Here is a 57,671-nt window from a genome sequence, read left to right on the forward strand (position 1 = left end):
TTGCACACGTGTTCCGCACCCGTACGCCGCTCTCAATTGCCCGAAAGCAATCTACCGCTCGGCTTGCATGTGTTAGGCCTCCCGCTAGCGTTCATCCTGAGCCAGGATCAAACTCTCCATTGTATGTTTGTCTGACTCACTCAAAGTTTTTAACGCTTTAGTTTTTCCTTACTTGGTTGTTATATTGTATGTCAATGATCTTTATATCTTCCGCTTTTTAACGAAGCAATCTTTCTGTCTATATCCGCTCCGTATTTGCGAGTGCAAAAGTAAAACTTTATTTTGTAATGACCAAATGTTCCTAAAGAAAATTTTAAAGTTTTTTAAGTAACCTTAATTCTTCTCAAAACCTCAATCACCCCTACTCCTGCGCTCCGATTTATTCGGACTGCAAAGGTACAAACTCTTTTTAAAACCACAACTCTTTTTGCAAAAAGTTTTTAAGTTTTTTTCGTCCGTCTCTTTTTGAAGTATTATAATGTTCTTGCTTACCTAAAAGCTCTTCTGCGCTTGACTGACTCTCTCGTTTTCAGTGGGGCAAAGATAACAACTTTATACAACGCAAAACAAGTCTAGTTAACATAAAATTCATTTTCCATTCCTATTTTAAGCTAAAAGGCTGGCAATTAGCGATAAAAATTATAAACAAATGTTTAAAGGGGCAATTGGAAAATTAAAGTTGGAGTAATTTTTTTTAATCAATGACGGCTGGATGGTAAATTAATCATTGTTTTTAAGTTTTGAGAATATTATAAATACACCTATTCAATAGGCCCGGGCTTTAGCCCGGGATCAATAAAAACCATAAGATTCCATCGGCTTTAGCCAAAACATATTGATATCGTAATGAAAAAAGACATTGCTATTTTATTTCACCACAGATTACACGGATTGACACAGAGGAATGTGGAGAGTTGGCTCGGGAAAGGTCAAGGAATATGGGATATGCTTTAATGTTTATGTTTAGAGGAAGATATGATAAACACACCTATTCAATAGGCCCGGGCTCAATAAAAACCATAAAATTCCATCGGCTTTAGCCAAAACATATATAATACATCATTTAAAATAACCCGTACATTACTCATTTTTATCTACGCGCCGTGTTTGATACAAGCCTTCAACTACAATAATAGATGTAATAGTTATAAAAAGAGGAAAACATTTTTGTCGATTCCTTACATTTGTAATTGCATTCTGAATTGTAAAGAATGAAATGAGTTTATATATGATTGACAAGAAATATAAAGAAACAGTTCACACTGATATCAACCACTACCAATATACTACGATTACCCACGACGAAAATAACGTCAGAATCTATACTCTGAAAAACGGACTGAAAGTATTCCTGGCTCAAAATTTTGATGCCCCAAGAATTCAAACCTTCATTCCGGTAAGAACCGGAAGCAATAATGATCCGGCAGATAATACAGGACTGGCCCATTATCTTGAACATATGATGTTCAAGGGAACTTCTAAAATAGGTACCCAAGACTGGGAAAAAGAAAAGCAGCTCCTTGACCAGATTTCCATATTATATGAAGAGCACAAAGCTGAACAGGATCCTGAAAAGAAAAAAGAAATCTATAAAAAAATAGATGAAATTTCCCAGGAAGCCAGTCAATATGCAATTGCCAATGAATATGATAAGGCAATTTCTTCTCTGGGAGCTACCGGAACCAATGCCCATACATGGTTTGATGAAACTGTTTATAAAAACAATATTCCGAATAATGAATTGGAAAAGTGGCTGAAAATCGAAAAGGAAAGGTTTTCGGAAATTGTACTGCGTCTTTTCCATACGGAGTTGGAATCCGTATATGAAGAGTTCAACAGGGCGCAGGATAATGATTCAAGGTTAGTGAATTATGAACTGATGGATGCTCTTTTTCCTACTCATCCCAACGGGCAACAGACTACCCTGGGTAAACCCGAACATCTTAAGAACCCTTCTATGAAGGCTATTCATCAATATTTTGACCAATATTATGTTCCTAATAATTATGCAATGGTACTGGTTGGTGATCTTGATTTTGATAAAACAATACAATTAATTGATCAGTATTTTGGCACTCTTCCTTATAAAGAACTTCCCCAAAAGACTCCTGTTATTGAAAAGCCCATTACAAAGGTTATAAAAAGAACAGTAAAAAAGTCCTACTACACCAAGGATTCAGCTTGCCTGGAGAACAGACAGCTATGGAACAAGAGAGGCTATGCTTGCAGATATTGTTGCCAATATCCTTAGTAATCGTGGTGAAGCAGGATTATTGGACCTTCACATCAACCAGACCCAAAAAAATGCTCTGGGCACAAGCATTTTCTGTAGGATTAAAACAATATGGCTATTTTTCAATTGTTGCCGTTCCTAAGGAGACCCAGACCTTAGACGAGGCAAAAGAGCTGGTTCTCGAGGAGATTGAACTTATAAAAAAAGGCGATTTTCCGGACTGGATGCTACCCGCTATCATAAATGATTTTAAACTCCAGAGAATGAAAGGTCTTGAGACCGCTGAGGGGCTGGCTACAACTCTTTATGATTCTTATATCAAAGGAAGGACCTGGGAACAGGAACTCAATGAAATGGAAGAATATGCCCGATTTACCAGGGAAGACGTTATCAGTTTTGCCCAAAATTTTTTCAAAGATAATTATGTGATAATTAATAAAGAAAAAGGAGTAAATGATAAATTGGTCAGGGTTGAAAATCCAGGCATTACCCCTGTTAAAATCAACCGGGATACTCAATCTGATTTTCTGAAAGAGATTTTAGCTGACAAAACTGAGGATATACAGCCGGAATTCATTGATTATCAAAAGGAAATAACCACAGATACTCTTAAAGGTAAAAAAATAAGCTTCGTCAGAAATAAGTATAATGATATTGCACAACTGCATTTCATATTTCCATTTGGAAGTGATCATGACAGAGATCTAGGGATCTCTACCCAGCTACTTCAATATTTGGGAACTCATAAGCTTTCTCCTGAAGATTTGAAAAAGGAGTTTTTCAAAATCGGGATCAGCAATAATTTTAAAACAACCAATGATCAGCTGCTGATCTCTTTAAGTGGTCTGGAAGAGAATATTGAAAAAGGTATTTCACTTCTCCAGCATTGGATATATGATGTAAAACCTGACCAGGAAATTTATAATCAGTTTGTAGATACCGTTCTGGAAAACCGGCGGGCTGTTAAAAATGATAAAAACCGGATCATGACTGCCTTAACGAATTATACAAAGCTGGGTAAGTTCTCCCGCTTTACTGATATCATTTCTCAGGAGGAGCTTGAACATAGCCAGGCTGAAGTGTTTACCGACCGGATGAAAAAACTCTTCAAATATCCATATCAGGTATTTTTCTATGGCAAAAATTTTGAAAACTTTAAAGGATATATTGAACAGTATATTGAACCTGAAAGTCTTCAGATTCCGGAACCTAAAAAGTATCCGGAACCTGAAACCGGCGGCCATGTATATTTCATCAATTATGATATGGTACAGATGGAAATGAGCAAAATAGGAAAAGGCTATTCTGTAAATCCATCCAACTTTGGTAAAATCAATGTGTTTAATGAATATTTTGGCAGAGGTCTTTCTTCTATTGTATTTCAGGAAATCCGTGAAAGTAAAAGCCTTGCCTATTCCGCATATGTTTCTTATGCAGCCAATTCGGAATTAAAACATCCTGATTATATCACCACTTATATAGGAACACAGCCTGATAAACTGATGATTGCCGTTGATACCATGAATGAACTGATGAATGAGCTTCCAGAAGTGCCTATTCAATTTGAGAATGCCAGGAACGCTGCCCTGAAACAGATTGCTTCCACCAGAATTACCCGAAATAATATTTTCTTTAATACTTTAAGACTGAAAAAGCTGAATATTGAGCATGATTTCAGAAAGGATATCTATGAGCAGATTCAAGGTTTGAGATTTGAAGATATCAAAGAGTTTTACAAGACGAATATTCAATCGGTACATTTTAATACAGCTATTATCGGGAAAAAAGAGAACCTCGATATGGAGGCTGTGGGTAAAATGGGGACTTTTAAAGAGGTAAGCCTGAAAGATATTTTTGGCCATTAAAAAATAAAAAACCGCTCAGCAGCTTGTACTGAGCGGTTTTATTTTAGATCAGGTAATTTACTTGATCACTTTCATTTCATCAATCAGCCATTTGGAATCGGCAAATTTATCGATGATAAATAAGATATATTTTGTATCTACCATGATATTTCTGCTGAAACGGGGGTCAAAATTAATATCACTCATAGTCCCTTCCCATTGTCTGTCAAAATTCAGTCCCACCAGGTTTCCATTGGCATCAAGAGCCGGACTTCCTGAATTTCCACCGGTTGTGTGGTTTGTTGCAGTGAATCCTACAGGAACATCACCGGTTTTATCTTTATAGATTCCGAAATCTTTTTTTGTTATAAAGGTCAATCAGTTTTTTAGGCACATCAAATTCATAATCTCCCGGAATATATTTTTCCATTACACCGGCTAAGTGCGTCTGGTATCCATAAGAAACGGCATCCCTTGGTGTAGATCCTTTTACTTTTCCGTACGTCACGCGAAGTGTTGAGTTCGCATCCGGGAAGAATTTCCTGTCTTTATCGGTAGCCATCTGCTGAGCCATAAACTTCTTCTGCAATGCATCAATTTTTGCCTGAAGGGAAGTATATTGCGGATCAGCCGTTTTTATATACGTTTCTTTCATCGAAACATACAACTGATAAATAGGATCTTTCTTTAATGTTTTGATTAATTTGTCCTGATTAGAAAAAGCTTTATCAATATCTGTCGTTAATGCGGCACCGTTTACTGCTGTTCTTCCGGTGACAATTGAGTTTTTAGACATCTCTTCCACTACCGGGATATTGGCATTTTCATCTTTGTATTTGCTGAATCCTGCCGGTAAAAATTGTGGTGCCGTTTTATTGGCATACAGTGCCAATAGTTTAGCCGTTACTTTAGCATCAAGCTCTGCGCTGTAATCTTTGTAGAAAGAAGTTAATTTTGTTTTTAATTTCGAAAGTTCCTTTTCGTCCATTCTACCAGCTTCCACAGCAGCTACAAAGTCGTAGTAATCTCCTGCCAGTTTTAATGTTTCAGCATTTCTTACCACCTCTGTATAATAAGCATTGTTTAACGCATAAGGAGCCTGATCATTGTAGAGTTTGTTCAGCTGGTCTAAAGTAGTCTTGATCTCTGGATTTTTAGCTATCAAAGAACCCTCATACATTACTTTTTTCTCAACAGCGTTGGATTTTTTCAATCCTTCCACTTCTCCAATCCATTTTTTCCAGTAATTTGCTACAGATGCATATTTTGAAGCATATTTAATACGTGTTTCATTATCTACACGCATTTTTTTCGTCTAATGTTTTTTAAGGCAACATCACGTACTGCAATTCTGGCAGGATCAATATCTTTCATGATCTTTTCTACGGCTACTGAAGGAAGATATTCCGTAGTTCTTCCCGGAAATCCGAATACGAAAGTAAAATCGTTTTCATTTTTATCTTTTATAGAAACCGGGAGATAATGTTTCGGCACGTAAGGTACGTTGTCTTTTGAATACTCTGCCGGCTTGTTATCTTTTCCTGCATAGATTCTAAACATAGAAAAATCTCCGGTATGCCTCGGCCAAACCCAGTTGTCTGTATCGCTACCGAATTTCCCGATGCTTTGTGGTGGTGCACCAACCAGTCGGATGTCTTTATAGGTTTCAATCGTGTAAGCATAATACTTATTTCCATAGTACATAGGCTTTACCAGGATTGATTGATAAGATTCTATTTTCTGAGAGTTCTTATAAACCTCAATATTGTTATTGATTTTTTTGGTAAGTTCAGGTTCTGTAAGATTATCTGTTCCTTCCAGAATCTGGTTGGTCACTTCTTTTATATCTACAATAAAATCCACTTTTACCCCCGGATTCGGAAGCTCACCACTTGTATTTTTGGCCCAAAAACCATTGGAAAGAAGGTCATTCTGAACCGTAGAATGCGCCTGGATCTGTCCATAGCCACAGTGGTGGTTGGTTAACAGTAATCCCTTAGGTGAAATGATTTCTGCGGTGCATCCGCCATTAAACTGTACTACTGCATCTTTTATGCTCGGCTTCTGAGTATTGAAAATGTCTTTGGCAGAGATTTTCATTCCCAAATCCTTCATTTCCTTTTCATTCAGTTCCGTAGGAATCCACATTCCTCCGTATTGTTGTGCAAATGCCATTGCAGCCGGCAAAAGAAATACAGATAAAAGTATCTTTTTTGTCATAATCAAAAATTTTGCCCCAATTTACGAAGAAAAATAGGAATAGACTTCATAAAACACAGGTAAAAGTATGAATAAGCTTTTTTATATTCCTATACAGAGTAAAATATATTTACAATATTCGGGTATCGGCAGCATATATACGGAAGAATTGGAATAAAAAACTGTACCCCATTCATTGGTAATGCAAACTAAGATTTGCCTAATCGTTTACCCTGATCTTTTCCCCGTTTTTGGCTTGATTTTTGTTTGCTGGTTGTTACTTGTATTAATAAAAACATTTAATTATTATGATGAAAAACAAAGTGTTTATCCTTGGAATAGGAGCTGCCTTATTTCTTGCTTCCTGTACTAAAAAAGAAACAACAACTGAAACTACCGGATCTGCAACAGATTCTACTGCTGTTCAGCCCGCAGCGGCAGACAGTGCCACTCATTCTACCACAAGCGCCTTAGGTGATACTTCTGAAAATGCTTTAGACTGGAATGGAACATACGAAGGAACTATTCCATGTGCAGACTGTCCGGGAATCAAAATTTCGTTAACATTAAATACGGATAAAACGTTCACGATTACTGAAGAATATATCGACAGGAAATCCAAAAATGAAGATAAAGGATCTTTTACCTGGGACAAAACAGGCAGCATCATTACTTTAAAAGGTAAAAATGCCGCTACTCAATATAAAGTTGGTGAGAATATTCTTATTCAGCTGGATACTGAAGGAAAGGAAATTGATGGTCCAAACAAAGATTTATATATTTTAAAGAAAAAATAAAAAATAAAGGCTCCGGCCTTTATTTTTTTGCTCTATTCTAAAACTGGCAGGCAATAATCCTGGGGTCATCCATCAGGTATTCCATCAATTCCTCATGGTGGATACTTTTTCCTGTAAGCCTCCAGGTAACGGATAAACTATCTTGTGTATATTGTTGTTTGATGATCAAATGTTTTAAATGGTAATTCTTAAAAACATCTTCACAGTGTCTGACATCTGCTGATGTTTCTACTGCAATTCGATAATCCCTTATTTTATGGTAATTGTCTATAAATTGTTGAAGGTAAGTAAGCGCACTCAAAACCAAAAGAACCAAAGCTGTTCCCAAAAGTGAAAAATACACATATCCGGATCCTACAGCCATACCTATTGAAGCAGTTGCCCAGATTGTAGTAGCGGTTGTAATTCCTTCAATTTTATTGTCTCCTTTAAAAATGACTCCTGCCCCCAAAAATCCTATTCCGGTAATAACGTTTGCTGCGAGGCGATCAGGATTATCCACTCCTATTTTAATGGAAAGAATCGTAAACAGACAAGATCCGAAACATACCAGAATAAATGTACGCAAACCCGCTGATTTATTCCGGTATTCGCGTTCTGCACCAATAAACAGCCCTAAAATAACGGAAATGAAAATCAATAGCAGTTCGTCCTTAACAACGTAATGATCCTGAAGAAAATCCATCTTTTAAATTTTAACTTAGAATAAAATTACAACAAAAAAAATTTGTGGACCCGTTTTTGAAGCCCAGTTTATCTATTTAAAAAGTGGTTTACCGGAAAAACTTTTGTAATATTACATTTTCTATGACAGACACGCTCTCATAATGGTAGCCTATATTGTCGAAAATCAAAAAAATATTTTAATAATTCATTATGGACAAGGAAATTTCACACTTCTGGCTGGGGTATTTTAAAAATGAAGAAGACTTTTATGCCTTCGTAGAAGAGGATGAAAACTATTATCTGGAAGAGGAAACCGAAGATCAGTATGTTTCAAAATTTGCAGAGTCGCAAAATATAAAATGGTTTGATGATGATTTTATAGAGTACGGCTTTGAAGACGAACGTTTGGGAATTTATGAAAAATTTTCAGAGTATTCCTATGCAGATCAATGGCTTCCTTTACTTGAACAAAAACTTAATGAACTGGGACTGGATACTCCTGTTAATGCTATCATTTTTGCCAGCAGATTTGTTATTCCCAATCCGGTTTCTGTAGATGGAGAGGAGAATAAACTGTATTATATCGGTGAGATCGAATTCGAGGTGTAACCTATGATAAGAGTACCTTGTTATGGTGAATTGCGTATAACAAGGTATTTTACCTGATAATTTAAAATTATTTTGAAAAATACAGACCCTTCTAAAACCAGAAAACTCTTTTTGTTTTTAAAAAGGTTTTCCATGAATATAGCTATTATTTTCTTCATAACATTGCTACAGATGTATTGGTCTATGGGCGGACTCTCTGATCATATATCGAGCGGATGCCTCACGTGTAGCTTTTTTAAAGAGGTTGTATTGATGTCGTTCTTTACATCAGTATTTTTATCCTTTGTCTTTACGTTATTTTACGCGGCTAAAAAGACTTTTATAAAAACTATTGCTGAGCTTCTATTATTGATTTTATTCTGGTTTTTCATGAACTATTCTATTTTTGTGGATAGGGAATCTGCATGGAGCACTTATGATTTTGAATCAGAAATCCATTATGTAATATCACAGTCCCTTTTTCCGGTTCTTCTTCTTGGATGTACATGTCTTTTGCTGCTGCATTATAAAGAAATAAAAACCAGATTTATACCTTATAAAAGATAATACCATTGAAAAATTTTATTACTGTTCTTCTATCCTCTCTTTTTATTGTCTATTCCTGTAATAAGGATAAACAAACCACGGATTCCAAAAAAAGTAATACTTCTAAAGCGATACAAAAAGAGTCTGCCCGTTCAAAAACTCAACAGAAGGCATCAGAAACAAGAAAAGAACCTTCAGATTTTGTTTCCAATGAATACGAAATTCAGTATGACGCTGAGGGCGATCTCAACCAGGATGGCCTTGCCGATATGGCTTTGGTTCTCAGAAAAAAAACAGACACCCTGGCGCAGAGGAAAATGCTGGTTCTTTTAAAGAATCCTGATAAAACCTATCGGCTGGATAAGATCTCCGAAACTGTTCTTCCCGATGAATATAATGAATATGGTTATAAAATGCACGATCCGGAAGATATCAGTATTGAAAAAGGAGTATTGAATATCAAATTATATGATATTGGTCCTTACGGGAACCAGTTCAGTACTTTCAGGTATATGAAAGGTAATCTGATTCTTACCTATATTGAAACCTATAATATGGGCGCCGGGTCTCATTCTGCATTATATTATGAGCCATTGAAGGGGAAAGTTGTAGAGGAAACCATCAATACCATGAAAGAAGATATGCCTGCCTCCACTGAAACTTTTAAGGTAAAAAAAGAAATTTTCCTGTTTGAAAAGGCTTCTCCGGATGACATTATCAGAAAGGTTTATGATTCTATAACCCATGAGTAAAATTTACTAATAATAAATAAAAACTTCCGCCTGTAACAGCGGAAGTCTTATATAGTAAATGCTATGGTAATTCTATTAATGAGCTTCTAACCAGTTATTCCCCACCCCGATTTCAACCAGCAACGGAACCTGTGTTTGTAAAGCGTTTTCCATTTCGGTTTTAATCAGTTCTGAAGCGGCCTCAATTTCATCAACCGGAGATTCAAATACCAATTCGTCATGTACCTGAAGTAACATTTTGGTTCTTAGCTGCTGTTCTTCCAATTCCCTGTGTATTTTGATCATTGCTATTTTCACGATATCTGCCGCACTTCCCTGAACCGGGGCGTTTTACTGCATTTCTTTCTGCATGGCCTCTTACGACAAAGTTATTGGAGTTGATATCCTTCAGATGCCTTTTTCTTCCCAGAATAGTTTCAACATATCCCATCTGGCGTGCCTTATTCACTTGTTCTGCCATATATTCCTTCAGCTTCGGATAGGTTTCAAAGTAAGCTTCAATCATTTGTTTAGCCTCTGTACGGGATAATCCTGTCTGCTCTGCCAAAGCAAAAGCTCCCTGTCCATAAATAATTCCAAAATTAACCGTCTTTGCCTGGCTTCTCTGGGTTTTGGAAACTTCTTCCAAAGGAATTTTGAATAATTTTGCAGCCGTAGAAGCGTGAATATCTTCTCCGTCCTGGAAAGCTTTGATCATATTCTCTTCTCCTGAAATTTCAGCAATAAGACGAAGTTCAATCTGTGAATAATCGGCTGAAATAATCTTGCTTCCTTCCCCGGAAACAAAAGCTCCACGGATCTGCTGCCCTCTCAGTGTCCTGATCGGAATGTTTTGTAAATTAGGGTTCACACTTGCCAGACGTCCTGTAGCAGCTGTTGTCTGTGAAAAGTTGGTATGCACCCTGTTATCGGATTGATCAATCTGTGAAGGCAGGGCATCCACATAAGTAGATTTTAATTTCTGATAGGTTCTGTATTCCAGAATATGTTTTATGATCTCATGTTTTGAGGCCAGTTTCTGAAGAACATCCTCTGAGGTAGCATATTGCCCTGTTTTAGTCTTTTTCGCTTTTGGATCCAGCTGCATTTTCTCAAACAGGATTTCACCTAATTGTTTTGGGGAGTTCATATTAAACTCTTCTCCTGAAAGTTCAAAAATTTTGACTTCCAATTGTCTCAGATCATTTTCAAGGTCTATGCTTTCCTGGGCCAGCCATTTTTCATCTAAGGAAATTCCGGTCAGCTCCATTTTTGCCAGGACCTCCATCAGAGGCATTTCTATGTTGTAGAAAAGTTCTTCCAGATTTTCTTTTTTTCAGCTGTGGTGCAAATAATTCATACAGCTGGAAAGTTATATCCGCATCCTCCGCGGCATAATCTGTCTGGGTTCTCAGGTCTGCATCTCTGAAGTTTCCTTGTTTCTTTCCTTTTTTCCCGATAATGGTTTCAATGGAAACAGGTTTATAGTTCAGGTATACTTCTGAAAGATAGTCCATTCCGTGTCTTCCGTCAGGGTTCAGCAGATAATGGGCAATCATTGTATCAAACATGGCTCCTTTAACAGTGATGTCGTATTGTTTTAAAATTTTATAATCAAATTTTAAATTGTGAGCCACTTTCAGCAGGTCTTCTTTCTCAAAAAACGGTCTGAAAATCTCTAATGTTTCCAACACCTCATCTCTGTTTTCTGATAAGGGAATATAATAAGCAAGGCCTTTTTTATAAGAAAAACTCATTCCTACCAGCTCTGCTTCCAGCTCATTCAGAGAGGTTGTTTCTGTATCAAAACAAACAACTCTTTGTTTCAGCAGGTTATCTACTAATTTTTTCTGAGCCTTTGGATTGTTGATAAACTGGTAAAGATGGTCATTATGTTCAATAGTAGATTTTGTAGAGGTAGCCTGATCCAGTTCTTCAAAGTTGGCAAAAAGATCAAGCTGCATGACCTGCCCTTTTATTTCTGTACCGGACGGGGTTTCTTTTACTTCTACTTCACTTACTACAATGGTTTCTGTAGGGGCAGGGGCAAAAGCCCTGTAAAGATTTTCGTACAATCTTCTGAATTCAATTTCCTCAAAAACTTCTTTTACTTTTTCAAAGTCCGGAGTTTCGAGATCGTATTGTTCCTGGTGAAATTCTACAGGGGCATCACAAATAATGGTGGCCAGTTTTTTTGATAAGATTCCACGTTCTGCCGAAGCTTCCACTTTCTCTTTAAGCTTTCCTTTCAATTTATCGGTATTGGCCAGCAGGTTTTCAATACTTCCGAATTCTTTAAGGAACTTCATCGCCGTTTTCTCTCCCACTCCTTCCAGGCCGGGAATATTATCTACGGCATCTCCCATCATCGCAAGGAAATCAATGACCTGTTTAGGGTCTTCGATTTCGTATTTTGCCTTTACCTCTTCTACTCCTAAAATCTCAATATCGCCGCCCTTCAAGCCAGGCTTGTAAATTTTAATTTTGTCGGTAACCAGCTGAGCGAAATCCTTATCCGGCGTTACCATGTAGGTGGTATATCCTTCTTTTTCCGCTTTACATGCAATGGTACCGATTACATCATCTGCTTCATACCCTTCAACTCCCAGAATCGGAATATGCATTGCTTCCAAAATCCTGTGAATATATGGAACAGCAATTTTAATAGCCTCAGGAGTTTCGCTTCTGTTAGCTTTATAGTCCGAAAAATCTTCAGTCCTTACGCTTGCCTGTCCCACATCAAAAACTACGGCCAGGTGAGTAGGCTTTTCTCTTCTGATTAATTCGATTAAAGAATTGGTAAATCCAAAGATGGCAGAGGTATCTAATCCTTTGCTGGTTAACCTCGGATTTCTGATCAATGCATAATATCCTCTGAAAATCATCGCATAAGCATCGATGAGAAACAGCCTTTTATCTTGTGTTGCGTCCATATTTTGTATAATGAACAAAGATAATAAAATAGGAATAAATCTTGGTAGTTTGGGCCAGGAGAGTTCTGGGCTCAGTCCCAAAAGTTGGGGTCTTATAACATTTAGATCTATATTAATTCTAAAATTCACGCAAGGGTTTCTTTTTGGATTACTCTTTATTTTAAGTAAGCTAAGAAATGAATAGATTTTTAATCGATCTGATGAAGCGAAGACTTTGCATGCGCCTAGCTATGCTGCCTTCTTTGCCTACTTGAAATAGAACATTATTTTTTTAAACTTTACGTGAAAAACGATCTCAATAATTTGATGCTAATCAATAATGAACAGAATTTTTTTATATTCAGACCTAATTTATTATGTCCCCAACTTTTGCTCATGATCCGAGTTCTGGACTTTGGGGAAAGGAACGTTTACATTTCAGCTTCGTAACAAAATAAAATGTATCCTTCAGAATAAAACAAAAAAACAGTATACCCACTGAGTATACTGTTTTATTTTTTCGGTTATACCGGTCTTATTTTCCTGATGTAGGCCATAGTCCAGCGTACTGAGAAGTACCGTAGTCAATTGTTTCAGCACTTACCACGAAACTGATCAGCATACTGTTGCTGTCAATAGCGTCAAAGTCTACTTCGTGCTGGATTACATATCCGTTTTCCCATTTCAGAGTGATCAGTGTTCCTTCTTCGTGAGATTTGTTGAAAGTGATTTCTCCTACTGTAGGCTTATATTTTCCGTTTAGTAAGCTTTCAAGGATATCAGATTTTTCAGTAGCTTCTACCGTTACCTTGATCAATGCATTGGAAGGGTCTGATGCTACACGTCCGGATACATCTGTAGATCTCGATACGCTGTAGTTCATTTTTTAATAATTTTTGTCCTTCCCCGTTGTTGAATTTTTAAGATTCCTCTTGAATTTCTTTCTGCCATGATTGTAAATTTTAATCGTTAGTAATAAATTGTGTTATTCAAAAAATTATATAGCAAAGATAGCCGCACTGTTTTTTGAAAAAAAAAGCTTTTGAACATAAATCTGAAAAAATTGTAGTAATTCTACGATTTCATGTCGTAATTCTACGACTACAACCACAACTCCTTATTAATAAATATTTTAGCCAAAATTTAAAAACAACAAAAAACAGCTTGTTAATGCACTTTTACGTGAAATATTTTAAATAAAAGCATTCAATTAAGTTAAAATTAAGTTCAGATTTTAATTCATGCCAGGATGGTCTTTAATGTGCTTTTGAATTTTTCCCGGAGTCTATTTCTGTTAATTTTGTGCTGCATTGATTGAAAAACCGCCTCCGGACTGATTGGCAAATGAATCAGCCAATACTTTAAATGTCCATTCACTAAGAGGAGTTACCAATAAAGGAAGTATAAGCCCTACTCCACTCATTCCTCCAAAGCCTTTAGAAGCTTCACCTCTCATTGCTTTATTGGTTTCTGCCCTATGCTCGTTAATCACTCTATTACCTTTATTGCTTGTTTTTACTCTTGGAAGAATTTTCCCGCTATTTTTGCGTTTCATTGCCTCCACCGCCTGAGCTCCTGATTTAGTTTTCTTCATTTCAGCAACTATTTCAGCAATTCTGGCCTCCCGTTCTGCCCGGGTACCTTTAAGGTTCATAATTTCTTTAATGTACTTTTCATTCTGATTTTGTCTGTATTTATCATAGGAATGGTACAACAGCTGCTCGCTGGCTTTCGTCTGATCTGTTCCTATATACGGATCGTCAGGTGTATCCACAGTAAAAGGACTTGACATTTCCTGGCGGGAAGCCAGCATCTTATCATAAGGAGTATTTTTGTCATCACTACTATATATTCCCTGCATAATTTCTCCTTCTGCATAAGCAAGGGGTTGATACACGAGATATGCGCCTACTATTCCCACTGCAACTTCAGTTCCTCCTGCCAATAATCCACTTCCAACACCTCCTGTTGACCCGGCTGCAAAACCTACTCCGAAACCGAAAAGTCCTGAAATAACAGCTGTCAGCCCCAATTCTCCCATATTTCGGAAGGCAACATTTTTTGCGGCCGACTTTGCCTCTTCTTCATCTATAAATGGCGTCAAAATTCCCGGACCTACTGAACAGGTCATAAATGAAGATAAATTAACAGCTTTTTTCCCTTCAAATGCTACGGAAGGATGCGGATTTTTCCAGTCTACCAGATTAGGGTTACATTTCGTAGCATTTGATTTCAGGGCAAATGTAAGCCCGGTACCGATAACAGCTGTAGCCACTACACCGATAATGACAGCTCCTACTCCAAAAGTCATAACAGAAAATGCTACTGCAGCGCCAATGGCAAGCCCCGTAATCAAACCTCCCCAAAAGAATCCCCAGCCAACAGCCTGCCCCCAGTTGGATTTACATTCAAAGTCGTCTTTAAGGACCAGATCGGCTTCCGTTAAAAGTGGTTTCTTTTCGGATTTATAGACTACAGACAGCTTCCATACATTAGGGTTTGCTAAAATATTGCCAGGTGAAGGGTTTACCTGATGAGAACAAACAATAAATGTTTCCTGAGGAAGATATTTACTCATGGGTGTATTTTTTTTTCATTAATGTACTGCTTGATGAGCCTACTGTAGTTGTGGCTTTCTCAATATCAATATCAAAATATTTTACATATGAATCTATGAAGTCCTGAAAGGCCTGATGGTCTTCATCCTTATTGAAAATCATATACCGTGTTCCTTTCTTTTGTTCTACGATAAGCCATTTCGGCAAATGGGTAAGTCTGTTGATAAAGAAAACAGATGTTTTAACCTCATTTTTTTTAAACACATATTTTTTTTTTGCCTGCAGAAGCTGTTACCTGGCTTTCTGACCAATCTATCTTTATCCGGTTTTTCCTGAATACAGTCCATTGATACAGATAATACATTACCAAAAAAGAAAGCAGCCATAAAAAGGCAGCGATATCATAATCATCAATAAAGGACTCCTGGCTCTGAAAAGTATCTGCAATGCATCCATATGAGGCAACAGCATTTTATAGAGACCAATTGCATAGGCTATATATATCACGAACCCTGCCACCAGGGATGTATATACAACAGCCATAGGAAGTATGGAACCTGAAAAAGAATTTCCCAACGCCTGTTGAGGCCCTGTTTCATTTATATATTGCTGAAAAGATTTTACCGATATTCCTTTGGGATGCTTTCTGAGGGTTGAATTCAAAATATTCTTAATCCTGAAAGTTTTCTCACCGGTAAACTGGAAATCCTCCTTTTTAATCAATATCTCATCTTGATCGCCGGTATGGATTGTAAACTGACCATTATTGGTTGTGCTTATATAGAAAGTTTTAGAAAATCTATTGAATAATGCCATATACACAATAAAGGAAAGGGATAAATAGAACAACAACAGAATACTTACCGGAACATTTTTCCCGAAATGTTTTTCAAGCAAATCCAGATGAGTATTCAGATAATCCCATCCCGGAACGATATAGGAAAGAAGCACACATAATGCTATGGCGACTATTAAAATTACTGTTCTTTTCAAAAAATCAGGGTATGCACGAAATATGAATTTATTAACCGCCATTATTCAATCTTTTTAGGTTAAATATACATTCAGATTTTATATTATTCTCTATATTTTCAATTATTGACAGTTCTGCTTTTTCTAAGGTTCTTGTTTTCAGATTATAAGTGAACAGATTTCTCATATCCAGTTTGTATTCTGAAAATTTATATTTTATGAGAGGCTGGTGATACTTCTCATAGCCTTTGGTCACTTTCTCCAGCAGTTCTTCAGACTGCACTGTTTCCCAGACTTTTCTTATGGTAACAAGATCTTCTTCTTTTTTCAATACATCAAACCTCACTGTCATAGGCACGAGAACATCCGGAAAAAGCTGGGACTGATAGGTATATTCTTCTCTTTCCATGTTTTCATCCGCATTATAAAGGTATCTGTCTAATAATGTAAGATAAAACAGGTCCCTGTTATAATCTTTTTCATCATTATACTGGTCAGAAAACTGGAAATCCCCTTCCTGAATAAGCTTTACATATTCCTGGGGCTTTGTCTGCTTTATAACTTTGACAAATTCAATTTCGTTAAGCTTATTCTTTTTAAACTGCTCCCAATTTTTCTTTAATTTATTTTTATCTGCAATTTTAGAGAACCTTCCAAGTTTATCGATTTCCACCAGACAGTCATTTCTGATATAATCAATTTCAGATACAAAATCAAAAACCCGTGACAATCCTGGTGGATTAAATTCATAAAAAAAGTCACAAAGCTTAACCTGTACCCAATGTTGTGATAAATTTACTTTTACTTCATATTCTTTTTTAAGCTGAGAATAGGTTTTTACATCGTCTTCAATCCTGGTTATATTCAGCTGTTCAGTTCTGTATCTGTTTTTTTTGTTCAAATGCGGTATGATCAATATTTCTTTTCTCTTCTTTATTTTTTTGGGGAGGTATAATAACTGTATTGATATGAATGGGCAGGTAATCTCCAAAAAAACTGCTGAGTCACCGGTGAATGTGAATTATGAAAAGCCAGCAGTTCTTTCCCGGTCATCTGATATTTTTCTGCAATGGATTCTAATGTATCTCCTCTTTTTACCTGGTACTTACTGTATTCCATACAATGGATTCTATTATTTTATTTATGGTTAAAAATATTTTCCAGTCTATGAACCTGGATCGTTATTGAAAGCGATTAATTGATGTCTACCTGGCCTCCTTTAATGGTAACATTGCCATCTACAACCATTCCCGGATTTCCTTTTGCTTTTCCAACATTGGTAATACTAACGCCTTCAATATTTACGGTGTCTGCTTTTACTGTTATTGTATCTTTTGTAATTTCAATGCTGCTGCTGCCTACTTTTATGCTTATTTTTTGTGCTCCGGTCAGATCAATAACTCCGGCATTGTCCATTTTAAATACACTTTTCCCTTTTCCTACCTCAACTTTATGCGTATTACCTACATCTGCGATATGATCACATCCTACTTCGAGCTTCTTGTTGTTTCCAATTTTATCCGTTTTATCATTACCTACGGTTTTGCTGCTGTTATTATTGGCATTGTGTACTACATTTCCGGCACCGTCAAAGAACATATGGGCTCCACCCTGATCTTTAAGATTCATAGATCCGGCTCCATTGTCGTATCTCAGTTCGGCACCACTTCTCCCGCTAAAGCTCATTATATTATTTCCTACGCCGCCTCCGCCACCGATACTTCCATGGAACATCCCTCCCATCACAAACGGGCGGTCCGGATGCTGATGTACAAAGTTGACAATAACCTGATCCCCTACTTCAGGAACAGACATAAAGCCCCTATTTTTATTGACTTTATCACTGCTTCCCGCATCCGGTGACATCACGCGGACAAATTCTGATGTATCCTGTCCGCTTTGCCAATCGAATTGTACCTGAACACGCCCTTGGTTTAAAGGATCTGTATTCGAGATTACTTTTGCAAATTGAGCCTCCGCTCTTGGCATTTCAAATTCAGGCCTTGGGATAAAACCTGAATCTGCAGCAATAGCTTCAAATTTGCCATCATAATATCCTCTGGCATCTACTTCGTGGGTTACTTCAATAATCATCAGTTTGGTAAAATAAGAAGTCTGGTTGCTTCCTGTTTTACGCATCTCAATATCTGCAGTACATCCGGGATATAAAAAGGGAACCGTTGTTGTTCCTGCTGTAACGAAAACTTCTGAAGCTTTACTTCCGGCCGTTCCTTTCTGGGAAGCATCGATGTCCATAAATGATGAAGCTTTTATCGGGGCTACTCTTAAAGAAGGGGTTGTAAAGGTTTTTTCTGATATTTCGTAGGCACGTCTTGCAATATCTGAAGCATGGGTGATCTTTGAGCTTCCGGTTGTCAGTTTTTCATTTTTGCTGCTGTTGTATCCATAAAACGTCGGATTGACATGTTGTGCTTTCATTTTAACAGCAATATCACTTACGCTGCTGCCGTAGGTAAGCTTAATCGCTTTTTCCTGTGGCGGGAGCTTTCCGAAATGCAGCACTTCTCCATCATAATAAAACTGTTCACCATAGGCTTCCGCCATTCTGGCCAGGTAATTATAATGTGTTTCTTCGTATTGGGAGCTATAAGAGACATTGCCATGCTGGGCATCTACTCTGAAATCGAATTTATTCTGTCCCAGCCCTTCCCTGATCACCTGGTCAGCAATGCTGTTGAGACTTACCGGCTGGCTTCCTCCGAAGCTTTGAATGTGAGGCGCTGCGTCCAGCAGCACTGTCGGGCTGTATCCTTTAAGAATAATATTTCCAAGGCTTCCTTTTTCCTGGCTGAAACCTACTTCTGTAATAACTCCTACAAAATTGCGTTCTGCTCCTTTTTCAAGATCCTTGTATTTGAAGATTACTGTAATTCTTTTTCCTAAAAAGCCCTGTGCTTCTTCAAGGTTATGATTTTCTGCATTTCCTAAAGTATCATGAGCCAGCATCAGGTCAAACTCATGGTGCTTTACAGCACTTTGAGTCAGTTTAAAATGCTTGAAATGCCTGATAATTTTTCCTTCAATAATAATATCCAGCTTTACCACACGGTTAATCCCTGCAATAAAGCTTTCAGCAATGGATTCTACATTATGTATCTTTGAGGTAGGCTGTTTGGCCCACACTTTATTTTCAACAATGGAAGGATTATTGGGAACAATCATTTGGTTCATAAACAGATCTGCTCCCTGTGCAACGCGTATACTCTGCTGTCTGATTTGAGCTGCTTTCCTGCTTTTTTCCCCCACCTTATTCAATTTTCCTTCTGCTTTTGGGATTTTATTTTCTTTTGCAGTATTTTTCAACCGTTCCGTATTTATATCTTTTCCAGGATTTCCTGTTTTATCATCTTGAAACATACTTCTTGTGTTTGAGTTTATAATTAATAGTGCTGATATTTACAACATACAGAATCAAAAATATAGACTTTGGATCAATTATTTTTCACATGGTCATTTAAAAATGATTCCTGAAATTCTATGACGATCTTAAATGGAAAAACAGAACAGTATACTCTTCCGAGTGCACTGTTCTGTACCAATTTTATTTTTACTAAGATGATGAATAGGCTTATTTACCTGCTGAAGGCCACAGTCCAGCGTACTGAGAAGTACCGTAGTCAATTGTTTCAGCACTTACCACGAAGCTGATCAGCATACTGTTGCTGTCAATAGCGTCAAAGTCTACTTCGTGCTGGATTACATATCCGTTTTCCCATTTCAGAGTGATCAGTGTTCCTTCTTCGTGAGATTTGTTGAAAGTAATTTCTCCTACTGTAGGCTTATATTTTCCGTTTAGTAAGCTTTCAAGGATATCAGATTTTTCAGTAGCTTCTACCGTTACCTTGATCAATGCATTGGAAGGGTCTGATGCTACACGTCCGGATACATCTGTAGATCTCGATACGCTGTAGTTCATTTTTTAATAATTTCTGTCCTTCCCCGTTGTTGAATTTTAAGATTCCTCTTGAATTTCTTTCTGCCATGATTGTAAATTTTAATCGTTAATAATATTTTGTGATTCAGTGATTGTATAGCAAATATAAAGGGTCTACGCTGGCTAAAAAAAACTTTTAATTATAAAATTGAGAAATTGTAGTAGTTCTACGACTTTATGTCGTAATTCTACGACATTAGATTTACCAACATGCTCTAAATCACTGGAAATACAAGGTTTTTTAAACATTAGGACATTGATAAAAAAACAGAGATTTTACACCTTAATGAGAAATATTAAGATTTATTATTACAAATTAGGATTTTCTTAACACTTTAGTAATTCTCTAAACCCGAAGAATATGTTCATAAAAATTTTTCTCCATAAAAAATCCGGACCTCTGTATTTCAGGATCCGGATGTATGGTATTATTCTTAGGGTATTTATTGTTGAGAACTCCCTCCCATTTTAATTGATCTTGTAAGAATTTTATTTTTTCTCAAAAGAAAATCAGGCATCAGGTCTGTAGGCAGGTATAGTGTACTTTCTCCTTTTTTCTGCAGCTCATCTACGATCCCCGGATTCCAGGCAAGAATTTCGTCAACACTTACTTTTAATTCATCAGCAACAACATTTAAATTAAATCCCGCATTGATTTCTGTTTCTGCAAGTGCTGCTGCTGTCGTTTTTCTGTTTCCTTCGAAAAAGATTTTTATTAATTCTTGAAGAGTTATAATTATTTAAAACACTTTGTAGCTCACCTGTTGCATAGCATGCATTCAGGTATTTTTTTACATGATTGATAGTTTCCGCAGGAAGATACTGTGAAAACTCATGATATTGAGTGGATCCTGCAGTCTGCATTGCTTTGGCTATATTACCTTCCCCGCAATTATAAGCTGCCACCACCGTTACCCAATTGTTATACTTTTTGTAAAGATTAGCCAGGGAAATGGTAGCTGTCTTCGTACTTTTATAAATATCTGTACGATTTTGCTCCGTGAGCCCATATTGATTGGCATGTGCCGTCATCAACTGCCAGATCCCAACAGCACCGGCTCCCGAGGTTATATTTTTGTTAAAATGAGATTCAATCAAAGCAAGATTTCTTAAATGTTTTGGAAGCCCTTTCTGAAGAAGCAGCTGTTCAATAAATTCTACCAGATCTTTATTGGCGTTAATAATTCCTTTATATCTTTTCACACTGCTTTCCGAAGTATCTGAAGCAGAAAGAAACTGCCCGTTTACCCAGACTACAGTTCCTAAAAGCATTACCCCTGTAAAAATATTCCTGATAATCGTTTTCATTTTAATATATTTAAGAAGCAAAAAGGCAGAAGTAAACCTACAGTGCTGCCTTTTGCTTTTTTCACTTATCCATTATTCTACTTTCCAGTTCAGTTTTTCTTCTTCCTTATTCCAGTCTACATGAATGGTCTGTCCGGATTTCACTTCTTCTCTCACAATCATTTTAGAGATTGGTCTTGCTAATTGGGCGCGGATCACTCCCGAAATCTGTCTTGCCCCATATTTGCTGCTGAATCCTCCTAATGCCAGGTTTTTCACTGCCTCGTCACTGATCTTTAATGCCATTCCTAACCTGGTGAGTGAGGTATGAAGTGATTTCAGCTGGATGTTGAAAATTCTTTCGGCAATAGATTCTGTAATCGGAGCAAAAGGAATAATCTCTGTAATCCTTGCTAAAAATTCAGGTCTGAACCTTCCGGAATTGGACATGATCTGCATCAGAGATGATGATTCAGGAACTTTTCCTTCTTCAAACTGTTTCACGATCTCTTCACTTCCTATATTGGAAGTAAACAGGATCAGGGCGTTACTGAAATCCCCTTCTTTTCCTAATTTATCATGAACCTTACCTTCATCCATGATCTGAAGGAATACATCAAATACCGAATGATGTGCTTTTTCTATCTCATCAAACAGTACAACAGTATAAGGCTGTTGCCTTATTTTATTTACAAGCATACCTCCTTCTTCATACCCGACGTATCCCGGAGGCGCTCCATACAATAATGCTGCAGAATGCTCTTCTTTAAATTCCGACATATCGAAACGCACCATTGCTTTTTCGTCATTAAACAGTAATTCGGCCATGGATTTCGCCAATTCTGTTTTTCCGGTCCCGGTAGGTCCCAGAAGGAAGAAAGACCCTATTGGCTGTCCTGGTTTATTCAATCCGCTACGGTTTTCAACAATAGCATCGGAAAGAATTTTTAAAGCATGATCCTGCCCAACTACCCTGTTCATCAGAAGAGATTCCATATTCAGGAGTTTTTCTTTTTCCTGGGCCTGGATTTTTCCAATTGGGATATTGGTTTTGGCAGCCATTACAGCAGCTAGTTCCAGCCTGTCTACTTTCTCTCTTTTCCTGGCTGCATGCTGTAAAAGCTCAGCGTAGGTGTCTTCAATAATTTTTTGAATCTGCTCAACAGGCATAGAATTATCTATGACAGGCTGTTCACTCAGTGAGCCCCATAGTATAGGGCTTATTTTATCGCGCAACAGGTTATAAGTCCAGATCAGTTCATCTGCTTTGTCCTTACTGTCTGTATATTCTTCTTTTAAAATGGTATCATAACTTTCTTTCCAGCTTTCAAGTTCTTTTTCCGAAAGCTCATCCAGCATTTTAATGGCAGCCATCGTACGGTCCAGGAGGTCAATGGCAGCATCCGGTAATTTTTTTCCTTTCGCATATCTTTTGGCCAGGCGTACGCATTCCGGAAGTGCTGTTTTTTCCACTTCAATACCGTGATGCTTCTTATATCCTTCAAGAAGTACATCGATCATTTTCACACAGGTTTTTTCATCCGGTTCATTGACTGTTAAGACTTCAAATCTGCGGTTAAATGCCTGTTCCGGCTCTATAATTTTCCTGTATTCTTCCTGGGTAGTGGCTCCTATAACGGTAATTTCACCTCTGGCCAGCTCGGGCTTAAGAAGATTGGCTACATTTCCAATGCTTCCTTTAGGATCTAACAAGGTGTGAATTTCATCAATAAAAAGTATGGCTTTTTCAATTTTTTTACATTCATTGATTACTTTTTTCAGGCGGTCTTCAATTTCTCCTTTGTAAGACGTTCCTGCCAGTAAGGCACCGGTATCCAATTCTAATAAAGTACCATTTTTAAGCATGTCCGGAACATTTCCCTTTGTAATTTCAATAGCGAAGCCTTCTACCAGGGCAGTTTTTCCTACTCCCGGCTCTCCGATAATAATGACGTTCGGTTTGCTTCTACGGCAAAGGATTTCCACCAGCATTCTCAGCTCTTTATCACGTCCTATAATATTTTCAAGCTCTCCTTTTCTGGCTTGGGCAGTACGGTCCACACAATAGTTTTTAAGGGATGGAAAAGAAGAATCCGTAAAATCTGATCCGTTAGAAAACAAGGATGCAAAATCACCGTTTTCTGATACCGTAAGTGGCATATCTTTTCTGTAGAGATTGAATATTTCGTGCTCTCTTAAAGGAAGAGATTTCAGCTGCTGAAGAGAAAATACAACCTGAGGTTTCACAATAGCTGTTAAAATACAGATAGGAGTAATCTCATCCAGTCCTAGTTTCAGCCTAATATCATCGGCTTCTTCTATAAGAGTATCTATGGCTTCATCCTGTACTGCTTCTTCCGGAAGATGGGCCGTTTTTGGATATTCTTCAATACGGACATCTGCCCATTCATAAAAATAGCCGGGATCTTTATCTATGCTTTTCAAAAACTCGTTAAGCCCTATATCTTTGTGCATTAAAGCCTGTAAAATATGTGGTCCTCCATAGGTAGCGTTATAATTTTCTTTTGCTATCGACTGAGCAATATGAAATAGCTGCTTGACTGTTTCGTTGGTTACTAGTACTCCCATTTATAATTTTTCTTATATTAATATATTTGCGTTCTGATGTTGGCTGTTCTTTTCAGATTTAGAATCTGTCCCATTTTTATTCCTTTAATTCCTTTACCATTTGGGATCAAATCTTATTCTTTTATTCCAATAAAAATAAATATTTTATTCCATATGAGATAAAAATAGTTAATTCTTCGATTAGAGAAGTAATAATGCTCTTTTTCATCTTTTACTTTCCTTTAAATACTTTTATCCATTGGGATTTTTGTTTTAAAGATACTATTATTTACGGAATCATGATCAATAATCCGCTTATCTTGTCTTATGTGATATCGCAGGCAAAAAAGACTGTCTTTGCTAAGGACAGTCTTTTGTTATGAATGTTGATAGTGTGTAACAGTTTAGCTGTTTGGCCAAAGCCCTGCATACTCAGAAGTTCCGTAGTTTATTGTTTCTGCGCTCACCACGAAACTGATCAGCATACTATTGCTGTCGATAGCGTCAAAGTCTACTTCATGTTGGATTACATATCCGTTTTTCCAGCTTAGGGTAATTAATGTTCCTTCTTCGTGTGATTTATTGAAAGTGACTTCACCCACAGTAGGTTTGTATTTTCCGTTCAATAAACTTTCAAGAATGTCAGATTTTTCAGTAGCTTCTACTGTAAGCTTAATCAATGCGTTAGAAGGGTCTGATGCTACACGTCCTGAAACGTCTGTAGATCTGGAAACGCTATATTTTAGTTTCAATAGCTTTTGTCCGTCTCCTCCATTGAATTTTAAGATTCCTCTTGAATTTCTTTCTGCCATGATGAGTACATTTAGTCGTTAGTAATATTTGTGATTCGGTGATTGTTTAAACAAAGATATAGGGTCTTTTTTTTCTAAAAAAAAACTTTTGAACATAAATCTGAAATTTTGTCGTAATTCTACTATTTCATGTCGTAATTCTACGACAATAGATTTACATATACCATCATAACCCTTTTAAATAAAAGGATTTTACCCATCCTGAAATTTAAACAAATACAGCTATTTTACACACAAAAGAGAAATAGGAATTTTTAAAAGCTGGACTTCAGGGTTTGTTCAGGGTAAATGATTCTGTGAATGGACAGCTCGTTTTACTTGTTAATTTTATGCAGCGTGATAAAATTCAGACACAGTGTTCGCAAAGTTCTTGCTGAATATTTATTCTTTAAAACCGCAAGAGCATCATTCAGCTAAGAGATACAATGTCGGGTTGTCAATAAAAAAGGCAAAAGTAATAGTACTTCTGCCTTTGGATATTATAAAAATTAACGATTAATGTTTGGTATATTCCGGAGCTTCTGTCGGAATCCTTGTTGGGGTAAAATATTCATTAAGCCAGTAGAATGTCTGGCCGTTCTGCTGAATTTTCACTGCCGGATTATTTCTGTGAGCAAGCATCCTGTCTGCAAGTTCCTTATAATGAAGGAAATAATTCCTTACCGTTTCCCTAGGGACAACTTTAGACTTCTTCCAGCCTTTAAGTTTGTACTTATTCATTAATTCTTCTTCTGAAAGGTCAAACCCTGTACTGATTCCTATAGAATAAAACATAGGTAATTCATAAAGAGCTCCTTTGTCCAGGAATTTTATAGTTGGGTTATACTTCTTAAGCAGTTTTACATATTCTTTAATGGCTTTAGACTGGTTAAAATCTGCCCTTTCAGCCTGGGTATTTCTATATACTTCGGAATAGAAAGCTTTTAAGTTATCGTATTCACCTTCAGAAATAAGGATTCCTTTTTCTATTGCCGGAGTATATTCTTTCAGATTTTTCGGGATATATCCTTTTACCAGGAACGGATTTCCGTAGTTGATCAGCTGCGCAGCAATACCTGCTGAAACAGGATTGGTAAGCCCCGGATACAGGTATTTGTATTTCAAATCAACATCTGTTCTTCCTGCTCCTACGGATGAATGGAAATATTCATTTAATGATTTATCTACCGTTTCGTTATCTAAGGTAACCTGTGCAATAAGGCTGTCTACTGATTTCTTCAGGAATCCCGGGGTTGTAATATCACCTTTTTTAGGGAAAATAACGAATCCCTGTGACATACTCTGTTTAGGATAATCCAATGAGAAGAATCCTTCATCTCCTTCTACCAGGCTAAAATTATTTTTTGTAAGGACATCATTTTGGTTGATGATCTTTTGTTTTTTAAGTTCCGCAATATTCTTTGCTGTATTGGTAACCACATTTTCAGCCATCAATACAAAGTCGTTATAATTGTCAGAAGATCTTGCACTGGTCTGGAACATGATCAATCTTGCCTGTGCCTGGGTAAGTGAGCTTATCACACTATACATATTACCGCTCTGGCTGGCAGATGTACCTACCGTTACAACAATATTGGTTTCATCAGGAACGTTTGAAAGAAGGTTTCCGGCTGCAGTAAGAGCTTCTCCTACCGGCTGATAACCGCTATTGCTGCTACAGTTCATTTCATTGGTTTTCTGATCTATAAACTCGGTAATTTTACTGTAGTTAGTGCTTAATGTTGAAACAGAAGTATTGTTTCCACAAGGATTGTTTTTATACAAAACTGCCCCATATTTTACCGTATTGAAATAGGATGGCTTTTCAAATCTAAGCTGCAAATCCTGTAATAATGATTTTACGATAGGAGCATAAGGAGCATTTGCTGCACTTACATCCAATACAAAAACAATATTGATATTCTTATCTCTTTCTGTAATCTCCCTGTAACGGTCAAAGTAAATAGGCTCACCTAAAACATTGGATACGAAGTTTTTGCTGTAGTCTAAGATATTGGTAAAATATTTAGTCTTGGTATCGGCAGCTGGTGCTTCTTCTAAAGTCAAATTTACCGGGTAAATATTTTCCAGCGGTTTTCTTTTGTTGACATCAGTAAGAAGGATAGCCGTTTTATTATCAGCGTCAGATGCTGATCCTCCCGGAGCCCCTTCATGGATCCCTAATGCGGTATCGTTAATTCCTGTTGTATTTTTTAATTTAATGGCAGAACGTTCTCCCCATGTAGAGATTACATTGGAGCTTACCCATCCGTAAAGGCTTTTACCGATACTGTCTATATCAACAGATGGTTTCTTCCCTACCAAAAGTCTCTTATTATTTTCGGCTTGCTTGTAAACATATACTATCTGGCCGTTAGGAATCTTTACATTAGCCGTTTCGATAAGACTTGGTGAATTAAACACCATGATGGAATCATTTTTATAGTATCTTTCGGCACTTTTGATGACTTCACTGTTACTTGGTACTACTGCTACTCTTACAGGGTAACCCGTTTTTTCGCTTTTTAAAGAATTGTTCCATAGGAGAAGGTCTGATTCAGGAATCCAGCCATACGTTTTAACAGACTTTGAAGAGACCTTTTTCATTAAAGCATCGGGAACGTATTCTGCAACTTTTACCATTCCGTCTCTATGTTTTAAAACCATCAGGGGTTCCAAAAATTTCACTTCCTTATAAGACTTTTCATCATTTTTATCCAGGTAAGCGGTATTCCTGGACCGGTCTGAAATCACGATCCATGGGGTTGACTTTTTAGGAAAACCATTCACCACCGGAGAATTATCTATTTTACCGTATACAGATGGTTCGGGTGTTTTTTTAGATGGCAGTTTTACCTGGCAACCCGTCAACAATACTGATAATCCTATATAATATGCTGCTAGAGGAAATTTATTTTTCATCCTATTTTATCTTTTTTATGATTGGTGCATCCGAAATCCGGATGATATTATTTACTTTGATTGATATCTACTTTAGTTACACAGTTTTGTGTATCATCTAAATTTACCTTTACGGTCTGAATCACAGTATTTTTATCAAACTGAAGACCTGCGCAATACATGTAAAAATTGTTTACTTTACTATCATTTACTTTTACTACCGTGTTTTCATTGTTACACAAATAGGTTCTTAACAGGTAGTTGTAATGGGTATTGAAACTGTTCCCATTGGCAATCTGCTGTAAGTGGTATTTGAAGTCACTATCCACTTTTGCATAGGAATCTTCTACTGATACTTCTTCTTCTGCTAAAGAATCGTAAGCTGGCAGAATTTTAATACGATGGTAGATTGGCTCCTGGGTTTCTTCAGTATATAAAGTCACCACATAGTCACCCGGTTTTTTATAAGAATAAATGGTAAATTTATCTTTAGAGTCTGTATTTCCGGTTTCCCCGAATTTCCAGGCAAACTTCGTAGCTTCAGATACGGCACGGAAAGGTACATTTTCATTTTGCATTGCTTGTATAGGAGCATCAATTGTGGTTTTCACTTTAGTTGTATCTTTTTGAGCCTTGATACTTCTTTCTGATACCATTACCGGGAAAGATTTTGTATACTTATTGTCTACAATGAGAGTTACCTGATAATAACCGGATTTATTATAGAAGTGTATACCACTGCTTTTATCTGAAGTGGTACCATCTCCAAAATTCCATCTCTTGGTTTTTGCAAATTGGGTTTTATCTTCAAATAAAAGTGTATCTCCTACTGCCAATGAAGACGGATAAACCACCCCAACAATATCAGTAGCAGAATGGATCACTTTTTTCTGCAGCCACAGTGCAACAAGAGCGGCAATGAGCAAAGTTGCGATGACACCAATAATAATGTTCTTTTTGTTCTTTTGAAAATAATTCATAGTTAATAATTGTGAAGTGTTTTGTATATAGTTCCTAGCATTTTCATTATGGGTTACTGACTTCTTGCTTTTAAAGCATTTTCACGTTCATAGAGTTTATTCTGCTTATCTTTAAACCCGATTCTGCAGTCTTCAACCTGTTTCTCAAATATTTTAATGTCTTCCAGAGTTGTAGAAATCACTTTTTTATCATCAAAATACATTTTGTAAAATTTAGCGATCTGAGGATAGGCATCTTTCCGGATATCAGTTACATTATTTCCGTTGAAATAATCGTTAAGATCATTCACGCCCAACTGGATATTATTTTCTGCAAAAGGTTGTGGACCTTCGCCTTTAAGTTTGGTTATCCTGACATAGGTACTATCCATGATCGGTAAAATAATCTTCTGATGTTGCTCAAATTCGGCTTTCTGCTGAAGATTCTGAATACCTCTTACATCTTCATCTGAAAACGGGGATTCAAATCCTTTCAGGAAAATAATTCCAAGAAATATCATGGCTGCCAACAGCATCAGTATTAAATAAAAAAACTGATAATGCCTTTCCTTTTTAGATAGTGTGATTTGTCCTTGCATATCTTTTCTTTTTTATCTTCTCCTTCTGCTTCCTGTGAAATTTCTGGTTGGGTCTTTTCTGAGTTCACTATTTGCCCTGTTTATTTTACCCATACAATCATCCAGGTCTCTTTTCACTGTTTTCTTTTTGTATTCCACTTCAATGATCTGAGCCTTTAAAGTCATCATCGGCTCTATCTGCTTCATCAGTACGGCATAGTGCTTAAAATTCTGGGTACTGTCTTTTCCCATAATATTTTTAGCATCTCTTACGTTATCCATAATACTGGTCCGGAGGAATACATCGTTTTCCACCTTATTAATATTAAGCTGAATCATTTTGTCGTAAATTTCATCAACAAGATTCCGCAGCACATCGCTTCGTCCCATCAATTCTTTATAAGCCTCTGCTTCTCTGCTGATCCCTTCTCTTTGTATATCATAGCTTTTAAAGAAGAAAAACAGGCACATAAAAAGAGACTACCGACAAGACGGCAAAAGATAGAATGAACTTCCAAATGCCCATTCTGACGTCAGATTTGTTTAATTTTTTTTCCCTGTTCGAAGACATATATTTGCGATTTGTTTGGCCTGTGAAAATATAAAAAAAAAATTTTATGCACAATACGTATTTTCCCCAGTCTGGTTTCGTAAAAACCCTAATTAAATTAATATTAATTTCAGCTTTCATAAGTTTTTCATAAATTAGGCCTCTGAATTTTGAATATCATTCGCCAAATCGATATTAAGAATGAGTAAAATATTATCCAATACTGTGCGTTTTTCCATAGCTGACAGCGATTTTTATTTCAAGAAAATAATGATCAAAACACTCATGGAAAATCCTTTTTATATGCTTCTGAATGACTGTAATAACGGCCATGAGCTGGTGAACAGGATCTACAGAAGGCAGGAGGATGTGTTCATTATTGAACTATTCATGCCGGTACTAAGTGGTATTGAAGCGATTAAATATATCAGGAAAAACAACACAGAAACTCCCATAATTACCTATTCAGGCACCTACCAGGAAGATATGGCTGAAATCCTTTCCAGGATACCTAATCTATATTACTGCCAGAAAAAGAGCAATATCATCAAAGACATTTATTAAAGGAAGCATTGTTTCTGATGAGTTTGATTATGCTTCTTATTCCAAGGAATGGGAACAGCAGCCACTTGCTGTACAGGAATACATGGACAGGCAAAAGAAGGGACAGGAGGAGCTTTCTTCTGCTGAAATCCAGCTGATGAGATTCTGCTATGAAGGATTCAGCAATAAAGAGATCGCTGAAAAGCTCAATTTAAGTACAAGAACTATTGACACCTATATCAACAGGCTTACGGAAAAATTAGGATTGAAAACCAAACTTCATCTGATCCGTTTTTGTGTGGAAAACGGATACTATAATTCCAGTATGTAAAATCTTCTGAATTTTAATTTCATATTTTATTGTATAGAAAAGTTTTGAAAGACAGACTTATGGCCAAAAACATTGCTGTAAGCTTGTTTAATGAGCTTTTTATGGGCTATACCCCATGAATTTTTATTGAATTACGGGGTTATATTATTAAATTGTTAAATAATATCAGCCGGCTTTAATATAGCGTACATATGACAATCTTAACTATTTAAACAAAAATATTTGGCCACTAATTTGCTAGTATTCAATTTTTTTTAACTAAATTTGCACACCTAAAATTTAAAATTAAAATAAGGAAATGACAAAGGCAGAATTGGTAAACACCATCTCAAATAAGTTGGGAACAGAAAAGAATGAAACACAGAAAGTTGTAGAAGCTTTTATGCAGGAGATCAGAACTTCTATGTATAATGGGGATAACGTTTATCTAAGAGGTTTTGGATCTTTTATCATTAAAACAAGAGCTGCTAAAACAGGAAGAAATATTTCTAAAAACACTGCAATTGAGATTCCTGCTCATAACATTCCTGCTTTCAAACCTTCAAAATCTTTTGTTGAGAAAGTAAAAACTAAAGTTGCAGTAAAATAAGACATTAACTGAATATTAACTAGTTACTAAAAAATTAAAATTATGCCAAGCGGAAAGAAAAGAAAAAGACACAAGGTTGCAACTCACAAAAGAAAGAAAAGAAGAAGAGCAAACAGACAATAAGAAAAAATAATCTCTTCTCATCGAGATTTACAATATAATGATATAGTTGGTGGTTTTAATTTTTTAAAGTTCGCCGACTATATTTTTGTTTGCAACTATAAGATTCCGCGGAAAGTGGAGAATTTCAAATATTATTTTAATAAACATATAAAGGTTTTCATTCTAATTCCTTATATTTAATAGATGAATTAATCAAGAATAACACCAGTTTCCTATAATCTTAACAATTTTATCTTATAACAAAATGAAGAAAGAACTAATAGTTTCGCATGAAGATGATCTTACAAAGATTGCACTGCTGGAAGACGGAAGACTATGTGAACTTCATGAGCAAGAAGACAAAAGCGATTTTATAGTTGGAGATCTGTTTATAGGAAAAGTAAAAAAACTGGCGCCCAATCTGAATGCCGCTTTCGTGAATATCGGATACGACAAGGATGCATTTCTGCATTACCAGGATTTGGGGCCTCAATATCTTACGTACAGAAAGTTTTTAAAAGATACTATTTCTAAAAAACAAAGCACTTCAAGCTTAAAAAAATTTCGAGATTCAACCCGAAATAGACAAAAACGGAACGGTAGACAAAGTAATTGCAAAAGACGATCTTGTTCTGCTGCAAATTACCAAGGAACCTATCTCTACCAAAGGACCCAGAATTTCTACCCAGGTTTCATTAACGGGACGTTTTCTGGTTTTAATTCCTTTTGATAATAAGGTTTCCATTTCCAAAAAAATCAGAAGTACTGAGGAAAAGGAAAGACTGAGAACTCTTATCGACAGCATTAAGCCTGAAGGTTTCGGAGTTATTATCAGAACGGTAGCCGAAGGAAAAAAGGTAGCCGACCTTCACAATGATATGAATCAGCTGATTCAGAAATGGGAAAGCACTTTCAAAAACATCCAGAGAAACAAAGTTCCGTCTAAAGTTTTAAGCGAAGAAGACAAAGCTTCAGCTATTTTAAGAGACAATTTTAATCAGGATTTCGTAAATATCATCTGTGACGACGAGCAGATGGTTAATGAAATGAAAAATTATATTGAAGTAATTGCCCCTGAAAAGAAAAATATTGTCCAGTTTTATGATTCTCATATTCCACTCCTGGAATATTACAATGTTGAAAAACAGCTTAAACAGAGCTTCGGAAAACACGTCAACATTCCAAGTTCGAAAGGAGCTTATCTTGTCATTGAGCACACAGAAGCACTACACGTCATCGACGTTAACTCCGGGAATAACATTACCACCGGAGCCGCTGTCAATAAAGAGCACGCCCTAAAGGTGAACAAAATGGCAGCTACAGAGATTGCAAGACAGCTACGCCTCCGTGATATGGGAGGAATCATCGTCATCGATTTCATCGACATGCCGAACTCTGAACACAGAAGGGATCTTTACGAACACCTGAAAGAGGAAATGAAACGCGACAAAGCCCGCCATAAAATACTTCCTCCAAGTAAATTCGGACTGATCCAGATCACCAGACAAAGAAACCGTCCGGAAAAACAGATCGAAACCAAAGAAGAAAACCCGAACAAAGACGGAGAAATTGTAGCTCCGATTGTTATCGTGGAAAGGATGGGTGAAACCCTAAGAAACATCCTGCAGAAAGAAAAAGGAAAAATTTATCTGCACGTACACCCGTTCGTGGAAGCCTATCTAACCAAAGGCATTAAAAGCATCCAGATGAAATGGTTTATGAAATACAAAAAGTGGGTAACCATTGTACCAAGGGATTCTTTTAAATATTTAGAATACAGGATCTACAATTCCAAAAAAGAAGAATTGATAGAATTCTCTAATTAAGACAAAATTCAAACCTTCAGTTTTTACTGAAGGTTTTTTTATGACACGATCTTATTATTCAATAAAAAATGTAACTGTATATATAGGTTTTGGTTAAAGCAAACCGGGTTTTTGCTTATTTTAATTTGGCCGGGCTAAAGCCCGTCCCCTATTGATATTGATATCCTAAGATTATACACAAGGACAATAGTTGTTTAACAACAAGATCTTTTATCTTTTATCTTTTATCTTTATAATTATGAAAACCCATCACTACAAAACTACAATTCAGTGGACAGGCAATAAAGGCAAGGGTACCAGCGGATACAGGGATTATGAAAGAAGCCACAGCATTTCGGTAGAAAACAAAACAACAATTGAAGGCTCATCGGATCCTGCGTTTCGTGGGGACAAGACGAAATACAACCCTGAGGAAATGTTTTTGTCATCACTATCTTCATGCCATATGCTCTGGTACCTCCATTTTTGTTCTGAAGCCGGAGTCATTGTTACAGAATATATGGATGAAGCCACAGGAATAATGGCAGAAACGGCAGATGGAAGCGGACATTTCACTGAGGTCACCCTGCATCCGGTGGTAACAGTGACAGAGGAATCTATGATGGAGCAGGCAAAACAGCTTCATCACAAAGCCAATCAATTTTGCTTTATTGCCAACTCTGTCAACTTTTCCATTAAACATATGCCCACGATTAAAATGGGAACAAGCATAAGTAGTATACTCCGGCGAGAAAAACGCTAAAAACTACAGTTAAATTCAAATCTGATTTATGCTCCGATTCCCTTTCCATATTGGTTAATTAATGTTAAGACTCCTGTTTCTTCAAGATATATTGTTAAATTTGAGCTATGGAAAATTTTGGAAAAGATTTATTGAGAAAAATAAAAAGCATAGAGCTTCCCGGCGAGCATGCCCACGGAATATTCTCGCCTCCCTATCGTCCCGTTTTTACCTATGAAGAGGTATTGGCAAAAAATCCAAAATTTGCAGCAGTCAACATCGTATTGTATTTAAAAGACAACGAATGGTATTTTCCTTTGATCCAGAGAACCATTAATGAGCACGACAGACACAGCGGCCAGATTTCCCTTCCTGGCGGAAAACGTGAGGAAATGGACCGGGATTTTGCAGAAACAGCGATCCGTGAAACATCCGAAGAAATTGGGATAGACAAACACTATGTAAGGATTATCCGGGAGATGTCCCCGATATATATCCCGCCAAGCAATTTTTATGTATATCCTTACATTTCATATACCGCGAAAAACCCTTTTTTTATCCTTCAGCAAACTGAAGCGGTAGAAGTGATTGAATTCCCTGTCACGTCCTTCCTGAACCTGTCGGATACTCCTGAAATCATGGCTCTGCCGAGTGCGGGAGGTAAAGAAGTACCGGTCATTAATTTCAACGGGTATATCATATGGGGAGCCACAGCAATGATATTAAGTGAATTCAGCCAGTTGCTGAAAAATATGTAACTTTGCACTACCGTGTTTAATTGAGAGATGGCGAAGAAAAATATTTTCACCGATGCATTCGGAACACCTTATTTTTTAAAAAGGTTGGTTATTTTTATTTTAGGATTGGTATCCTACAGAAGGTTCAATGGCTTTAATAAACTAAAAATAACCGGCACAGAACATCTTGTGGATCTACCGGATTCCAATGTGCTTTTTGTATCCAATCATCAAACCTACTTTGCAGATGTAGCAGCCATGTATCACGCTTTCTGTGCAGTAAATAACGGATACTTAAACACCATCAAGAATCCGATCTACTTACTTAATCCCAAGATCGATTTCTATTATGTAGCGGCCGAAGAAACCATGAATAAGGGAATCCTCCCTAAAATTTTTAAAATTGCAGGAGCGGTAACGGTAAAACGGACCTGGCGGTCAGAAGGTAAAAATGTCAACAGACTGGTAGATATGAGTGAAGTTGACAATATTATGAAGGCTCTGGACAATGGCTGGGTAGCCACTTTCCCTCAGGGAACCACATCAGCTTTTGCACAGGGAAGACGGGGAACAGCCAAATTAGTAAAAAACCAACGCCCGATCGTAATTCCGATCAAAATAAACGGATTCAGAAGGGCCTTTGATAAAAAAGGACTCCGTGTAAAAGTAACCGGAGTAAAGCCTACCATGGAATTCAAAGCACCTTTAGATATTGATTACGATAATGAAAAGGCACCGGAAATCCTGCTAAAAATTATGACCGCTATTGAGCAGACTGAGGATTTCAATGTTTTACACACCTATGATGAAGAACTTAAAGCTAAAAAATTAGAACAAAAAGACCCTAATAATTAAAGTTAAATTATGAACAGAATAATAGGAATTTTATTCGCCATCATAGTATTAGTTTCATGCAATAGCCAAAAAGTATATTCGGATTTTGATATCAGCTATTCGAAAAGTGGTGGTTATGCCCCGGTATATGAAAATCTTCTTATAAAAGGTAACAACGTACATTATTCTTTTGAAGGCCAGGGGAAAAAGTACAAACAGGATTTTAAAATTTCCAATGAAGATTTAAAGAAACTGGATCAGGTCCTTTCTCAGAATAATTTCAGAAGAATACAGGAGGACCATAAAAAACTTTACGATAATATTTCTACTTCTATTAACGTTAAGAAAGGTCCTAATGAAGGAAGTAAAACAGATGCCAGCATGATTATTCCCAATTACCAGACCAATTGGGATAATATTCTTGGAGCATTCCAGGAGATTATTAATACTAATGTAAAAAAACAGTAAATACATTGAAAACCCACTTCATCGCTATTGGCGGAAGCGCCATGCACAATCTTGCCATTGCTTTAAAAGATAAAGGATATCAGGTTACAGGTTCAGATGATGCGATCTTTGAACCCTCAAAATCCAGATTGGAGAAAAAAGGAATATTGCCTCAGGAAATGGGTTGGTTTCCTGAAAAAATCACTCCGGATATTGATGCGGTAATCCTCGGAATGCATGCACACCAGGATAATCCTGAATTAGCAAGAGCAAAAGAACTTGGGTTGAAAATTTACTCTTATCCTGAATTCCTTTACGAACAATCCAAAAATAAAACCCGGGTTGTAATTGCAGGCTCGCATGGTAAAACGACCATTACCTCAATGATCCTTCATGTCTTGAACTTTCACCAAAAGGATGTAGACTTTATGGTGGGTGCACAGCTGGAAGGTTTTGACTGTATGGTAAAACTGACCCAGGACAATGATTTCATGGTATTGGAAGGTGACGAATATCTTTCTTCCCCTATCGATCTGCGTTCCAAGTTTCTCTTATACCAGCCCAATATTGCTTTAATGAGCGGTATTGCATGGGATCATATCAATGTTTTCAAAACATTTGATGAATATATAGAACAATTCAGAAAGTTTGTAGCGAGCATTACCGCCGGCGGAGTTCTGGTGTATAACGAAGAAGATCCGGAAGTGGTAAAAGTAGTGGAAAATGCTGAAAATTATTTCAGAAAAATCCCTTACAAAACTCCGGAATATGAGATAAGCAATGGAAAAGTATATTTAAAAACCGAGATGGGAGATGTTCCTCTTTCTGTTTTTGGAGCCCACAATCTGTTGAACCTTGAAGGAGCAAGACATATCTGTCAGCAATTAGGAATCATGGATGAGGATTTTTACGAAGCCATTATGAGCTTTAAGGGAGCTTCAAAGCGTCTTGAAAAAGTAGACAGAGAAGATAAAGGAACTCTTTATAAAGACTTTGCCCATGCGCCAAGTAAGGTAAAAGCAGCTGTAAAGGCATTCAACGAACAGTTTAAGAATGAGAAAAAGTACGGATTCCTTGAGCTCCACACCTATTCCAGCCTGAATCCTGCTTTTCTTGAGCAGTATGACCATGCCATGGATGGTTTGGATGAAGCAATTGTTTTCTACTCTGAAGATGCCCTAAAAATCAAAAGAATGGAACCTATATCTCCGGATTTTATTAAAGAAAAATTCAAGAATGAAAACCTGAAAGTTTTCACCAATGCAGAAGACCTGCATGCCTATTGGAATACACTAGATAAAACCAATGGCGTTTATCTGATGATGAGCTCAGGAAACTTTGGCGGCCTGGATCTGACGAAATAATTGAATTTATAAATTTTATATAAAACAAAATTCCTTTCAACTTACGAAAGGAATTTTTATTTTATCGGATATTGTAGGATCAGGTGCATAAAAAATAAGCTGCTGAAGTCCCAAAGATCCTACAATTTCATTTCATTCCCTCTACCTGAAATATGAGATTTTTCAGAATTTCCTCAGCAGAAAGTTCACTGTAATCATGCAAAGACTGTCCTATCCAGATTCCTACAAAATCTGCATTTTGTTTAGATTTGGCAGCTTTACGCAATGCATTGGTCAGTTTATTCTGATAAGGGTAAGGTAAGATATATTCCGAATCTTCAACTGCTTCAATATATTTGTTTTTAACTCCTCTCGCATATCTGCCTGAGAAGCTTTTCGTCAACATAATTTCGTCCTCTTTTGCTTTTTTAAGCCTTTCCTTTTCAAAAGGCTGCAAGGCACTTTCGCAGGAAGCCAAGAGAAGATTTCCCACCTGAAATCCCTGTGCCCCCAGATCCTTTACCGCCTGAAGGGTTTTCCCGTTATAAATTCCACCAGCATAGATCAGCGGAACCTTTACGTGATCGTAAACCTGCGATAATAAAGATAATCCTCCAATCTGCAGAACATGCTCCGGATCAAAAGTTCCTCTGTGACCGCCGGCTTCTATCCCCTGGACACAGATGATATCAATTCCTGATTTTTCTAATAGTAGCGCTTCATTTACAGAAGTACATGTACCAATTAATGTTACCCCGTTTTCTTTCAGCTTCTGAATACTCTGATCATCCAGATTCCCAAAAGTAAAGCTTAAAATTTTACAGTTTTCTTTAATGACCACATCTACGAGTTCATGATAGGATCTCACATTAAGGTCTTCCAGATCAGGAAAGTTTACTTCAATGTCATTGTCTTTTGCCAGCTGTTTTAAAAATTGTCTGGTTTTAATAAATTTTAATCTTAAAGGCTCTGTTATTTCAGGAATGTGATGTACAAAGATATTAGCTGCAAAAGGCTTATCGGTTAGTTTTCTTGTCTCTCTGATCAGCTTAATAGATTCTTCAGCTGAAAGATCTGCCAATGCCAAAGAACCCAGACAGCCTGCGCGAGTTGCTGCAGCAACCATCTGTACGGTACTCACTCCAAACATGGGAGCCTGAATGACAGGATATTCTATCCCTAATTTTTTTACTGATTGTATCCGGCCAGAACATAAAAATATATTTTAATTAAAAGGTACAAAAAAATAAGAATACTTCTCTTTCAACTCCGTATGATATTCCTCATTACAAAAAGTAATTTCCAAAGATCTCACAAATTTCACCGATTCAAAATCCGGATCGTTATCTGTAAAGTCTGCGGGAGATTATTTAACTGAATCCGGGCTAAGAAGCAAGTATACAAGTATAAAGGATGGAAACTATTTTCAGTTATCATTACCGGCAATCAACAACATCATTAATTTTATTGTAAAGAAGATAAAAGCAGACGAGTGGTTATTCTTTATGCCCCCTCGTAACTTCCATCTTCCAGCTCCCATCTTCAAATCTAATTAAATTAGAACCCTTATTCCAAACTGACGTTATTTAATCGGCTTTAAATATCTGCTACAGAGTTTAGCATTTTCTGTTCCCATTCCGGATCTTTCGGATCAAAGAATAATCTTTTTCCTGTATCTAAAGAACGGACAACATTCATTTCATCTTCTGTCAATCTGAAATCAAATACATTAAAGTTTTCTTCAATTCTTGACGGTGTTACTGATTTGGGGATAACTACAAATCCTTCCTGTAAATGCCATCTTAAAATCACCTGCGCAACAGTTTTACCGTGCTTTTCTGCTATTCTTTTCAGTTCCATATTATTTAAAAGGTTGGCATTGCCGTTCCCTAACGGGCTCCATGGCTGGGTGATGATGTTATTTTTCCTGTTATATACCTGTAGCTCTTTCTGTTGGAATACCGGATGTAATTCAATCTGATTGATTACCGGTACAACTGTTGAATGGAGTTTTAATTCTTCCAGCTTCTCCATCGTAAAATTACAAACCCCGATTGCTTTGATCTTTCCTTCCTGATACAATTCCTCCATGGCTTTCCATGTTCCCGTAAAATCCCCGTAAGGCCAATGGATAAGATACATATCAAGATAATCCATCTGCAATCTGTTCAGGGTTCTTTGAAAGGCACTTTTTGTTTTTTCATATCCGTGATCCTGAACCCATACTTTTGAAGTGATAAACAGCTCATCCCTGTCTACCCCACTGTTTTTTACAGCTGCTCCTACCGCGGTCTCATTCTGATAAATAGCAGCAGTATCAATCATTCTGTATCCCGTCTGTATGGCCTTAACTACAGCTTTTTCACATTCTTGCAGGTCTTCCATCTGCCATACTCCGAATCCTAACGCCGGAATATCAATTCCATTATTTAAAGTGACCACAGGCTGTCCTGCATAGATTTTCTTTTGCATAAGTCTTGATTTTAGTTATTAATATAAAGTGATTAAACAAATTTGCGACAAAAAATTGAAATGCCGGCTTACCAATTTTTACTGTTTTTGTACAACCGTTATTGGATGTAAGTACGAATGGCTCAAATATATTTGCTGAAAATTTTAATTTCTTGCCTAAATATTCATTGTTATGATCATCCTTGCGCCCTGTGGTTTTCCCCAAAAAACAGGAAATAATAAAAATATTTGTGACGGCTGTAACTTCTAGTTCATTCCCTATTTTTCCTATTTTTGTATAAATTTCAAATCATGTCACAACATATCAGGCTTGCAAAGGCTGAGGACTACCCAAGAATTATGGAAATATGGGAATCGGCAGTAAAAGCTACCCATGATTTTCTTGCTGAAGAGGATTTTAATTATTTCAAAGAAGTAATTCCCAAAGACTATCTTCCCCATCTGGAAGTTTATTTAATTACTGAAAATGATGAGGCTAAAGGGTTTGCTTCTGTTTCTGACGACAATCTGGAAATGCTTTTCATTCATAATGATACCCGTGGAAAGGGATATGGAAAAGCAATTTATCAATTTATGAAAGAGAAAACAGGGCTTACCAAAGTGGATGTTAACGAACAAAATCCACAGGCGATCGGCTTTTATGAAAAAATGGGTTTCAAAAAAACAGGAAGATCGGAAAAAGATGGCTTCGGTAAAGATTATCCATTAATTCATATGAGCTTGTAATGGAGAATTTCACCTTTAAAAAAATTGATGCCCATTCAAAGATTCCATACGGTTTACTTTTATTGGCAGACGAGACTACAGAAGCCATAAACCGGTATATCTTCAAATCCGATATCTATCTTTTCAATGACAGCCAGCAGGATATTGCTGTAATGGCCCTGTACAAACATTCTGATGCAGAATTGGAAATTAAAAATATAGCTGTTATTGAAAGCTACAGGAGCAAAGGTATTGGTAGCATATTAATAAATAAAGCAAAAGAAATTGCTAAGAAAAATCACTATAAACTCCTGACTGTCGGAACATCGGATACAGGTTTCCAACAGATCAGGTTTTATGAGAAAAATGGCTTCATGAAAACAGGTATCCGTAAAAATTTTTTTATTGAAAATTATCCTGATCCCATTTATGAAAACGGTTTGCAGATGCAAGACATGATTTTACTTACCCATCACCTTTCGGAATAGATCTTTGATATGGTCTATTTCTGTTTGGTAATTGGTCTTTTTCCGGCATCCGAAATAAAGTGTATTTTCCAGCTTTCTTTTTCCTTCCCAGATCAGTTTTACTTCACCGCTTTCGATTTCATTTTTGCATAGAAAATCAGGAACAACGGCCAGGCCGGCCCCTCCTTTCAGACAGCGGATAATAGAATTTAGATTAGGAACAATATAATTCGGACGGAAATTCGGTTTATGTCCAAAATTCAAGGTCCAGAACTGAAAAAGATGCTCCATATCACCGGTAGTTCCATACCATTTTTCATTCTTCAGCCAATTCTCAATCTGTTCTGCGTCTTTTGTTTTCAATATTTTATTGAAAGCAGCGGTATCAATATCTTTTCCTCCTACCAGAATGATTTGTTCCGAAGAGAAAGCTTCATGTTCTATATTGGGGGAAGAACCCTTTTTAGGCGTGATAATAAGATCTAATATACCTTTATCCAGCTGATCCAGCATTTCAGGATATTCTCCGAAGCTGATAATCAGGTTAAAAGGCAATGTAGAAACATATTGTTCCAATGTAGTCTGAAAAGTCTCAAAACACATTCCAACACTGATGGTAGGAGTATGTTTCTCGGTAGACTTCTGAAAATTCTTCTCTACATCTTCAAGTTTGGCAATAGGCTCGGCAACCGCATTGAATAATACTTTTCCACGCTCTGTCGGGATCATTTTTCTGCCCGTTCTGTCAAACAGTTTATACCCTACATAAGCTTCCAATGAGCTCAGATGCAGGCTTACTCCCGGCTGTGATATAAATAAAGCATCCGCAGCCCCTGTCAATGTCCCGGTTTTATATATCGCTTTAAAAGTACGGTACCATTCTAAATTAACCATGGCTTAATTATTACTATTATAATGCAAAATTACAAAATAATTATAATATTAATATTATTTCAGCTACATAATAATCCGAATAAGGTAATTATATGAATTCAGGAATAACAATTTCTTCATCATAGTTCAGGGGATTATACCTCAGAAAATCAGACCGAAAATCAAGAAATATAGGACCCGCAACAAGCAACTTTTTGAATCGCAACAAACAAACTATAAATATTATAATACTTTATTATAATTTATATTATTTCTATTATACCATAAGTCATCGTAACTTTGCGAAGTAAAATTTAACAATCATAAAAAAAATGAAAAAAGTATTAATCATCAACGGCGGACAAAATTTCGGACATTCCGGAGGAAAATATAATCAGACTATTGCAGAAAATACATTAGCAGTTCTTAAAGAATTCGATAACCTGGAAGTAAAGGTTACCAATGTAAGTGAAAGTTACGACAAATATGAAGAAGTGCAGAAGTTTGTCTGGGCAGATTATATTATTTACCACACTCCTATCTGGTGGTTCCAGCTTCCGAACGGATTGAAAAAATACATCGATGAAGTTTTCACGGCTGGCCACGCCAAAGGAATTTACATGAGTGACGGTAGAAATGCTGCCAATCCTGAGATCAATTACGGTACAGGAGGAATGCTCGGTGGAAGAAAATATATGCTTACCACAAGCTGGAATGCCCCTGCAACAGCCTTTACATTTCCCGGTGAATTCTTCAGTGAAAGAAGTGTAGATGACGGACCTTTATTTGGTTTCCATAGAATGAACGCTTTTGTTTCTTTAGAAAAAATGGAAAGCTTTCACTTCCATGATGTAGAAAAGAATGCCAATATAGAACGTGATATGAAACTGTATAGAGAACATGTGAGATCCGTATTTGAAAAAGAATTAAAACAGGAATTGGCATCATGAAAAAAATACTGGTCACAGGTATCACCGGATATATAGGTGGTAGCATCGTATAGAAACTTCTTGACAAAAATTAAAAATTTTATTTAATAATGAAAATATACCTTACAGCCATTATAAAAGCCAAAGAAGAACACCAGGCAGAAGTATTGGAAGTTCTTCAGAATATGGTAAAAGAGACGAGAAAAGAAGAAGCCTGTGAACTTTACAGCCTTCATCAGGGAACTGAAGACAAAAACCAGTTCGTTTTCTATGAAATCTGGAAAAGCAAAGAAGGATTGGAGTATCATAATCAACAGCCTTACATCCAGGCTTTTGGAGCTCTGGTAGATGAAAAACTTCAGGAAAAACCACATATTTATACTACCTATATTATTTCATGATGAAAAAATTAGCGCTTTTCATGCTTGCCATATTTACAATAGGATCCGTACAGGCACAAACCCAAAATTCAAAGAATATGAAAAAGAAAATTTTATTCGTCGTAACCAGTCATGACAAAAAAGGAAGTACAGGCGAAGATACAGGATATTACCTCGGAGAAGTTTCCCATCCCTGGGAAGTCCTTCACAAAGCAGGTTATGAAATTGACTTTGTAAGCCCAAAGGGCGGTACTCCTCCTGTAGATGGGTTTGACCTGAAAGATCCTGTAAATAAGGAGTTCTGGGAAAATAAAGAATACAAAAACAGAATTGATCATTCGATGACGCCATTCCAGGTGAACCCAAAAGAATATTCTGCAATCTTTTACGCAGGAGGTCATGGAGCTATGTGGGATTTTGCAGACAATAAAGAACTGGCTGACATCGCCTCAAAAATTTATGAAAACGGAGGAATAGTAGCAGGTGTATGCCATGGCCCAGCAGGACTCGTGAATATCAAACTGAAGAATGGGAAATACCTGGTTGACGGGAAAAAGATCAATGCTTTCACCAACGAAGAGGAGGCTGAAGTAAAATTAACAGATGTTGTTCCTTTTTTATTAGAGGACAAGCTGAAAGAAAGAGGAGCAGAATTTGAAAAATCAGGGCTTTGGCAAAATCATGTAGTAGCAGATCAAAGAGTGATTACAGGACAGAATCCCCAGTCAGCAAAGAGTGTTGGAGAAGCAATTTTAAAGGAATTAAATAACAAATAACCGCCCCCAAAGTCAATTGATGCAACAATTACCTCCTCTGGAGGGGTGGCAAATCGAAGATTTGACGGGGTTTTTAAATAAATAACAATACAAACAAAATGGAATATAGAAAATTAGGAAATACAGATTTGGAATTATCGACAATCACACATGGTGCTTTTGCTATCGGCGGAAACATGTGGGGTGGTAATGAAAAGCAGGATTCTATCAACTCTATTCACGCATCATTGGACCATGGAGTAACTTCTATCGATACCGCACCATTCTATGGTTTCGGGCTGAGCGAGGAAATGATTGGTGAAGCTATCAAAGGAAAGGACCGTTCAAAAATCCAGCTGTTAACAAAGTTTGGTTTGGTATGGGATGGAAGCAACAACGGAAAAGGAGAATTTTTCTTTGATGCGGAAGATGAGGGAAAAACAATTCCTGTATATAAATTCGCATCCAAAGAAAACATCATTAAAGAAGTTGAGGAAAGTTTACAAAGATTGGGAACAGATTATATTGACCTTTTACAACTTCACTGGCCAGACAGCACAACTCCTATCTGCGAAACAATGGAAGCCATGGAATTACTGGTCCAGCAGGGAAAAATTCGTGCAGCAGGAGTAAGCAATTACAGCGTGTCTCAAATGGAAGAAGCTAACAGGACTTTAAAGCTTGCCAGCAACCAGGTTTCTTACAGCATGCTGAACCGTGCGATCGAAAATGATCTTGTTCCTTATTCTTTGGAGAACAATTCAGGAATCATCGTGTACAGCCCTATGGAAAGAGGTCTTTTAACCGGTAAATATTTCAGAGAAACCCAATTAAAGGATAACGACCACAGAAACGGATATTTTTCTCAATTTGATTTGAATAAAGTAAAAACGTTCTTGGAAAAAATTGAACCTATCGCACAGGAAAAAGGAGCCAGTCTTTCTCAGCTGGTATTAAAATGGACTACCCTGCAACCGGCAATTACAGTAGTATTGGCAGGGGCAAGAAATGCCCAGCAAGCTATCGAAAATGCAAAAGCAATGGACATCAACCTTTCTCAGGAAGAATTGAATTTCATCAATGCTGCTTTAAGCGAGATTTAATATAGAAGCTGGAGGATGGAAGTAGTATAAGGTGATTGATAACTTTCAGCTTTTGTTTTTAATGATTACCAGACTATGAAGAAGAAGAAGAAAGTTGAAGTCGTGTATTGCAAATCTGCAGTATGTTAATTTAAATAATTACAAAATTTAAACAATGGAAAATACAACAAAAGGATTCACACGTGCTAATCACGTTGGAATTACTGTAAAGAATTTAGAGAAATCTATTGCCTTTTACGAAGCATTAACAGGAACTAAAGTTTCCAATATTGATGTCATCGGTGGAGAAAGAATGGCCAAAACCCAAGGCCTGACTGACACTAAAATAAAATTTGCCAATCTCCGTCTGGATAATCTCAATCTAGATATCCTGGAATACGTCATCCCAGAATCTGAACAGGCTGCTTACTCCAATAACCAGATCAGTGCCATGCACCTTTGTTTTGAAGTAGACAATATCGACGAAGCGATGCAGAGGTTAAATGAAATCGGTGTAGAACCTGATGGAGAACCAATCGTATTCGAAGAAGCAGACGGATTAAAATCCGGATATGGAACTGCTGTAGCTTACTTCCAGGATCCTGATGGAACCAATCTTGAAATTATAGCTGCTCAAGGACCATTCAAAAGAAAGAATCCGTAAATGAAGAGCAAAAATGCCAAAACAACCTCCATAAAAACAAACTTAATAATTACCCATTAAGATTTATTTTTAGAATTAATACCAACGGAGGTTTTTAATTGAGCTCTGTAATGCTATAAAAAGGCTTTTCAATGTTGAAGAGCCTTTTTATAGCATATTTAAGCCATTATATTATTTTCTCCTCCTTCGTCATTATTTTTCGATAGGAGTATGGGTACTTATCGCAATCCTGTTCCATGCATTAATGGTCACAATAGCCATAATGATCTGCGCGATCTGATTATCGTCAAAAATGGCTTTTGCTTTTTGAAATGTTTCCTCGGTAAGGCCTTCATGGCTGATTAACGTAATTTCTTCTGTCATGGCCAAAAGTACCTGCTCATCTTCTGTAAAAAATTCTTTCGCTTCTCTCCAACCATCTAAAATAAAGATTCTTTGAGGATTTTCCCCGTATTTTAAGGCATCTTTCGTATGCATATCAAGACAGAATGCACATTTATTAATCTGTGAAGCCCTGATTTTGATTAATTCTTTCTGAATGTGATTTAAAGAAATAGTCTGAAGATATCCTTCTAATCCCAGCATTGCTTTGTAAGCAGCTGAATCTACTGTTGCAATATTTAATCTTGCGCTCATAATGATATTATTTTTGGTTTAATTGATCAATACTAAAAGAATAATGGCGTTGTACAGCCAATAAAAAAGCTGAAGCACTTCCTACCCAAACCGAATAATTGAGCGGAGCTTTCAAACCCGATGCAAGCGTCATTGAAACAGCAAAAATCAATAATAAAAAACCGGTTCCGTACGCTGCTACCTTAGTTTTATATCCTATGATCAGCATCAATGGAAAAAGTATTTCCAAAAAAGTAGCGGCATATGCTGAAAAAGTGCTTAAGTTTTCCGGAAGAAAAAAAGTCAGTTGCCTGGTATATTCTTTAAAGCTGGCCATATTCCCCCATGATGAATTTTCTTTGCTCCACCATCCAAACCGGTCTGCCACTGCAGAAAGTATGGTTACTGAAAGAGCCAATCTCAGAAACAGCTGTGGAAATTGATTTTGTTTATCTGTCATTGCATTAGCTTTTAATTACATGACAAATTTGCGATATCCGGTCCGTAAAAAACTTAAACTGGTTTAAGAACGTAATTTTGCCTTGATTTCACTTAAATATTCCGGAGTAAAACCAAGAAATGACGCGATAAGATATTGAGGAATCCGCTGAATAAACCATGGATAAAGCGTACTGAAATGAACATACAGTTCTTCCCGTGAATATTCAGACAGATAACGAAGTTTCCTTTCAGATGCCGCATAGGCCCTCTGGTAAATAATCCTGAAATATTTTTCCATAACAGGATGTTGCTTAAGTAATAATTCCTGGCTTTTAAAATCTATGACAAGGATAGTGGATTTTTCTACAGACTGAATGTTGAAATCCGTCTTTAACTGTCTCTCATAGGCAAACGTGTCAGTAATCCACCAGTTTTTCAATCGCAAACTGGGTCGTGTGTTCTACTCCTCGTTCATTAATAAAGTATTTTCTAAGACATCCTTCCACCACAAAATACATATTTTTGCAAATCTCGCCTTCCAGCATCAGATTTTGCTTCTTTTTCACTTTTGATACTTCAAAAAATGAAAAAATTGAAACGTATTCTTCATCAGTTACGGTAATAAATTTATTTAAATGTGCCTTAAAGTTATCCATCTTGAGAATTGAATACTCAAACTTAACTTTATTTTTTTAGTTTTACAATCATAAATAGTAAATCATGGAAGTTATTGCCAAAATTCTGATCGCTGTAGTTGCACTGGAACACCTGTATATTCTCTGGATGGAAATGTTTGCGTGGGAAACCAAAGGAAAAGAAGTTTTCAAAGCTGCGCTGCCAGCAGAAATGTTCAAGCCGACAAAAGGTTTGGCTGCCAATCAGGGATTATACAATGGTTTTCTGGCTGCCGGGCTAATCTGGTCTTTTCTGATCAAAGATCCGCAATGGCAGGACAATGTGGCTTTATTCTTCTTAGGCTGCGTAGCGGTGGCTGGTACTTATGGGGCAATTTCCTCTACCAAGAAAATATTTTTTGTTCAGGCATTACCTGCAATATTGGCTATTCTTGCTGTTATACTGAAATAGTTTGTCGAAATTTTGCTGAAACGCTTAGATGCGAACTTTTTTCGATACGTTTTTAAGGTGCAGGATTTTATATTAACCCATTGAAGCTTTGATCTTCTCTCTATGAAGTAATCCCCAGTTCACCAGCATTTCGGTTACCGGAAGCACCGATTTTCCGTATTCAGTAACCGCATAAGTAACTGTAATCGGTTTTGTATCCTGAATTGTTCTTGTAATCAAAAGATTCATTTCCAGCTCTTTCAGTTCTTTACTCAGCATTTTGGCGGAAATCCCCTCAATTCCACGTTCCAGTTTTTTAAAATGAATCTGCTGATCTGTTCTGTTCGTCAAATACCGCAGAATCATTAACTTCCATTTTCCGCCCAACACATCAAGACTATCACGCATTGCGAATAATTCCTCAGTGCAGGTTGCTTCTCTTTCAGTTCCGTTTTCAATAATTTTTGCCATAATAGTTTCATCAAGGTAACCAGTTACCAATTGTTAACTAGTAACAAATATAAACTATTTCCACTTTACATTTGTACATCAAAATAGCAATATGAAAGCCGTAATTTTAAATAAAAATTTTCAGCTTGAAGATGGTTTTACTGAAAAGCCTCAAGTCAACAATAATGAAGTACTAATCCAGATCAAAGCAAGTGGTTTCAACCCTATCGATTATCAGATGCTGGAAAATGAGCTGGAAAGAAAATTAATCAGTTCTCCCATATTAGGGCGGGAATTATCCGGGATAGTTGTAGAAAAAGGAACTGATGTTACTCAATTTAATGTCGGTGATGAAGTATTCTGTGGCAGCGGCTCAATGGGAAGCAATGGTACCTATGCAGAATACATCTCTGTTCCGGAAGCCATTGTTTCCCTCAAACCGAAAAACACTTCCTTTGAGCAGTCCGCTGCAATTCCTTCTGCAGGGCTTACTTCTTTACAGATTTTTCACCGTTTGCAATGGCAACCGGAACAAACCATTCTGATAACGGGTGCAGCCGGAGGTGTTGGATCCTTTTTTGTCAAAATTTTACTGGCTCATCATATCCAGCATTTCATTGTCACTGTAGGAAGTGAAGAAAACAGGCAAATGCTTCTCAATGTGGGAGTAAAGGATCACCAAATCATCAATTATAAACAGGAAAATCTTGTTGAAACTCTTATAAAGGCCAATAACAACCGCCTTTTTGATATTGGAGTTGATCTGGTGGGGAACTATATGGCAGAAGTAGTTGCAAAAGCTTTAAAAGTCAATGGCACTTATGTAGATGTAACCGCCCTGCTTACTGCAGACGCTCATGAAATACTTTTCAATAAAGGCTCCCTCATCATGAACATCTCCAATTATACCTACACCATGATTAAAAAATATGATTATTATCAAAACGGTTTACATGAACTGAAAAGTCTCATCGAAACAGGAACGATTCTCCCACCTCAGCATAAAGTAATAGGCTCCCTTTCTCTGGATACCGTTCTAAAGGCCCATGCCCTTCTAAAAAATAATCAGACTTATGGACACAAACTCGTCATGAAACATTAAACATGAACAAATTATCAAAATACATCGTTACAGGATAATATGAAAATCTGATATTACCAAAGATCTGCAGTAAAAAAGTCTATTCATAAATGGAATTTTAAGTTTTGGCTAAGGCCGTAGAATTAAAGAATATCAAAGAAACATTGTATTTTTGCAGGTGATATTTACAAAGCAAAAAATTCCAACAGTTTTTGCCTCATTTGTTCGGGAGTCATCTGACCTTCCTGATAATAAACTAAGTTCCGGTTTTTATCCAGAAATATCCATAACGGATATACCGGTTGATTTTTATTCCTTGATAAAGCCAATGCCAGCTCATGAATCCCGGAATTTCCGTTGGATAAATAATAAAAATCCTCCCCCTGGAAATGTATTTTCTCCTTCGTTTTCTCCGGTTCAAAATGGACAAAATAAAAATGATCATTAATCATTCCGACCAGGTTTTTATCTTTATTCAATCGGAAAAATTCAATTTTGCAGATGGCACACCAATCTGTGTACAGGTGAATAATCACAGGTTTTGAATTTTCTTTCTGCAAAGTCTCCATTTCCGAAAAAGTGCCTGTCTTTATCTGAGACAGGTAAAAACAAGGCACTAACATTAAAAATAAAGCAAAAGTTCTCATCTCAGTGTATACTTTACTCCCAGGAATCCTCTGATACGCTGCATTGGAGCGTAACCATATGCTGTATCGAAAGTATAGTGGTTGGGATTGCTGATCGGATCATCAACGTATTTATCAAACGGGTCAAAGGGTCTCATCAGAGGATTTTCAGGTGTAAAGTTGAATAAATTTTTCACACCGCAATACACTTCAAATCCGGATTTGAAACTCTTTGAAACCTGGATATTGGCCAGTGAATAAAATGGCGAATATTCCGGACGATAATCATTGGGCAAAACGGGAAGCCTCATGGGTCCGTAAAACTGCCCGGTAAAGTCAACAGTCAGGTTATTCGGAAATTTATAGGTTAAATTATAGGTACCACTCCACTTTGGTGCATGCAGCTGTTGCGTTTTTTTGATTTTCATTATCGTATTTCTGATATACATCAAGATAGGTTACTCCCAGGTTAACACTCAAAGGAAACTGAAAAGTAAAATCTACATTTAACGAAGCACCTCTGGAAATACCGTATCCGTGAAGGTTATCATATATTATTTTATTGGGGTCAGAATCAAAATCGCCTACAATCTTATTGCTGAAATAGGTATAAAATGCAGAAGCATCTAAGTGCAGCATACGTGTTCCCACAGGAATTTTCCAAATGTAATTCAGGTTTCCGTTAACAGATCTTTCAGGCTGCAGATCTGATTTTACCACCACTTCACGCGATCCCGTTAAAGCGGCATGGTCTTCTGTAAATAAATTCACCACCCTGAACCCTGTTCCGAAATTGAAACGCAATGTATGGTAAGGATTAGGCGAAAATTTCCATGCCAGCCTCGGCGAGTGTACGGAATGATGAACTTTGTCATAATCATACCGGTAGCCTAGCAATAAAGTATTTTTATCATTAATCTCCCATTGATCCTGGACAAATGCTCCCCATATCGGTGACTTCATAGGAGCGTTGGTCACCCCGTCAGCCGCTAAGGTTCCGGGGGTATTGTCATCATAGAAAGTTCTTTTAAAAGTAAGTCCGGCTGTCATATCATGCTTACCAAAGCTTCTATCCCAATACGTCTGTACAAAAGCTACTTTTTGAAGGGCATTGAACGGGTTGGCTCCATAAAAAGAATTCTGGTCATGGTAATTATAGGAAAACTGGGTTACGATATGTTCTTTCATTGGCCATTCGTACAATCCGAAAATTTCTGCTCTGTTGGTATAAATGCTTTCACCATACACTTCATCACTTCCCCTGAAAGATTTGTTCCATTGCATTTCTCCACCGAAACGGTCTTCATACAGGTACCTCATCGCGAAACTTGCCTGCCGGCTAGCTTTTCGCTGGAAATTCCATTTATTGAAAACAGAAATTCTGCTTTGTAAAGCAGCATCCGTGAAGTTATCTTTATTCTGGTCTACCCTTTCCTGAAAGCTGAAATAATTTAAGCTTAATAATGACGCGGCTTTTTTCCCTACATTGAACTTGGTGGAAAGATCAAGATTATTTTCAGCCCACGTACTTGTCATCAGATCAACACTCAGTTTAGGAGCTGTCAGCGCATTTTTGGTAATAATATTGATCACTCCTCCCATAGCTTCCGAGCCATAAATAGAAGAAGCAGGGCCTTTTACCACTTCAATTCTTTCCACCAGGCTATTAGGAATTCCGCTTAAGCCATATACTGTGGAAAGAGAACTTACAATGGGCATTCCGTCGATCAGAATCATCGTATAAGGACCTTCCAGTCCATTGATATGGATATCCCCGGTGTTACAAACCGAACAGTTAAGCTGAGGTTTTACACCATTCACCATCGCAATAGCTTCAAAAATACTCGGAGTAGGGTTTTTCTGGAAAAACTTTTGGCTGTAGATCTCTACCGCTACAGGACTTTTTGATCTGCTGACCGGTTTTATGGTTCCGGTAACCACCACATCATCAATATTACCCGTCTTGATGTCTTCCGGGACAACTCTTGCAGAATCAAGTTTTGTATCCAGATTCTGACGTAAACTATCCGTTTCTTGTGAAAAACAATACGACGATAAAAAAATAATAGAAAATAATATTCGCTTCATGAAATTAAAATTATTAGACAAATCTAACAATTATTTTTAAAACACAAAACACAATGATAGAATATTGGTACAGTCAATTCGTGAAAAATGACTAAATTTGAGAAACTACATATAAAAGTAAAATGAGATATCATCTAGCGGGAAACATCCCACAAAAAAGACACACTATCTTTAAGTCTCCGGAAGATCAATTTTACTATGAACAGCTTTTTGGTACAGAAGGCTTTCACGGTATCTCTTCTCTGCTATACCATATTCACCGTCCTACACAGATCAAATCGATTGGACAGCCGAAAGATGTAACACCTAAAATTGCTGTAGAAAAAAAACATCACTCCAAGAATGTTCAAAGGGATGAATGTCACTCCTGAAGATGACTTTCTGGACAGCCGCAAAATCCTTTTGGTAAACAATGACCTTAAAATGGGATTGGCAAAACCCAGAAAATCGATGGATTATTTCTATAAAAATGCAGAATGTGACGAGCTTTTATTCGTTCATCAGGGAACAGGAATCTTAAAAACCTTTGTTGGAAACCTGGAATTTGTTACCGGTGATTACCTGATTATTCCCAGAGGCACTATCTATCAGGTAGAACTGGCATCGGAAGATACCGTTTTCTTTGTATTGGAAAGCCACTCTCCCATCTATACTCCCAAGAGATACCGGAATGAATTCGGACAACTTTTAGAGCATTCTCCATTCTGCGAAAGAGACATCATTGCCCCTACCTTTGTAGAACCTAAAGATGAAAAAGGAGAATTTGTAATTAAAGTAAAAAAAGAAAACCAGATCACAGATTTCATTTATGCAACACATCCTTTTGATGTTGTAGGCTGGGACGGATATTTTTATCCTTATAAATTCAATATCAAAAACTTTGAACCTATTACGGGAAGAATTCACCAGCCGCCACCGGTTCACCAGAACTTTGAAGGCCACAACTTTGTTGTATGCTCATTCTGTGCAAGAATGTATGATTATCATCCATTGGCAATTCCTGCTCCTTACAACCATTCCAATATTGATTCTGATGAGGTATTGTTCTATACCGAAGGAGATTTCATGAGCCGTAACCACATTGACCTTATGGACTTTACGCTTCATCCTGGCGGAATTGTACACGGACCTCACCCTGGTGCTATGGAAAGGAGTATCGGAAAAAAATTCACGGAAGAATATGCCGTTATGGTAGACCCTTTCCGCCCTTTAAAAGTGACAGAAGAAGCAATGAAGGTAGAAGATCCTTCCTACAAAACCTCCTGGCTGGAATAAAAAAACAATATAACCATGGAAGAACATTCACCGGAATAAAAATTACTTCATAAAAAATTTCATTATGTACAATTATATTAGTGCAGAAGAAGCTATTTACACTATAAAAAGTGGCAACCGTGTATTTTTTCACGGAAGTGCATGCACCCCAAACTACCTGATTGACGAACTCGCAAGACAGTCTCACCGGCTGGATAATGTAGAAATGGTCTCCATTACCCAACAGGGAAATGTGGAAATTGCAAAACCTGAATACAAAGATAAATTCTTTATCAATTCATTATTTGTATCCACACCGGTGCGCGATGCCGTAAACTCAGACAGAGGGGACTTTGTGCCTGTCTTTTTAAGTGAGATCCCGATTTTATTCAGAAAAAACATTCTTCCTTTGGATGTGGCGCTGGTAACTGTTTCCCCACCGGACAGACATGGTTTCTGTACATTGGGAACTTCAGTGGATGTGGCAAGATCAGCAGTTGATACTGCCAAAATCATTGTAGCAGTCGTTAATCCCAGAATGCCCAGAACCCACGGTGATGGCATGATCCATATCAGCAGAATTCATAAACTGGTCTGGCATGAAGAAGAGCTTCCGACTGTAGATTACGGATCAAAAGTTGGCCCTGAAGAAATGCTTGTAGGAAAAAATGTAGCTGAACTTATCGAGGACCGTTCTACGCTGCAGATGGGAATAGGAACCATTCCTGATGCCGTTTTAAAATGCCTGAATAACCACAAAGACCTGGGCATTCATACCGAAATGTTGAGTGATGGTGTGATCGATCTCATCCAAAATGATGTAATCAACAACAAGTATAAAGGCTATAACGACAATAAAACCATTACCAGCTTCTGTTTCGGAACCAGAAAATTATATGATTATGTGGATGATAACACCGTCTTTGCGTTCAGGGACGTAAGCGAAGTTAATTTCCCGATCAACATTATGAAAAATAAGAAGATGGTAGCTATCAATTCTGCCATTGAAATAGACCTCACAGGTCAGGTTTGTGCCGATTCTATAGGAACAATGCAATACAGCGGTATTGGAGGACAAATGGATTTTATGAGGGGAGCAGCATTAGGAGAAGGCGGAAAGCCCATCATTGCCATTACCTCCAGAACCAAAAAAGGAATCTCCAGAATTGTTCCTTATCTTAAACAGGGAGCCGGCGTAGTTACCACAAGAGGACATATTCATTATGTGGTCACTGAATACGGAACCGCCTACCTATACGGAAAAAATCTGCGTCAGAGGGCACAGGAACTCATCAGTATTGCACATCCGGATGACAGGGAAATGCTGGAACGTGCTGCTTTTGAACGGTTTAAACATTGATAATCAACTATTAAAATCCTCTTACTATATTATTGGGAATTAAAGCATATTTTAATCCAGACAAATAAATGATAAAAAAGCTTTAACATTTTTGGCAGTATTTTTGATAAAACTCATTCAAAAACAAGGAAATTGAAGACTATATATAATTCGATACGGGAAGAGGTGGTAAAGCATTCAAAAGTAAGAAATTCTGTTTTGGGGAATGTGAAGGAATGGAAGAGAAGCCATTATATTATTCTTTCCGAAATCATTAAAGAAGAATTATCTGAAGCTGAGGAATTAAAAGGAGGAAAAAAATTCGAGATCGGTAATACTATTTCACATGTTACGTTACAACGTTTCTTTGAAAATGATTATCAGGACAAAACGCATAGCGACCTGAGGTTTTTAAAAACATTAGACAAGATTTGTATTTTTTTGGGGTATAAGGACCTTAACGATTATATTCTTTTCATAAGGCATAAAAACCAGGAGAATGAAGAGGCAGATGATAATTCGTTTATGACCCAGATGGTGTATGATTACTGTGCAACTGCTTTTGAATTCTGTAAGCACTTTCCCGATCATAAAACCGAGCTTTTCAAAGAGCTGGTATTCGATGATTCTCCATTTTTAGAAAGAGTATCACAGTTCAGTAAAGAATTATGTGACAAAGATTTCCAACTGGTAACAAAAAACAACCGGTCCAACTATGAGGTTTTCGATATTCATATTGTAACTGACGAACCGGATAAAAAAATCCTCGAATCACAGGAATTCTGGAATCTTTTATTCAAAGTTGGAGAAACCGGTGAAGAACACTTTGTCAACCAATTGAGTACACAGATTTATTTTATCCGTAAAATAAATGATACCTGGAAGATCTGGGACAATTATAATCCCGATGCAGGAAGGTTAAACAAAATAATTGAAAACGTATAATGATAAGAAAGCCGCAGGAAATTCCTGCGGCTTTCGTGTTCGAAATATTTTTTTCACTTGTCTTTTGTATTACAAATGTAAGTACCCCTGTTTAAACATAAGAAACTTAAATATACTTAAGTGAACTCTTCTTTAACTTTATGTTAAATATATTTAAGGAATATCCCTGAATATTTTCGCTATATCTAAGTTTTTCGTATTTTGCATACCAATAAAATAAAAAGTAAAAAAGAAAATATGTCAACACTTACATTTGCCGAAAAAATTGCTCAAGCCGAGAATTTTTTACCGATCAACGGTACAGATTATATTGAGTTTTATGTAGGAAATGCAAAACAGGCTGCCCATTATTATAAAACCGCTTTCGGTTTTCAATCTGTAGCCTATGCAGGTCCTGAAACAGGGGTAAGAGATCGTGCATCCTATGTACTTCAACAAGGTAAGATCAGATTGGTATTAACTACCGGACTTAAATCTGATTCTCCTATCAATGAACACGTAAAAAAACATGGTGACGGAGTGAAAATTTTGGCTCTTTGGGTAGATGACGCTTATAAAGCTTTCGAAGAAACTACTAAAAGAGGCGGGAAACCGTATTTAGAGCCAGTCACTTTAACTGATGAGCATGGTGAAGTAAGAATGTCCGGAATCTATACTTATGGAGAAACCGTTCACATGTTTGTCGAAAGAAAAAATTATAACGGTGCTTTCATGCCGGGCTATGAAAAATGGGAAAGCGACTACCAACCTGAAGAAGCAGGTCTGCTATACGTAGATCATTGCGTAGGAAATGTAGACTGGAACAGAATGCTCCCTACCGTGGAGTGGTACGAAAAAGTAATGGGATTTGTAAACATCCTTTCTTTTGATGACAAACAGATCAATACTGAATATTCTGCCTTGATGTCTAAAGTAATGTCCAACGGAAACGGATATGCAAAATTCCCGATCAACGAACCTGCAGAAGGTAAAAAGAAATCACAGGTAGAAGAATACCTAGATTTCTATGAAGGTGAAGGTGTACAGCACATTGCTGTCGCTACCAAAGATATTATCCACACCGTAAGCGAATTAAAAAAAACGTGGTGTAGAATTCCTTTCCGCCCCTCCGGAAGCATATTACGATATGGTTCCTGAAAGAGTAGGACATATTGATGAAGATCTTAAAAAATTACAAGAGTTAGGTATACTTATTGATCATGATGAAGAAGGATATCTTTTACAGATCTTTACCAAGCCTGTAGAAGACCGCCCTACTCTATTCTTCGAAATCATTGAAAGACATGGCGCGCAAAGTTTTGGTGCCGGAAACTTCAAAGCTTTATTCGAGGCATTAGAAAGAGAACAGGAAAGAAGAGGAAATCTTTAATTTAATATTGAAATAGCAAGTTTTGTCAGGATGCAGAGTCTTGACAAAACTTTTTTATAAAACACAGCTTATGAGAAAATTTTTTATCGGAATTTTATTCTTTGGAACATTAGGCCTTAAAGCACAATACGGTTCTTTAAATGAAATTCTCAGGAGACTTGAAGAAAGAAAAGGCATCAATCAGCATCTTGAAAGTGTAAATATTGACAACAAAAAATTTATTTTCATTAAAGATGAAGCAGATCACACGGAAAGAGATTTTATTATCATCAAAGGAAAAAATGCTACCTATGTAGAAGTTTTTGATGATAAAGCCACCGGTGAAAGCAGCTCGAATGTCTTTACAGGAGATATTGTAAGAAAGAATAACATTATCTCATTAAGAGCAGATATGCTTGAAAATAAAAAAAATTCCGATGCCTGTCACCAAAACCCTATTATTGACCAAACAGGACAATATTCTGTATCTCATAGACGTAAACACCAGAGACAGATGGATTGATGAGGAGTCTTACTCAAAAAACGGCGAAATAAAACTTCCTGAGGAAATTTCTCAGGATGATAGTAATCTAATTTAAATCTAAACTTATGAAATCATTTGTAGACTATTCCTCAAATTCGGATTTTTCTATACATAATATTCCATTCGGAGTGGCAGTTTTTAACAAAGAATATATCGGCTGCTGCACACGAATAGGCGATCAGGTTATTGACCTTGCCACTCTATACGATCTTGGTTATTTTGAAGATATTGAAGGACTTGATGATAACGTTTTTGAAGCGTATACCATCAATGAATTCATTGAACTGGGTAAACCCGTTACCAATGCTGTCCGCACAAAAATACAAACACTATTGCAGGAAGGCTCAATATTGTCAAAGGACCAGAAAACAATTGAAGAAGCCTTTTATGACCTGGACAAGGTAAAAATGATGATGCCTGTTCATATTCCGAACTATACA

The 57,671-nt window shown here is 37.0% G+C and carries 49 protein-coding genes, 1 rRNA gene and 9 pseudogenes (1 of these 59 running past the window's edge); 28 read left to right on the forward strand and 31 right to left on the reverse strand.

Annotated elements, in window-relative coordinates:
* A 16S ribosomal RNA gene (locus tag HX13_RS19805) occupies nucleotides 1-123 on the reverse strand; the annotation flags it as partial.
* 1,105 nt (nucleotides 124-1,228) lie between these two features.
* On the opposite strand from HX13_RS19805, the pseudogene HX13_RS19810 reads away from it, so the two are divergent.
* Nucleotides 1,229-4,098 (forward strand): annotated as a pseudogene (locus HX13_RS19810) (M16 family metallopeptidase).
* A gap of 57 nt (nucleotides 4,099-4,155) precedes the next feature.
* Here HX13_RS19810 and HX13_RS19815 read toward each other — a convergent pair.
* Nucleotides 4,156-6,297 (reverse strand): annotated as a pseudogene (locus HX13_RS19815) (S46 family peptidase).
* A 287-nt stretch (nucleotides 6,298-6,584) separates the two neighbouring features.
* On the opposite strand from HX13_RS19815, the gene HX13_RS19820 reads away from it, so the two are divergent.
* Nucleotides 6,585-7,073, forward strand: a complete 489-nt coding sequence (locus tag HX13_RS19820) for a copper resistance protein NlpE (RefSeq protein ID WP_228377606.1) — start codon at nucleotides 6,585-6,587, stop codon at nucleotides 7,071-7,073.
* 37 nt (nucleotides 7,074-7,110) lie between these two features.
* Here the strand turns inward: HX13_RS19820 and HX13_RS19825 are convergent, their stop codons facing one another.
* Nucleotides 7,111-7,758 (reverse strand): MgtC/SapB family protein, encoded by a 648-nt coding sequence (locus HX13_RS19825; RefSeq protein ID WP_050022486.1) that lies wholly within the window; start codon nucleotides 7,756-7,758, stop codon nucleotides 7,111-7,113.
* A gap of 191 nt (nucleotides 7,759-7,949) precedes the next feature.
* Between HX13_RS19825 and HX13_RS19830 the strand changes: the two genes are divergently transcribed.
* Entirely contained in the window at nucleotides 7,950-8,348 is a 399-nt protein-coding gene (locus HX13_RS19830; protein WP_050022487.1) for an immunity 22 family protein, read from the forward strand.
* 551 nt (nucleotides 8,349-8,899) lie between these two features.
* Complete coding sequence (locus HX13_RS19840; RefSeq protein ID WP_050022489.1) at nucleotides 8,900-9,625, forward strand: hypothetical protein; 726 nt, start codon at nucleotides 8,900-8,902, stop codon at nucleotides 9,623-9,625.
* Between the two features lie 75 nt (nucleotides 9,626-9,700).
* Here the strand turns inward: HX13_RS19840 and HX13_RS26510 are convergent, their stop codons facing one another.
* The 18 genes and pseudogenes from HX13_RS26510 to tssO all read right to left on the reverse strand — a co-directional run bounded on the left by HX13_RS26510 (nucleotide 9,701) and on the right by tssO (nucleotide 29,556).
* Complete coding sequence (locus HX13_RS26510; RefSeq protein WP_410493164.1) at nucleotides 9,701-9,910, reverse strand: DNA polymerase; 210 nt, start codon at nucleotides 9,908-9,910, stop codon at nucleotides 9,701-9,703.
* Nucleotides 9,843-10,892 (reverse strand): DNA polymerase, encoded by a 1,050-nt coding sequence (locus HX13_RS26515; RefSeq protein WP_410493165.1) that lies wholly within the window; start codon nucleotides 10,890-10,892, stop codon nucleotides 9,843-9,845. The genes HX13_RS26510 and HX13_RS26515 overlap by 68 nt, the downstream gene beginning before the upstream one ends.
* Nucleotides 10,846-12,537: a 5'-3' exonuclease H3TH domain-containing protein gene (locus HX13_RS26520; protein WP_410493166.1), complete on the reverse strand. Its 1,692-nt coding sequence runs from the start codon at nucleotides 12,535-12,537 to the stop codon at nucleotides 10,846-10,848. The genes HX13_RS26515 and HX13_RS26520 overlap by 47 nt, the downstream gene beginning before the upstream one ends.
* 514 nt (nucleotides 12,538-13,051) lie before the next feature.
* A pseudogene (tssD, locus tag HX13_RS19850) lies at nucleotides 13,052-13,467 on the reverse strand (type VI secretion system tube protein TssD).
* A 343-nt stretch (nucleotides 13,468-13,810) separates the two neighbouring features.
* Nucleotides 13,811-15,094, reverse strand: a complete 1,284-nt coding sequence (locus HX13_RS19855; RefSeq protein WP_050022490.1) for a hypothetical protein — start codon at nucleotides 15,092-15,094, stop codon at nucleotides 13,811-13,813.
* Nucleotides 15,087-15,338, reverse strand: a complete 252-nt coding sequence (locus tag HX13_RS19860) for a hypothetical protein (RefSeq protein ID WP_050022491.1) — start codon at nucleotides 15,336-15,338, stop codon at nucleotides 15,087-15,089. The genes HX13_RS19855 and HX13_RS19860 overlap by 8 nt, the downstream gene beginning before the upstream one ends.
* 99 nt (nucleotides 15,339-15,437) lie before the next feature.
* On the reverse strand, nucleotides 15,438-16,067 hold the full coding sequence (locus HX13_RS19865; RefSeq protein ID WP_128572529.1) for a hypothetical protein: 630 nt from the start codon (nucleotides 16,065-16,067) through the stop codon (nucleotides 15,438-15,440).
* A gap of 31 nt (nucleotides 16,068-16,098) precedes the next feature.
* Complete coding sequence (locus HX13_RS19870) at nucleotides 16,099-16,947, reverse strand: hypothetical protein (RefSeq protein WP_050022493.1); 849 nt, start codon at nucleotides 16,945-16,947, stop codon at nucleotides 16,099-16,101.
* Nucleotides 16,948-16,979: 32 nt separating this feature from the next.
* A complete protein-coding gene (locus tag HX13_RS19875) occupies nucleotides 16,980-17,165 on the reverse strand; it encodes a LysM peptidoglycan-binding domain-containing protein (protein WP_050022494.1) in 186 nt (61 codons plus the stop codon).
* A 75-nt stretch (nucleotides 17,166-17,240) separates the two neighbouring features.
* Nucleotides 17,241-19,424, reverse strand: coding sequence for a type VI secretion system Vgr family protein (locus HX13_RS19880; protein ID WP_050022495.1), 2,184 nt, complete (start codon nucleotides 19,422-19,424; stop codon nucleotides 17,241-17,243).
* A 211-nt stretch (nucleotides 19,425-19,635) separates the two neighbouring features.
* Nucleotides 19,636-20,050, reverse strand: a pseudogene (gene tssD / locus HX13_RS19885) (type VI secretion system tube protein TssD).
* 590 nt (nucleotides 20,051-20,640) lie between these two features.
* The gene (locus HX13_RS19890; RefSeq protein ID WP_238555545.1) at nucleotides 20,641-21,309 is read right to left on the reverse strand and encodes a lytic transglycosylase domain-containing protein; all 669 of its coding nucleotides are present in this window, start codon (nucleotides 21,307-21,309) and stop codon (nucleotides 20,641-20,643) included.
* 72 nt (nucleotides 21,310-21,381) lie between these two features.
* Complete coding sequence (locus HX13_RS19895; protein ID WP_050022496.1) at nucleotides 21,382-23,877, reverse strand: ATP-dependent Clp protease ATP-binding subunit; 2,496 nt, start codon at nucleotides 23,875-23,877, stop codon at nucleotides 21,382-21,384.
* 383 nt (nucleotides 23,878-24,260) lie between these two features.
* Nucleotides 24,261-24,668 carry a type VI secretion system tube protein TssD gene (gene tssD, locus HX13_RS19900; RefSeq protein WP_050022497.1) on the reverse strand — a complete coding sequence of 136 codons (408 nt, stop codon included), beginning with the start codon at nucleotides 24,666-24,668 and terminating at the stop codon, nucleotides 24,261-24,263.
* A gap of 495 nt (nucleotides 24,669-25,163) precedes the next feature.
* Entirely contained in the window at nucleotides 25,164-27,569 is a 2,406-nt protein-coding gene (gene tssR / locus HX13_RS19905) for a type VI secretion system protein TssR domain-containing protein (RefSeq protein ID WP_050022498.1), read from the reverse strand.
* Nucleotides 27,570-27,616: 47 nt separating this feature from the next.
* Nucleotides 27,617-28,528 carry a PKD domain-containing protein gene (locus tag HX13_RS19910; RefSeq protein WP_050022499.1) on the reverse strand — a complete coding sequence of 304 codons (912 nt, stop codon included), beginning with the start codon at nucleotides 28,526-28,528 and terminating at the stop codon, nucleotides 27,617-27,619.
* A 53-nt stretch (nucleotides 28,529-28,581) separates the two neighbouring features.
* Nucleotides 28,582-29,106, reverse strand: coding sequence for a type VI secretion system transmembrane protein TssO (locus HX13_RS19915; RefSeq protein ID WP_050022500.1), 525 nt, complete (start codon nucleotides 29,104-29,106; stop codon nucleotides 28,582-28,584).
* Between the two features lie 12 nt (nucleotides 29,107-29,118).
* Nucleotides 29,119-29,556, reverse strand: a complete 438-nt coding sequence (tssO, locus tag HX13_RS19920; RefSeq protein ID WP_238555546.1) for a type VI secretion system TssO — start codon at nucleotides 29,554-29,556, stop codon at nucleotides 29,119-29,121.
* Between the two features lie 280 nt (nucleotides 29,557-29,836).
* Between tssO and HX13_RS25005 the strand changes: the two genes are divergently transcribed.
* The 9 genes and pseudogenes from HX13_RS25005 (at nucleotide 29,837) to HX13_RS19960 (ending at nucleotide 37,129) form a co-directional block, all read left to right on the forward strand.
* Complete coding sequence (locus HX13_RS25005) at nucleotides 29,837-30,199, forward strand: response regulator (RefSeq protein ID WP_238555547.1); 363 nt, start codon at nucleotides 29,837-29,839, stop codon at nucleotides 30,197-30,199.
* 82 nt (nucleotides 30,200-30,281) lie between these two features.
* Nucleotides 30,282-30,509 carry a response regulator transcription factor gene (locus HX13_RS25010; RefSeq protein ID WP_238555548.1) on the forward strand — a complete coding sequence of 76 codons (228 nt, stop codon included), beginning with the start codon at nucleotides 30,282-30,284 and terminating at the stop codon, nucleotides 30,507-30,509.
* Between the two features lie 298 nt (nucleotides 30,510-30,807).
* Nucleotides 30,808-31,098, forward strand: coding sequence for an HU family DNA-binding protein (locus HX13_RS19930; protein WP_002984212.1), 291 nt, complete (start codon nucleotides 30,808-30,810; stop codon nucleotides 31,096-31,098).
* 367 nt (nucleotides 31,099-31,465) lie between these two features.
* Nucleotides 31,466-33,026: pseudogene (locus HX13_RS19935) on the forward strand (Rne/Rng family ribonuclease).
* A gap of 238 nt (nucleotides 33,027-33,264) precedes the next feature.
* Nucleotides 33,265-33,768, forward strand: a complete 504-nt coding sequence (locus HX13_RS19940; RefSeq protein ID WP_050022501.1) for an OsmC family protein — start codon at nucleotides 33,265-33,267, stop codon at nucleotides 33,766-33,768.
* A gap of 107 nt (nucleotides 33,769-33,875) precedes the next feature.
* Nucleotides 33,876-34,505: an NUDIX hydrolase gene (locus HX13_RS19945; protein ID WP_050022502.1), complete on the forward strand. Its 630-nt coding sequence runs from the start codon at nucleotides 33,876-33,878 to the stop codon at nucleotides 34,503-34,505.
* A gap of 27 nt (nucleotides 34,506-34,532) precedes the next feature.
* Nucleotides 34,533-35,339: a lysophospholipid acyltransferase family protein gene (locus HX13_RS19950; RefSeq protein WP_050022503.1), complete on the forward strand. Its 807-nt coding sequence runs from the start codon at nucleotides 34,533-34,535 to the stop codon at nucleotides 35,337-35,339.
* A gap of 9 nt (nucleotides 35,340-35,348) precedes the next feature.
* Nucleotides 35,349-35,786: a hypothetical protein gene (locus tag HX13_RS19955; RefSeq protein ID WP_050022504.1), complete on the forward strand. Its 438-nt coding sequence runs from the start codon at nucleotides 35,349-35,351 to the stop codon at nucleotides 35,784-35,786.
* Nucleotides 35,787-35,791: 5 nt separating this feature from the next.
* Nucleotides 35,792-37,129, forward strand: a complete 1,338-nt coding sequence (locus tag HX13_RS19960) for a UDP-N-acetylmuramate--L-alanine ligase (RefSeq protein ID WP_050022505.1) — start codon at nucleotides 35,792-35,794, stop codon at nucleotides 37,127-37,129.
* A 127-nt stretch (nucleotides 37,130-37,256) separates the two neighbouring features.
* Here HX13_RS19960 and HX13_RS19965 read toward each other — a convergent pair whose 3' ends face one another.
* Both HX13_RS19965 and HX13_RS19970 read right to left on the reverse strand, forming a co-directional pair.
* Complete coding sequence (locus HX13_RS19965) at nucleotides 37,257-38,258, reverse strand: NAD(P)H-dependent flavin oxidoreductase (RefSeq protein ID WP_128572530.1); 1,002 nt, start codon at nucleotides 38,256-38,258, stop codon at nucleotides 37,257-37,259.
* Nucleotides 38,259-38,704: 446 nt separating this feature from the next.
* Nucleotides 38,705-39,580 (reverse strand): aldo/keto reductase, encoded by an 876-nt coding sequence (locus tag HX13_RS19970; RefSeq protein ID WP_050022507.1) that lies wholly within the window; start codon nucleotides 39,578-39,580, stop codon nucleotides 38,705-38,707.
* Between the two features lie 291 nt (nucleotides 39,581-39,871).
* On the opposite strand from HX13_RS19970, the gene HX13_RS19975 reads away from it, so the two are divergent.
* Both HX13_RS19975 and HX13_RS19980 read left to right on the forward strand, forming a co-directional pair.
* Complete coding sequence (locus tag HX13_RS19975) at nucleotides 39,872-40,306, forward strand: acetyltransferase (RefSeq protein ID WP_050022508.1); 435 nt, start codon at nucleotides 39,872-39,874, stop codon at nucleotides 40,304-40,306.
* On the forward strand, nucleotides 40,306-40,773 hold the full coding sequence (locus HX13_RS19980; RefSeq protein WP_050022509.1) for a GNAT family N-acetyltransferase: 468 nt from the start codon (nucleotides 40,306-40,308) through the stop codon (nucleotides 40,771-40,773). Before HX13_RS19975 ends, HX13_RS19980 begins: the two co-directional genes overlap by 1 nt.
* Here the strand turns inward: HX13_RS19980 and HX13_RS19985 are convergent.
* Complete coding sequence (locus HX13_RS19985) at nucleotides 40,747-41,646, reverse strand: LysR family transcriptional regulator (protein WP_050022510.1); 900 nt, start codon at nucleotides 41,644-41,646, stop codon at nucleotides 40,747-40,749. The genes HX13_RS19980 and HX13_RS19985 overlap by 27 nt on opposite strands.
* 311 nt (nucleotides 41,647-41,957) lie before the next feature.
* Here HX13_RS19985 and HX13_RS19990 point away from each other — a divergent pair, with 311 nt between their 5' ends.
* The 5 genes from HX13_RS19990 (at nucleotide 41,958) to HX13_RS20010 (ending at nucleotide 45,435) form a co-directional block, all read left to right on the forward strand.
* Entirely contained in the window at nucleotides 41,958-42,575 is a 618-nt protein-coding gene (locus tag HX13_RS19990) for an NAD(P)H-dependent oxidoreductase (protein ID WP_050022511.1), read from the forward strand.
* 89 nt (nucleotides 42,576-42,664) lie between these two features.
* Nucleotides 42,665-42,955, forward strand: coding sequence for a putative quinol monooxygenase (locus tag HX13_RS19995; protein WP_050022512.1), 291 nt, complete (start codon nucleotides 42,665-42,667; stop codon nucleotides 42,953-42,955).
* Entirely contained in the window at nucleotides 42,952-43,710 is a 759-nt protein-coding gene (locus HX13_RS20000; RefSeq protein ID WP_238555549.1) for a type 1 glutamine amidotransferase domain-containing protein, read from the forward strand. The genes HX13_RS19995 and HX13_RS20000 overlap by 4 nt, the downstream gene beginning before the upstream one ends.
* A gap of 98 nt (nucleotides 43,711-43,808) precedes the next feature.
* The gene (locus HX13_RS20005; protein ID WP_050022513.1) at nucleotides 43,809-44,792 is read left to right on the forward strand and encodes an aldo/keto reductase; all 984 of its coding nucleotides are present in this window, start codon (nucleotides 43,809-43,811) and stop codon (nucleotides 44,790-44,792) included.
* Nucleotides 44,793-44,946: 154 nt separating this feature from the next.
* Entirely contained in the window at nucleotides 44,947-45,435 is a 489-nt protein-coding gene (locus tag HX13_RS20010) for a VOC family protein (protein ID WP_050022514.1), read from the forward strand.
* A 192-nt stretch (nucleotides 45,436-45,627) separates the two neighbouring features.
* On the opposite strand, the gene HX13_RS20015 is transcribed toward HX13_RS20010, so the two are convergent.
* The 4 genes from HX13_RS20015 to HX13_RS26160 all read right to left on the reverse strand — a co-directional run bounded on the left by HX13_RS20015 (nucleotide 45,628) and on the right by HX13_RS26160 (nucleotide 47,057).
* The gene (locus HX13_RS20015; protein WP_050022515.1) at nucleotides 45,628-46,071 is read right to left on the reverse strand and encodes a carboxymuconolactone decarboxylase family protein; all 444 of its coding nucleotides are present in this window, start codon (nucleotides 46,069-46,071) and stop codon (nucleotides 45,628-45,630) included.
* A 7-nt stretch (nucleotides 46,072-46,078) separates the two neighbouring features.
* Nucleotides 46,079-46,510, reverse strand: a complete 432-nt coding sequence (locus tag HX13_RS20020; RefSeq protein ID WP_050022516.1) for a DoxX family protein — start codon at nucleotides 46,508-46,510, stop codon at nucleotides 46,079-46,081.
* A 63-nt stretch (nucleotides 46,511-46,573) separates the two neighbouring features.
* Nucleotides 46,574-46,930: a hypothetical protein gene (locus HX13_RS26155; RefSeq protein ID WP_316931365.1), complete on the reverse strand. Its 357-nt coding sequence runs from the start codon at nucleotides 46,928-46,930 to the stop codon at nucleotides 46,574-46,576.
* Nucleotides 46,908-47,057 carry a hypothetical protein gene (locus HX13_RS26160; protein ID WP_316931366.1) on the reverse strand — a complete coding sequence of 50 codons (150 nt, stop codon included), beginning with the start codon at nucleotides 47,055-47,057 and terminating at the stop codon, nucleotides 46,908-46,910. The genes HX13_RS26155 and HX13_RS26160 overlap by 23 nt, the downstream gene beginning before the upstream one ends.
* Before the next feature lie 154 nt (nucleotides 47,058-47,211).
* On the opposite strand from HX13_RS26160, the gene HX13_RS20030 reads away from it, so the two are divergent.
* Entirely contained in the window at nucleotides 47,212-47,577 is a 366-nt protein-coding gene (locus tag HX13_RS20030) for a DUF1304 domain-containing protein (RefSeq protein WP_050022517.1), read from the forward strand.
* 72 nt (nucleotides 47,578-47,649) lie between these two features.
* Here HX13_RS20030 and HX13_RS20035 read toward each other — a convergent pair whose 3' ends face one another.
* Nucleotides 47,650-48,027: a winged helix-turn-helix transcriptional regulator gene (locus tag HX13_RS20035; RefSeq protein ID WP_050022535.1), complete on the reverse strand. Its 378-nt coding sequence runs from the start codon at nucleotides 48,025-48,027 to the stop codon at nucleotides 47,650-47,652.
* 91 nt (nucleotides 48,028-48,118) lie between these two features.
* On the opposite strand from HX13_RS20035, the gene HX13_RS20040 reads away from it, so the two are divergent.
* The gene (locus HX13_RS20040; RefSeq protein WP_050022518.1) at nucleotides 48,119-49,108 is read left to right on the forward strand and encodes a zinc-binding alcohol dehydrogenase family protein; all 990 of its coding nucleotides are present in this window, start codon (nucleotides 48,119-48,121) and stop codon (nucleotides 49,106-49,108) included.
* Between the two features lie 164 nt (nucleotides 49,109-49,272).
* Here HX13_RS20040 and HX13_RS20045 read toward each other — a convergent pair whose 3' ends face one another.
* A complete protein-coding gene (locus HX13_RS20045; protein WP_228377604.1) occupies nucleotides 49,273-49,656 on the reverse strand; it encodes a thioredoxin family protein in 384 nt (127 codons plus the stop codon).
* Nucleotides 49,657-49,730: 74 nt separating this feature from the next.
* A pseudogene (locus HX13_RS25775) lies at nucleotides 49,731-51,801 on the reverse strand (TonB-dependent receptor plug domain-containing protein).
* A gap of 122 nt (nucleotides 51,802-51,923) precedes the next feature.
* On the opposite strand from HX13_RS25775, the pseudogene HX13_RS20055 reads away from it, so the two are divergent.
* The 6 genes and pseudogenes from HX13_RS20055 to fahA form a co-directional block, all read left to right on the forward strand.
* Nucleotides 51,924-53,076: pseudogene (locus HX13_RS20055) on the forward strand (homogentisate 1,2-dioxygenase).
* A 64-nt stretch (nucleotides 53,077-53,140) separates the two neighbouring features.
* Nucleotides 53,141-54,415, forward strand: coding sequence for an acetyl-CoA hydrolase/transferase family protein (locus tag HX13_RS20060; RefSeq protein WP_050022520.1), 1,275 nt, complete (start codon nucleotides 53,141-53,143; stop codon nucleotides 54,413-54,415).
* Nucleotides 54,416-54,547: 132 nt separating this feature from the next.
* Nucleotides 54,548-55,339 carry a hypothetical protein gene (locus tag HX13_RS20065; RefSeq protein WP_050022521.1) on the forward strand — a complete coding sequence of 264 codons (792 nt, stop codon included), beginning with the start codon at nucleotides 54,548-54,550 and terminating at the stop codon, nucleotides 55,337-55,339.
* 237 nt (nucleotides 55,340-55,576) lie between these two features.
* A pseudogene (gene hppD / locus HX13_RS20070) lies at nucleotides 55,577-56,708 on the forward strand (4-hydroxyphenylpyruvate dioxygenase).
* A gap of 70 nt (nucleotides 56,709-56,778) precedes the next feature.
* On the forward strand, nucleotides 56,779-57,210 hold the full coding sequence (locus HX13_RS20075) for a hypothetical protein (protein ID WP_238555550.1): 432 nt from the start codon (nucleotides 56,779-56,781) through the stop codon (nucleotides 57,208-57,210).
* 86 nt (nucleotides 57,211-57,296) lie between these two features.
* Nucleotides 57,297-57,671: pseudogene (gene fahA / locus HX13_RS20080) on the forward strand (fumarylacetoacetase); it runs 874 nt beyond the window's last position.

The organism is Chryseobacterium sp. P1-3 (genome assembly GCF_000738495.1).
GTDB classification, from domain to species: domain Bacteria; phylum Bacteroidota; class Bacteroidia; order Flavobacteriales; family Weeksellaceae; genus Chryseobacterium; species Chryseobacterium gallinarum.

Bases quoted from the DNA above. Each gene is read 5' to 3' on its own strand.
- HX13_RS19855 (WP_050022490.1), bottom strand. From the start codon at position 15,094: ATGAGTAAATATCTTCCTCAGGAAACATTTATTGTTTGTTCTCATCAG.
- HX13_RS25005 (WP_238555547.1), top strand. From the start codon at position 29,837: ATGAGTAAAATATTATCCAATACTGTGCGTTTTTCCATAGCTGACAGC.
- HX13_RS19975 (WP_050022508.1), top strand. From the start codon at position 39,872: ATGTCACAACATATCAGGCTTGCAAAGGCTGAGGACTACCCAAGAATT.
- HX13_RS20005 (WP_050022513.1), top strand. From the start codon at position 43,809: ATGGAATATAGAAAATTAGGAAATACAGATTTGGAATTATCGACAATC.
- HX13_RS26520 (WP_410493166.1), bottom strand. From the start codon at position 12,537: ATGGACGCAACACAAGATAAAAGGCTGTTTCTCATCGATGCTTATGCG.
- HX13_RS19940 (WP_050022501.1), top strand. From the start codon at position 33,265: ATGAAAACCCATCACTACAAAACTACAATTCAGTGGACAGGCAATAAA.
- HX13_RS19915 (WP_050022500.1), bottom strand. From the start codon at position 29,106: ATGCAAGGACAAATCACACTATCTAAAAAGGAAAGGCATTATCAGTTT.
- HX13_RS19890 (WP_238555545.1), bottom strand. From the start codon at position 21,309: ATGAAAACGATTATCAGGAATATTTTTACAGGGGTAATGCTTTTAGGA.
- HX13_RS19895 (WP_050022496.1), bottom strand. From the start codon at position 23,877: ATGGGAGTACTAGTAACCAACGAAACAGTCAAGCAGCTATTTCATATT.
- HX13_RS20075 (WP_238555550.1), top strand. From the start codon at position 56,779: ATGAGAAAATTTTTTATCGGAATTTTATTCTTTGGAACATTAGGCCTT.
- HX13_RS19825 (WP_050022486.1), bottom strand. From the start codon at position 7,758: ATGGATTTTCTTCAGGATCATTACGTTGTTAAGGACGAACTGCTATTG.
- HX13_RS19875 (WP_050022494.1), bottom strand. From the start codon at position 17,165: ATGGAATACAGTAAGTACCAGGTAAAAAGAGGAGATACATTAGAATCC.
- HX13_RS19950 (WP_050022503.1), top strand. From the start codon at position 34,533: ATGGCGAAGAAAAATATTTTCACCGATGCATTCGGAACACCTTATTTT.
- HX13_RS20020 (WP_050022516.1), bottom strand. From the start codon at position 46,510: ATGACAGATAAACAAAATCAATTTCCACAGCTGTTTCTGAGATTGGCT.
- HX13_RS19980 (WP_050022509.1), top strand. From the start codon at position 40,306: ATGGAGAATTTCACCTTTAAAAAAATTGATGCCCATTCAAAGATTCCA.
- HX13_RS19965 (WP_128572530.1), bottom strand. From the start codon at position 38,258: ATGTTTGGAGTGAGTACCGTACAGATGGTTGCTGCAGCAACTCGCGCA.
- HX13_RS20045 (WP_228377604.1), bottom strand. From the start codon at position 49,656: ATGGAGACTTTGCAGAAAGAAAATTCAAAACCTGTGATTATTCACCTG.
- HX13_RS20040 (WP_050022518.1), top strand. From the start codon at position 48,119: ATGAAAGCCGTAATTTTAAATAAAAATTTTCAGCTTGAAGATGGTTTT.
- HX13_RS19990 (WP_050022511.1), top strand. From the start codon at position 41,958: ATGAAAAAAGTATTAATCATCAACGGCGGACAAAATTTCGGACATTCC.
- HX13_RS19955 (WP_050022504.1), top strand. From the start codon at position 35,349: ATGAACAGAATAATAGGAATTTTATTCGCCATCATAGTATTAGTTTCA.
- HX13_RS20000 (WP_238555549.1), top strand. From the start codon at position 42,952: ATGATGAAAAAATTAGCGCTTTTCATGCTTGCCATATTTACAATAGGA.
- HX13_RS19930 (WP_002984212.1), top strand. From the start codon at position 30,808: ATGACAAAGGCAGAATTGGTAAACACCATCTCAAATAAGTTGGGAACA.
- HX13_RS20030 (WP_050022517.1), top strand. From the start codon at position 47,212: ATGGAAGTTATTGCCAAAATTCTGATCGCTGTAGTTGCACTGGAACAC.
- HX13_RS20035 (WP_050022535.1), bottom strand. From the start codon at position 48,027: ATGGCAAAAATTATTGAAAACGGAACTGAAAGAGAAGCAACCTGCACT.
- HX13_RS26515 (WP_410493165.1), bottom strand. From the start codon at position 10,892: ATGGAGGTCCTGGCAAAAATGGAGCTGACCGGAATTTCCTTAGATGAA.
- HX13_RS25010 (WP_238555548.1), top strand. From the start codon at position 30,282: ATGGACAGGCAAAAGAAGGGACAGGAGGAGCTTTCTTCTGCTGAAATC.
- HX13_RS19910 (WP_050022499.1), bottom strand. From the start codon at position 28,528: ATGAATTATTTTCAAAAGAACAAAAAGAACATTATTATTGGTGTCATC.
- HX13_RS19820 (WP_228377606.1), top strand. From the start codon at position 6,585: ATGATGAAAAACAAAGTGTTTATCCTTGGAATAGGAGCTGCCTTATTT.
- HX13_RS19995 (WP_050022512.1), top strand. From the start codon at position 42,665: ATGAAAATATACCTTACAGCCATTATAAAAGCCAAAGAAGAACACCAG.
- HX13_RS19830 (WP_050022487.1), top strand. From the start codon at position 7,950: ATGGACAAGGAAATTTCACACTTCTGGCTGGGGTATTTTAAAAATGAA.
- HX13_RS26510 (WP_410493164.1), bottom strand. From the start codon at position 9,910: ATGATCAAAATACACAGGGAATTGGAAGAACAGCAGCTAAGAACCAAA.
- tssR (WP_050022498.1), bottom strand. From the start codon at position 27,569: ATGAAAAATAAATTTCCTCTAGCAGCATATTATATAGGATTATCAGTA.
- HX13_RS19985 (WP_050022510.1), bottom strand. From the start codon at position 41,646: ATGGTTAATTTAGAATGGTACCGTACTTTTAAAGCGATATATAAAACC.
- HX13_RS20015 (WP_050022515.1), bottom strand. From the start codon at position 46,071: ATGAGCGCAAGATTAAATATTGCAACAGTAGATTCAGCTGCTTACAAA.
- HX13_RS20010 (WP_050022514.1), top strand. From the start codon at position 44,947: ATGGAAAATACAACAAAAGGATTCACACGTGCTAATCACGTTGGAATT.
- HX13_RS19880 (WP_050022495.1), bottom strand. From the start codon at position 19,424: ATGTTTCAAGATGATAAAACAGGAAATCCTGGAAAAGATATAAATACG.
- tssD (WP_050022497.1), bottom strand. From the start codon at position 24,668: ATGGCAGAAAGAAATTCAAGAGGAATCTTAAAATTCAATGGAGGAGAC.
- tssO (WP_238555546.1), bottom strand. From the start codon at position 29,556: ATGTGCCTGTTTTTCTTCTTTAAAAGCTATGATATACAAAGAGAAGGG.
- HX13_RS19970 (WP_050022507.1), bottom strand. From the start codon at position 39,580: ATGCAAAAGAAAATCTATGCAGGACAGCCTGTGGTCACTTTAAATAAT.
- HX13_RS19945 (WP_050022502.1), top strand. From the start codon at position 33,876: ATGGAAAATTTTGGAAAAGATTTATTGAGAAAAATAAAAAGCATAGAG.
- HX13_RS20060 (WP_050022520.1), top strand. From the start codon at position 53,141: ATGTACAATTATATTAGTGCAGAAGAAGCTATTTACACTATAAAAAGT.